Origin of the sequence: Streptomyces sp. NPDC001544 (genome assembly GCF_042894285.1) — a bacterium.
Classification (GTDB): Bacteria; Actinomycetota; Actinomycetes; order Streptomycetales; family Streptomycetaceae; genus Streptomyces.
In genome coordinates, this window is record NZ_JBIAVN010000019.1 from 1 (window position 1) to 55,675 (window position 55,675).

The 55,675-nt window shown below is 71.5% G+C and carries 53 protein-coding genes, 3 tRNA genes and 1 pseudogene (1 of these 57 cut by a window edge); 35 read left to right on the top strand and 22 right to left on the bottom strand.

What is annotated here, in order from left to right; translation table 11 throughout:
* Positions 1–141: 141 nt before the first annotated feature.
* Both ACFY0F_RS33070 and ACFY0F_RS33075 read right to left on the bottom strand, forming a co-directional pair.
* Positions 142–696, bottom strand: coding sequence for an RNA 2'-phosphotransferase (locus ACFY0F_RS33070; protein ID WP_388802682.1), 555 nt, complete (start codon positions 694–696; stop codon positions 142–144).
* A gap of 177 nt (positions 697–873) precedes the next feature.
* Complete coding sequence (locus tag ACFY0F_RS33075) at positions 874–2,631, bottom strand: SDR family oxidoreductase (protein WP_388802685.1); 1,758 nt, start codon at positions 2,629–2,631, stop codon at positions 874–876.
* Positions 2,632–2,846: 215 nt separating this feature from the next.
* Here ACFY0F_RS33075 and ACFY0F_RS33080 point away from each other — a divergent pair, with 215 nt between their 5' ends.
* The 5 genes from ACFY0F_RS33080 to ACFY0F_RS33100 all read left to right on the top strand — a co-directional run bounded on the left by ACFY0F_RS33080 (position 2,847) and on the right by ACFY0F_RS33100 (position 6,650).
* Entirely contained in the window at positions 2,847–3,812 is a 966-nt protein-coding gene (locus ACFY0F_RS33080) for an ABC transporter ATP-binding protein (protein ID WP_388803041.1), read from the top strand.
* Positions 3,802–4,707 carry an ABC transporter permease gene (locus tag ACFY0F_RS33085; protein ID WP_388802688.1) on the top strand — a complete coding sequence of 302 codons (906 nt, stop codon included), beginning with the start codon at positions 3,802–3,804 and terminating at the stop codon, positions 4,705–4,707. The genes ACFY0F_RS33080 and ACFY0F_RS33085 overlap by 11 nt, the downstream gene beginning before the upstream one ends.
* Entirely contained in the window at positions 4,707–5,618 is a 912-nt protein-coding gene (locus ACFY0F_RS33090) for an ABC transporter ATP-binding protein (protein ID WP_388802691.1), read from the top strand. Before ACFY0F_RS33085 ends, ACFY0F_RS33090 begins: the two co-directional genes overlap by 1 nt.
* 10 nt (positions 5,619–5,628) lie before the next feature.
* Complete coding sequence (locus ACFY0F_RS33095; RefSeq protein WP_388802694.1) at positions 5,629–6,348, top strand: ABC transporter permease subunit; 720 nt, start codon at positions 5,629–5,631, stop codon at positions 6,346–6,348.
* Positions 6,349–6,431: 83 nt separating this feature from the next.
* Positions 6,432–6,650 carry a hypothetical protein gene (locus tag ACFY0F_RS33100; protein ID WP_388802697.1) on the top strand — a complete coding sequence of 73 codons (219 nt, stop codon included), beginning with the start codon at positions 6,432–6,434 and terminating at the stop codon, positions 6,648–6,650.
* A 391-nt stretch (positions 6,651–7,041) separates the two neighbouring features.
* Here ACFY0F_RS33100 and ACFY0F_RS33105 read toward each other — a convergent pair whose 3' ends face one another.
* From ACFY0F_RS33105 to ACFY0F_RS33145, 9 genes are all read right to left on the bottom strand, one after another.
* Positions 7,042–7,860, bottom strand: coding sequence for an HAD family hydrolase (locus ACFY0F_RS33105; RefSeq protein WP_388802700.1), 819 nt, complete (start codon positions 7,858–7,860; stop codon positions 7,042–7,044).
* Positions 7,857–9,134, bottom strand: coding sequence for a serine--tRNA ligase (serS, locus tag ACFY0F_RS33110; RefSeq protein WP_388802703.1), 1,278 nt, complete (start codon positions 9,132–9,134; stop codon positions 7,857–7,859). The genes ACFY0F_RS33105 and serS overlap by 4 nt, the downstream gene beginning before the upstream one ends.
* A gap of 509 nt (positions 9,135–9,643) precedes the next feature.
* Positions 9,644–10,576 carry a prephenate dehydratase gene (gene pheA, locus ACFY0F_RS33115; protein WP_388802706.1) on the bottom strand — a complete coding sequence of 311 codons (933 nt, stop codon included), beginning with the start codon at positions 10,574–10,576 and terminating at the stop codon, positions 9,644–9,646.
* Between the two features lie 79 nt (positions 10,577–10,655).
* Complete coding sequence (efeB, locus tag ACFY0F_RS33120) at positions 10,656–11,954, bottom strand: iron uptake transporter deferrochelatase/peroxidase subunit (RefSeq protein ID WP_388802709.1); 1,299 nt, start codon at positions 11,952–11,954, stop codon at positions 10,656–10,658.
* Between the two features lie 8 nt (positions 11,955–11,962).
* Positions 11,963–13,915 (bottom strand): copper resistance CopC/CopD family protein, encoded by a 1,953-nt coding sequence (locus tag ACFY0F_RS33125; protein WP_388802713.1) that lies wholly within the window; start codon positions 13,913–13,915, stop codon positions 11,963–11,965.
* 13 nt (positions 13,916–13,928) lie between these two features.
* Entirely contained in the window at positions 13,929–14,381 is a 453-nt protein-coding gene (locus ACFY0F_RS33130; protein ID WP_388802716.1) for a copper chaperone PCu(A)C, read from the bottom strand.
* Positions 14,378–15,028, bottom strand: a complete 651-nt coding sequence (locus tag ACFY0F_RS33135) for an SCO family protein (RefSeq protein ID WP_388802719.1) — start codon at positions 15,026–15,028, stop codon at positions 14,378–14,380. The genes ACFY0F_RS33130 and ACFY0F_RS33135 overlap by 4 nt, the downstream gene beginning before the upstream one ends.
* Positions 15,029–15,120: 92 nt before the next feature.
* Positions 15,121–15,858, bottom strand: a complete 738-nt coding sequence (locus ACFY0F_RS33140) for a YcnI family protein (protein WP_388803044.1) — start codon at positions 15,856–15,858, stop codon at positions 15,121–15,123.
* Positions 15,859–15,993: 135 nt separating this feature from the next.
* Positions 15,994–16,863 carry a hypothetical protein gene (locus tag ACFY0F_RS33145; RefSeq protein ID WP_388802723.1) on the bottom strand — a complete coding sequence of 290 codons (870 nt, stop codon included), beginning with the start codon at positions 16,861–16,863 and terminating at the stop codon, positions 15,994–15,996.
* A 200-nt stretch (positions 16,864–17,063) separates the two neighbouring features.
* On the opposite strand from ACFY0F_RS33145, the gene ACFY0F_RS33150 reads away from it, so the two are divergent.
* On the top strand, positions 17,064–17,510 hold the full coding sequence (locus tag ACFY0F_RS33150) for an ATP-binding protein (protein WP_388802726.1): 447 nt from the start codon (positions 17,064–17,066) through the stop codon (positions 17,508–17,510).
* A 61-nt stretch (positions 17,511–17,571) separates the two neighbouring features.
* Positions 17,572–17,679 (top strand): annotated as a pseudogene (locus ACFY0F_RS33155) (2-(5'-triphosphoribosyl)-3'-dephospho CoA synthase); the annotation flags it as partial.
* 180 nt (positions 17,680–17,859) lie between these two features.
* On the opposite strand, the gene ACFY0F_RS33160 reads toward ACFY0F_RS33155, so the two are convergent.
* Positions 17,860–19,347 carry an aminopeptidase P family protein gene (locus tag ACFY0F_RS33160; RefSeq protein ID WP_388802728.1) on the bottom strand — a complete coding sequence of 496 codons (1,488 nt, stop codon included), beginning with the start codon at positions 19,345–19,347 and terminating at the stop codon, positions 17,860–17,862.
* A gap of 104 nt (positions 19,348–19,451) precedes the next feature.
* Positions 19,452–20,900, bottom strand: coding sequence for a PP2C family protein-serine/threonine phosphatase (locus tag ACFY0F_RS33165; protein WP_388802732.1), 1,449 nt, complete (start codon positions 20,898–20,900; stop codon positions 19,452–19,454).
* 608 nt (positions 20,901–21,508) lie between these two features.
* Between ACFY0F_RS33165 and ACFY0F_RS33170 the strand changes: the two genes are divergently transcribed.
* The gene (locus tag ACFY0F_RS33170) at positions 21,509–22,174 is read left to right on the top strand and encodes a bifunctional DNA primase/polymerase (RefSeq protein ID WP_388802735.1); all 666 of its coding nucleotides are present in this window, start codon (positions 21,509–21,511) and stop codon (positions 22,172–22,174) included.
* 57 nt (positions 22,175–22,231) lie between these two features.
* Positions 22,232–22,801, top strand: a complete 570-nt coding sequence (locus ACFY0F_RS33175) for a hypothetical protein (RefSeq protein ID WP_388802738.1) — start codon at positions 22,232–22,234, stop codon at positions 22,799–22,801.
* Between the two features lie 244 nt (positions 22,802–23,045).
* Here the strand turns inward: ACFY0F_RS33175 and ACFY0F_RS33180 are convergent, their stop codons facing one another.
* The 3 genes from ACFY0F_RS33180 to ACFY0F_RS33190 all read right to left on the bottom strand — a co-directional run bounded on the left by ACFY0F_RS33180 (position 23,046) and on the right by ACFY0F_RS33190 (position 25,721).
* Complete coding sequence (locus ACFY0F_RS33180) at positions 23,046–24,011, bottom strand: DUF5926 family protein (protein WP_388802741.1); 966 nt, start codon at positions 24,009–24,011, stop codon at positions 23,046–23,048.
* Positions 24,012–24,135: 124 nt separating this feature from the next.
* Entirely contained in the window at positions 24,136–24,777 is a 642-nt protein-coding gene (locus ACFY0F_RS33185) for an ATP-binding protein (RefSeq protein WP_388802744.1), read from the bottom strand.
* 110 nt (positions 24,778–24,887) lie between these two features.
* A complete protein-coding gene (locus ACFY0F_RS33190) occupies positions 24,888–25,721 on the bottom strand; it encodes a glycerophosphodiester phosphodiesterase (RefSeq protein WP_388802746.1) in 834 nt (277 codons plus the stop codon).
* Positions 25,722–25,991: 270 nt separating this feature from the next.
* On the opposite strand from ACFY0F_RS33190, the gene ACFY0F_RS33195 reads away from it, so the two are divergent.
* From ACFY0F_RS33195 to ACFY0F_RS33205, 3 genes are all read left to right on the top strand, one after another.
* Positions 25,992–27,497 carry a S1C family serine protease gene (locus tag ACFY0F_RS33195; protein WP_388802749.1) on the top strand — a complete coding sequence of 502 codons (1,506 nt, stop codon included), beginning with the start codon at positions 25,992–25,994 and terminating at the stop codon, positions 27,495–27,497.
* Between the two features lie 63 nt (positions 27,498–27,560).
* Positions 27,561–27,647: transfer RNA gene (locus tag ACFY0F_RS33200), tRNA-Ser, on the top strand.
* A 1,266-nt stretch (positions 27,648–28,913) separates the two neighbouring features.
* The gene (locus ACFY0F_RS33205) at positions 28,914–29,606 is read left to right on the top strand and encodes a nuclease-related domain-containing protein (RefSeq protein WP_388802752.1); all 693 of its coding nucleotides are present in this window, start codon (positions 28,914–28,916) and stop codon (positions 29,604–29,606) included.
* Here ACFY0F_RS33205 and ACFY0F_RS33210 read toward each other — a convergent pair whose 3' ends face one another.
* Complete coding sequence (locus tag ACFY0F_RS33210; RefSeq protein WP_388802755.1) at positions 29,607–30,365, bottom strand: GntR family transcriptional regulator; 759 nt, start codon at positions 30,363–30,365, stop codon at positions 29,607–29,609.
* A 189-nt stretch (positions 30,366–30,554) separates the two neighbouring features.
* Here ACFY0F_RS33210 and ACFY0F_RS33215 point away from each other — a divergent pair, with 189 nt between their 5' ends.
* From ACFY0F_RS33215 to ACFY0F_RS33265, 11 genes are all read left to right on the top strand, one after another.
* Entirely contained in the window at positions 30,555–30,884 is a 330-nt protein-coding gene (locus ACFY0F_RS33215) for a hypothetical protein (RefSeq protein ID WP_388802758.1), read from the top strand.
* A 2-nt stretch (positions 30,885–30,886) separates the two neighbouring features.
* Positions 30,887–32,227 carry an FtsK/SpoIIIE domain-containing protein gene (locus ACFY0F_RS33220; RefSeq protein WP_388802760.1) on the top strand — a complete coding sequence of 447 codons (1,341 nt, stop codon included), beginning with the start codon at positions 30,887–30,889 and terminating at the stop codon, positions 32,225–32,227.
* Between the two features lie 13 nt (positions 32,228–32,240).
* The gene (locus tag ACFY0F_RS33225) at positions 32,241–32,912 is read left to right on the top strand and encodes a DUF2637 domain-containing protein (protein WP_388802762.1); all 672 of its coding nucleotides are present in this window, start codon (positions 32,241–32,243) and stop codon (positions 32,910–32,912) included.
* 20 nt (positions 32,913–32,932) lie between these two features.
* Complete coding sequence (locus ACFY0F_RS33230) at positions 32,933–33,115, top strand: hypothetical protein (RefSeq protein WP_388802764.1); 183 nt, start codon at positions 32,933–32,935, stop codon at positions 33,113–33,115.
* Position 33,116: 1 nt separating this feature from the next.
* On the top strand, positions 33,117–33,305 hold the full coding sequence (locus ACFY0F_RS33235) for a mobile element transfer protein (protein ID WP_388802766.1): 189 nt from the start codon (positions 33,117–33,119) through the stop codon (positions 33,303–33,305).
* A 16-nt stretch (positions 33,306–33,321) separates the two neighbouring features.
* Complete coding sequence (locus ACFY0F_RS33240; RefSeq protein WP_388802767.1) at positions 33,322–33,630, top strand: SpdD protein; 309 nt, start codon at positions 33,322–33,324, stop codon at positions 33,628–33,630.
* 4 nt (positions 33,631–33,634) lie between these two features.
* On the top strand, positions 33,635–34,180 hold the full coding sequence (locus ACFY0F_RS33245) for a GGDEF domain-containing protein (protein ID WP_388802769.1): 546 nt from the start codon (positions 33,635–33,637) through the stop codon (positions 34,178–34,180).
* A 92-nt stretch (positions 34,181–34,272) separates the two neighbouring features.
* Positions 34,273–34,455: a hypothetical protein gene (locus ACFY0F_RS33250; protein WP_388802771.1), complete on the top strand. Its 183-nt coding sequence runs from the start codon at positions 34,273–34,275 to the stop codon at positions 34,453–34,455.
* Between the two features lie 7 nt (positions 34,456–34,462).
* On the top strand, positions 34,463–35,851 hold the full coding sequence (gene repSA, locus ACFY0F_RS33255; RefSeq protein ID WP_388802773.1) for a replication initiator protein RepSA: 1,389 nt from the start codon (positions 34,463–34,465) through the stop codon (positions 35,849–35,851).
* 2 nt (positions 35,852–35,853) lie between these two features.
* Complete coding sequence (locus ACFY0F_RS33260; RefSeq protein ID WP_388803047.1) at positions 35,854–36,063, top strand: helix-turn-helix domain-containing protein; 210 nt, start codon at positions 35,854–35,856, stop codon at positions 36,061–36,063.
* Entirely contained in the window at positions 36,063–37,241 is a 1,179-nt protein-coding gene (locus ACFY0F_RS33265) for a tyrosine-type recombinase/integrase (RefSeq protein ID WP_388802775.1), read from the top strand. Before ACFY0F_RS33260 ends, ACFY0F_RS33265 begins: the two co-directional genes overlap by 1 nt.
* 189 nt (positions 37,242–37,430) lie before the next feature.
* Here the strand turns inward: ACFY0F_RS33265 and ACFY0F_RS33270 are convergent, their stop codons facing one another.
* Positions 37,431–37,862: a hypothetical protein gene (locus ACFY0F_RS33270; protein ID WP_388802777.1), complete on the bottom strand. Its 432-nt coding sequence runs from the start codon at positions 37,860–37,862 to the stop codon at positions 37,431–37,433.
* 43 nt (positions 37,863–37,905) lie between these two features.
* A complete protein-coding gene (locus ACFY0F_RS33275; RefSeq protein WP_388802780.1) occupies positions 37,906–38,772 on the bottom strand; it encodes a bifunctional DNA primase/polymerase in 867 nt (288 codons plus the stop codon).
* A 672-nt stretch (positions 38,773–39,444) separates the two neighbouring features.
* On the opposite strand from ACFY0F_RS33275, the gene ACFY0F_RS33280 reads away from it, so the two are divergent.
* The 7 genes from ACFY0F_RS33280 (at position 39,445) to ACFY0F_RS33310 (ending at position 46,782) form a co-directional block, all read left to right on the top strand.
* Positions 39,445–40,608: an acyl-CoA dehydrogenase family protein gene (locus tag ACFY0F_RS33280; RefSeq protein WP_388802783.1), complete on the top strand. Its 1,164-nt coding sequence runs from the start codon at positions 39,445–39,447 to the stop codon at positions 40,606–40,608.
* Positions 40,605–41,543, top strand: coding sequence for a bifunctional MaoC family dehydratase N-terminal/OB-fold nucleic acid binding domain-containing protein (locus tag ACFY0F_RS33285; RefSeq protein WP_388802787.1), 939 nt, complete (start codon positions 40,605–40,607; stop codon positions 41,541–41,543). Before ACFY0F_RS33280 ends, ACFY0F_RS33285 begins: the two co-directional genes overlap by 4 nt.
* A gap of 1 nt (position 41,544) precedes the next feature.
* Positions 41,545–42,579, top strand: a complete 1,035-nt coding sequence (locus ACFY0F_RS33290; RefSeq protein WP_388802790.1) for an acyl-CoA dehydrogenase family protein — start codon at positions 41,545–41,547, stop codon at positions 42,577–42,579.
* A 3-nt stretch (positions 42,580–42,582) separates the two neighbouring features.
* Positions 42,583–43,083 (top strand): MaoC/PaaZ C-terminal domain-containing protein, encoded by a 501-nt coding sequence (locus ACFY0F_RS33295; protein WP_388802793.1) that lies wholly within the window; start codon positions 42,583–42,585, stop codon positions 43,081–43,083.
* Positions 43,080–44,246 (top strand): lipid-transfer protein, encoded by a 1,167-nt coding sequence (locus ACFY0F_RS33300; protein ID WP_388802796.1) that lies wholly within the window; start codon positions 43,080–43,082, stop codon positions 44,244–44,246. Before ACFY0F_RS33295 ends, ACFY0F_RS33300 begins: the two co-directional genes overlap by 4 nt.
* Before the next feature lie 146 nt (positions 44,247–44,392).
* Positions 44,393–44,950: a SigE family RNA polymerase sigma factor gene (locus tag ACFY0F_RS33305; RefSeq protein WP_388802799.1), complete on the top strand. Its 558-nt coding sequence runs from the start codon at positions 44,393–44,395 to the stop codon at positions 44,948–44,950.
* A gap of 155 nt (positions 44,951–45,105) precedes the next feature.
* Complete coding sequence (locus tag ACFY0F_RS33310; RefSeq protein WP_388802801.1) at positions 45,106–46,782, top strand: long-chain fatty acid--CoA ligase; 1,677 nt, start codon at positions 45,106–45,108, stop codon at positions 46,780–46,782.
* Positions 46,783–46,911: 129 nt separating this feature from the next.
* On the opposite strand, the gene ACFY0F_RS33315 is transcribed toward ACFY0F_RS33310, so the two are convergent.
* Positions 46,912–51,429 (bottom strand): PAS domain-containing protein, encoded by a 4,518-nt coding sequence (locus tag ACFY0F_RS33315; protein WP_388802804.1) that lies wholly within the window; start codon positions 51,427–51,429, stop codon positions 46,912–46,914.
* Positions 51,430–51,692: 263 nt separating this feature from the next.
* A complete protein-coding gene (locus ACFY0F_RS33320) occupies positions 51,693–52,160 on the bottom strand; it encodes an SSI family serine proteinase inhibitor (protein WP_388803050.1) in 468 nt (155 codons plus the stop codon).
* Positions 52,161–52,397: 237 nt separating this feature from the next.
* On the opposite strand from ACFY0F_RS33320, the gene ACFY0F_RS33325 reads away from it, so the two are divergent.
* Both ACFY0F_RS33325 and ACFY0F_RS33330 read left to right on the top strand, forming a co-directional pair.
* Positions 52,398–52,488: transfer RNA gene (locus tag ACFY0F_RS33325), tRNA-Ser, on the top strand.
* Between the two features lie 175 nt (positions 52,489–52,663).
* A tRNA-Arg gene (locus ACFY0F_RS33330) sits at positions 52,664–52,736 on the top strand.
* A 477-nt stretch (positions 52,737–53,213) separates the two neighbouring features.
* Here ACFY0F_RS33330 and ACFY0F_RS33335 read toward each other — a convergent pair.
* A complete protein-coding gene (locus ACFY0F_RS33335; RefSeq protein WP_388802807.1) occupies positions 53,214–53,708 on the bottom strand; it encodes a MarR family winged helix-turn-helix transcriptional regulator in 495 nt (164 codons plus the stop codon).
* A gap of 128 nt (positions 53,709–53,836) precedes the next feature.
* Between ACFY0F_RS33335 and ACFY0F_RS33340 the strand changes: the two genes are divergently transcribed.
* The 3 genes from ACFY0F_RS33340 to ACFY0F_RS33350 all read left to right on the top strand — a co-directional run.
* Positions 53,837–54,226, top strand: a complete 390-nt coding sequence (locus ACFY0F_RS33340) for an HGxxPAAW family protein (RefSeq protein WP_388802810.1) — start codon at positions 53,837–53,839, stop codon at positions 54,224–54,226.
* Positions 54,227–54,292: 66 nt separating this feature from the next.
* Entirely contained in the window at positions 54,293–55,276 is a 984-nt protein-coding gene (locus ACFY0F_RS33345) for a Bro-N domain-containing protein (RefSeq protein WP_388802813.1), read from the top strand.
* A gap of 129 nt (positions 55,277–55,405) precedes the next feature.
* Positions 55,406–55,675, top strand: the start of a protein-coding gene (locus ACFY0F_RS33350; RefSeq protein WP_388802816.1) for a DUF2797 domain-containing protein. It continues 603 nt past the right edge of the window; the window shows 270 of its 873 coding nt (coding positions 1–270); it begins with the start codon at positions 55,406–55,408; its stop codon lies beyond the right edge, outside the window.

Consider the following 55,675-nt stretch of genomic DNA (forward strand, 5'->3'; position numbering starts at 1 on the left):
CGCCGGTGGGGGCACCGCCCGCTCGAGCGAAGCCGAGAGTGGGGGAGGGCGTGCCAAGCCCCGCGTCTGCGGCATGATCCGCCGGACAGGCCCTAAGCCGCGGCACCGACAACGGACGAAAGGGTCATCGTCGGTGGTCGTTCAGTCACCGTGCGGGGCCGCGAAACGAAGGTAACGGGCCGGCACGGCCTTGGTGAGCCACACCCCGTTGGCGCTCAGGTGGAACACATGCCCGTCGCGGTGCATGGCGGCCGCGTCGACCGGGAGGACGACGGGCCGGCCGCGCCGGGCGCCGACCCGTTCGGCCGTCTCGCGGTCGGCCGACAGGTGGACGTCGTGCCGGTTCATCGGCCGCAGCCCCTCGGCCCGGATCGCGTCCAGGTTGCGGGCCACGGTCCCGTGGTAGAGGTGTGCCGGCGGGGTCGCCGGGGGCAGGCCGAGGTCCACGTCGACGCTGTGCCCCTGACTGGCGCGGATCCGGGTGCCCTCGACCGCGAACCGCTTCTTGTCGTTGACGGCCACCACGTGGTCGAGCTCCTCGCGGGTGATGCGGAACCCGTGCGCGGCGGCCGCGGCGATCAGCGTGTCGACCTCCACCCACCCGCCCTCGTCGAGCGCGAGACCGATCCTCTCGGGCTGGTGACGCAAATGCTTCGAAAGGTACTTCGACACCTTCACGGTGCGTCTTTCGTCCATTGCCTCAGCATGGACGGAGAGACGGGAATCACGCACTTTCTTTTGCCGCGGAGGTTTGATCCACAGCCAAGTGGGGTTATCCACAGGGAAGTTGGTGATCCTGTGGACAACTGGCCGCCCTTCAGGGGGAGTTCTCCGATCAGCAGGAGTTCTCCGATCAGCGGGAGTTCTCCGAGATCACCACCGCGGCTCCACCCGGGCCAGCGCCCGCAGAGCCCCGGGCAGGAACCGGGACAGCAGGCGCATGCCGCGGGCCTCCGGGGTCACCGGGACCAGGGCCTTGTCACGGGCCACCGCGTCCAGGACGGCGTCGGCGACCTTCTCCGGCGGGTAGTTGCGCAGGCCGTACAGCCGGGCCGCCCTCTTGCGGCGCCTCTTCTGCTCCTCGGCGTCCACGCCCGCGAAGACGGCCGTCGACGTGATGCCCGTGTTGACGAAGCCGGGGCAGATCGCCGTCACCCCGATCCCCTGCCCGGCCAGTTCGGCCCGCAGACACTCGCTCAGCATCAGCACCGCCGCCTTGGAGGTGCTGTAGGCGGGCAGCGCCCTGGACGGCTGGTACGCGGCCGCCGACGCGATGTTGACGATGTGGCCGCCCTGCCCGCGCTCGGCCATCCGCGCGCCGAAGAGACGGCAACCGTGGATGACCCCCCACAGGTTGACGTCCAGGACCCTGCGCCAGTCGTCCGGTGTCGTGGCGAAGAACGAGCCGGACAGGCCGACCCCCGCGTTGTTGACCAGCATGTCGACCACCCCGTGCTCGGCGGCGACCTTCTCGGCCAGCTTCTCCATGGCCTGCTCGTCGGAGACGTCGACGCGTTCCGCCCAGGCACCCGGGGCGCCCAGCCGACGGGACAGCTCGGCGGTACGGGCGGCGGCCTCCGCGTCCCGGTCGACGGCCACCACGCGCGCGCCCGCCTCCGCGAACGCGCAGGCGGTGGCCCGTCCGATGCCGCCGCCCGCGCCGGTCACCAGGACCAGCTGGCCGGCGAACCGGTCGGCGTGCCGGCCGGTGGGCCGGGCCTGGGGCCGGCCGTCCTCGACGCCGGTGACGAACTCCTCGATCCAGGCCGCCAACCGGTCGGGCCGGGTACGCGGGATCCAGTGCCCGGCCGGCAGCGTCCGGCGGGTCAGCCGCGGAACCCACTGCTCCAGGTCGTCGTACAGCCGCTGTGACAGGAACACGTCCTCCAGGGGCGTGATGAGCTGCACGGGCGCGTGCGCGTACGCGTCCGGGCGCGGCCTGCGCAGCCGGAACGGTACGTTGTCCCGGTACAGCCAGGCACCGTGCGCCGCGTCCGTGGGCAGGGACCCGGTGGGGTAGTCGTCGCCGGGCAGTTTCTCCACCCGCCGCAGGATCCTCGGCCACTGTTTGGCCAGCGGGCTGCGCCAGGCCAGTTCGGGCAGGGCCGGGGCGTGCAGCAGGTACACGTACCAGGACCTGGCGCCCTGGCCGAGGACCTGGACCGCGCGACGGGGCGTCGGGCGCTTCACGCGCGCGTTGATCCAGTGCCCGAAGTGGTCCAGGGACGGCCCCGACATCGAGGTGAAGGAGGCGATCCGGCCCTCGGCGCGCTTGACGGTGACGAACTCCCAGGACTGCACGGACCCCCAGTCGTGCCCCACCAGGTGCACCGGCCGGTCCGGGCTGACCGCGTCCACGACCGCGAGGAAGTCGTCCGTGAGCTTCTCCAGGGTGAAGCCGCCGCGCAGCGGCCGGGGTGCCGTCGAACGGCCGTGGCCCCGGACGTCGTACAGCACCACATGGAAACGGCCGGCGAGACGGGCGGCCACCTCCGACCAGACCTCCTTGCTGTCCGGGTAGCCGTGCACCAGCACCACCGTCGGCAGGTCCGGATCACCGAGCTCCGCCACGCACAGCTCGACCCCGCCCGTGCGCACCCGGCGCTCCCGCGCGCCCTCCAGCGTCGTCACTTCGCCTCCGCCCGCCGTGGCTCCGGCCGCACCGTGTGCCCGCGGCCCCGGTCCACGCGACTGTTCCAGCTGTTAGACCGAGCGTCAACAGGCGGAGCCGGTACTCCGACCTCAGGGTTACCCCTAGGAGCCCGTACTACTGGAGTCTGACGCGAAGACGGCTCTGCGGTCTGACGCCCGGCGTGGCCCGCGTCACTACCTTCGAAGGCGTGACTGTGATCGCGACCGAAAGCCTGAGCAAGCGGTTCCCCCGGGTGACCGCGCTTGACCGGCTCTCCGTGGACGTCGGACCCGGTGTGACGGGGCTCGTCGGTTCCAACGGAGCCGGCAAGTCCACGTTGATCAAGATCCTGCTGGGTCTGTCCCCCGCCACGGAGGGCCGCGCCGAGGTGCTCGGCCTCGACGTCGCCACCAAGGGCGCCACCATCCGCGAGCGGGTCGGCTACATGCCGGAGCACGACTGCCTGCCGCCCGACGTCTCGGCCACCGAGTTCGTCGTGCACATGGCCCGCATGTCCGGCCTGCCCCCGGCCGCCGCCCGCGAGCGCACCGCCGACACCCTGCGCCACGTCGGCCTGTACGAGGAGCGCTACCGTCCCATCGGCGGCTACTCCACCGGCATGAAGCAGCGCGTGAAGCTCGCCCAGGCCCTCGTGCACGACCCGCAGCTGGTCTTCCTCGACGAGCCCACCAACGGCCTCGACCCGGTCGGCCGCGACGAGATGCTCGGCCTGATCCGCCGCATCCACACCGACTTCGGCATCTCGGTCCTGGTCACCTCCCACCTCCTGGGCGAGCTGGAGCGCACCTGCGACCACGTCGTCGTCGTCGACGGCGGCAAGCTCCTGCGCTCCAGCTCCACCACCGACTTCACCCAGACCACGACCACCCTCGCGATCGAGGTCACCGACAGCGACGACCACCCCGACGGCACGCACGCGGTCCGCGAGGCGCTCCACGCACGCGGGATGGACACCCACGCCGAGGGCGCCGGACTGCCCGGCGCCGGACACATCCTGCTGCTGACCGCCACCGGCGAGGAGACGTACGACCTCGTGCGCGACGTCGTCGCCGACCTCGGACTCGGCCTGGTGCGCATGGAGCAGCGGCGGCACCACATCTCCGAGGTGTTCACCAGCAGCGACGAGCAGCGGAAGGAGGCCGTCGGTCATGGCGGTTGAGCATCCCCCGGCGACGCCGGGCGACCAGACCCGTATCCACAACATCGGCTACCGCAGCTACGACGGCCCCCGTCTCGGCCGCTCGTACGCCCGCCGCTCCCTGTACTCGCAGTCCCTGCGCGGCGCCTACGGCCTCGGCCGGTCGGCGAAGTCCAAGGTGCTGCCGATGCTGCTGTTCGCGGTGATGTGCGTGCCCGCGGCCATCATGGTCGCCGTGGCCGTCGCCACCAAGGCGCACGAACTGCCCTTGTCCTACACCCGCTACGCGATCGTCATGCAGGCTGTGATCAGCCTGTACGTCGCCTCGCAGGCACCCCAGTCCGTCTCGCGCGACCTGCGCTTCAAGACCGTACCGCTGTACTTCTCGCGGCCCATCGAGACCGCCGACTACGTACAGGCCAAGTTCGCGGCGCTCGCCTCGGCGATGTTCGTCCTCACCGGCGCCCCGCTGCTGGTGATGTACGTGGGCTCACTGCTCGCCAAGATGGGCTTCGCCCACCAGACCAAGGAATTCGCCCAGGGACTGGTCGCCGTGGCCCTGCTCTCGCTGCTCTTCGCCGGCATCGGCCTGGTCATCGCCGCCGCCACCCCGCGCCGTGGCTTCGGCATCGCCGCCGTGATCGCCGTGATGACCATCTCCTACGGCGCGGTCTCCACCCTCCAGGCCATCGCCGACTCCCAGGGCAGCAGCAGCGCCGTCCCGTGGATCGGCCTGTTCTCCCCGGTCACCCTGATCGACGGGGTGCAGTCCGCCTTCCTCGGCGGCACCTCGGCCTTCCCCGGAGGGGTCGGCCCGTCCAGCGGACAGGGCGCCGTGTACGTCCTCGTCGTCCTGGGCCTGATCGCCGCCGCCTACGGGCTCTTGATGCGCCGCTACAAGAAGGTGGGCCTCTGATGACCACGCTGTCCATCGACCACGTCTCCCGCTGGTTCGGCAACGTGGTCGCCGTCAACGACATCACCATGACCATCGGCCCCGGCGTCACCGGCCTGCTCGGCCCCAACGGCGCCGGCAAGTCCACCCTGATCAACATGATGGGCGGCTTCCTCGCCCCCTCCACCGGCACCGTCACCCTCGACGGGCAGCCGGTGTGGCGCAACGAGGAGATCTACAAGCACATCGGCATCGTCCCCGAACGGGAGGCGATGTACGACTTCCTCACCGGCCGCGAGTTCGTCGTCGCCAACGCCGAACTGCACGGCCTCGGCGAAAAGGCCGCCCAGCGCGCCCTCGCCACGGTCGAGATGGAGTACGCCCAGGACCGGAAGATCTCCACCTATTCCAAGGGCATGCGACAGCGCGTGAAGATGGCCTCCGCGCTGGTCCACGACCCGTCCCTGCTGCTGCTGGACGAGCCCTTCAACGGCATGGACCCGCGCCAGCGCATGCAGCTGATGGACCTGCTGCGGCGGATGGGTGACGAGGGCCGCACGGTCCTGTTCTCCTCCCACATCCTCGAAGAGGTCGAGCAACTCGCCTGGCACATCGAGGTCGTGGTCGCCGGGCGGCACGCCGCGAGCGGCGACTTCCGCAAGATCCGCCGTCTGATGACGGACCGCCCGCACCGCTACCTGGTGCGCTCCAGCGACGACCGCGCCCTCGCGGCCGCGCTGATCGCCGACCCCTCGACCTCCGGCATCGAGGTCGACCTCACCGAGGGCGCACTGCGCATCCAGGCCGTCGACTTCGGCCGCTTCACCACCCTGCTGCCGAAGGTCGCCCGGGACCACGGCATCCGGCTGCTCACGGTCTCGCCGTCCGACGAGTCCCTCGAGTCCGTCTTCTCGTACCTGGTCGCGGCGTAGGAGGCCCATGATGTACGACCCCACAGTCGCCCGGCTCACCTACCGGGCCCTGCTCGGCCGTCGCCGGGCCCTCATCCTGGGCGCGCTGCCCCTGCTGCTGATCGTGATCTCCGTGGCCGTACGCGCCCTGACCGGAGCCGACGACCAGACGGCCTCCGACGTCCTCGGCGGCTTCGCGCTGGCCACGATGGTGCCGATCATCGGCGTCATCGCGGGCACGGGCGCCATCGGACCGGAGATCGACGACGGTTCCGTGGTGTACCTGCTGTCCAAGCCGCTGAAGCGACCGACGATCATCTTCACGAAGCTGATCGTGGCGATCGCCGTGACCATGGTGTTCTCCGCCGTACCGACCATGATCGCGGGCCTGATCCTGAACGGCAACGGCCAGCAGATCGCCGTCGCCTACACGGTGGCCGCGCTGGTCGCCTCGATCGCGTACGCGGCGCTCTTCCTGCTGCTCGGCACGGTGTCCCGGCACGCGGTGGTGTTCGGGCTGGTCTACGCCCTCGTCTGGGAGGCGCTGTTCGGCTCCCTGGTGCCCGGCGCGCGCACGCTGAGCGTCCAGCAGTGGGCGCTGGCCGTGGCCCACAAGGTCGCCGGCGGGGACATGGTCACCTCGGACGTCTCACTGACCACGGGGACCGTGCTGCTGGTGGCGGTCACCGTGCTCGCCACCTGGTACGCGGGACAGAAGCTGCGATCGCTGACGCTGGCGGGCGAGGAGTAGGCCCGCCGGGTCCGTCCTGACGGGGGCTTCATCCCCGTCCGCGCAGACTGGGCGAAAGCGGATGTACGGCTAGGAGGCCGGGGATGGCAGAGGAGACACCGCGGAGCGACGTCTGGGACGGCGTCGTCCTGGACGAGGAGTTCATACGGGCCGCCGAGACCTCCGAGCCGTCCGCCCGCGCCCGGATGCTCGCCGCCCGCTGGCGCGCCGAGTCGCCGGAGCCGCGGCCCTGGCGCTCCGACGAGCCGCCGGCGGGCTGGTTCTTCAGCAAGGCGCGTCGGCGCAGGTGGCGGCGCCGGTAGCGGCACATAAATCAGTGGCGGACAACTCGCCCGGGAGGCACAGTGGTTGTGCCCCATCCGTCGGGAGTGTCCCGGCGCCACATTCTGGGAGAGGAGCCGGGCGATGTCCATGCACGACAGTACGTCCGGCTTCCGACAGGGCAGCCGGCGGCAGGCTCCGGTGTAGTTGCCCCACCGTGGAGCCCACCCCGCACGGGGTGCTGCCCGGGGCGGTCGCTTCGAGCACGTAGGCGCTGCGCTTGCGTGGGCCGCCTTCCCAGTTTCCGCCCCTTGAACAGGGGCCCGGTGCTGGGGCGGCCGGGTAGGTTGCGCAACTCGGCGCTACGCGCGCCGCTGCGCCCACCCGTGCCGCCCCAGCGGCAGGACTGCCCGCAGCTACGCCGACCTGCTGCTACGGCAGCAACCGCTCCAGCACCACCGCGATGCCGTCCTCCTCATTGGAGGACGTCACCTCGTCCGCGACCGCCTTCAGTTCCTCGTGGGCGTTGGCCATGGCCACGCCCCGGGCGGACCAGGCGAACATCGGGATGTCGTTGGGCATGTCGCCGAAGGCGAGCGTCTCGGCACCCTTCACGCCCAGGCGGCGGGCCGCCAGGGACAGACCCGTCGCCTTGGACAGCCCCAGCGGCAGCAGCTCCACGATGCCCGCGCCCGCCATGGCGACGGTGACGAAGCCGCCCGCGGCCTGCTGGGCCGCATCGGCCAGTTCGTCGTCGGACAGCTCGGGATGCTGGATGTAGATCTTGTTCAGCGGAGCGGACCACAGGTCCGACGCGTCCGTGAACGGGATCGAGGGCAGCGTGCCGGTGACCGCGTAGCCCGGTCCCACCAGCACGTCACCGTCCAGGCCGTCGCGGCTCGCCGCCAGATACAGCGGGCCCACCTCGGCCTCGATCTTGGCCAGTGCCACACCCGCCAGCTGCCGGTCCAGGGTCACGGAGGTCAGCAGGCGGTGCTCGCCCGCGTGGTAGACCTGCGCGCCCTGGCCGCAGACGGCGAGACCGTCGTAGCCGAGGTCGTCGAGGATGTGCCGGGTCCAGGGGACCGCCCGGCCCGTGACGACGATGTGCGCGGCGCCCGCCGCGGTGGCCGCGGCGAGCGCGTCACGTGTGCGCTGTGAGACCGACTCGTCGCCGCGCAGAAGCGTTCCGTCGAGATCGGTGGCGATGAGCCGGTAGGGGAACCTCCCAGAGGGAGATACGGCGCTCACTTGGCCACCGGCTCCAAGACCTCCCGGCCGCCGAGGTACGGGCGCAGCACCTCGGGAACCCGCACCGAGCCGTCGGCCTGCTGGTGGTTCTCGAGGATCGCCACGATGGTGCGCGGTACGGCGCACAGCGTGCCGTTGAGCGTCGCCAGCGGGCGCACCTGCTTGCCCTCGCGGACGCGGATCGACAGGCGGCGGGACTGGAACTCGGTGCAGTCCGAGGTCGAGGTCAGCTCGCGGTACTTGCCCTGGGTCGGGATCCACGCCTCGCAGTCGAACTTGCGCGAGGCCGAGGCGCCGAGGTCACCGGTGGCGACGTCGATGACGCGGAACGGCAGTTCGAGCGAGGTCAGCCACTGCTTCTCCCAGTCCAGCAGGCGCTGGTGCTCCGCCTGCGAGTCCTCGGGGGTGACGTAGGAGAACATCTCGACCTTGTCGAACTGGTGGACGCGGAAGATGCCCTTGGTGTCCTTGCCGTGCGAGCCGGCCTCACGGCGGAAGCACGGCGAGAAGCCCGCGTAGCGCAGCGGCAGCCGGTCCGCGTCGATGATCTCGTCCATGTGGTAGGCAGCCAGCGGCACCTCGGACGTGCCGACCAGGTACAGGTCGTCCTTGTCGAGGTGGTAGACGTCCTGGGCCGCCTGGCCGAGGAAGCCGGTGCCCGCCATGGACTGCGGGCGGACCAGCGCAGGGGTCAGCATCGGGGTGAAGCCCGCGGCCGTGGCCTGGGCGATCGCCGCGTTCACCAGCGCGAGCTCCAGCAGGGCGCCGACGCCGGTCAGGAAGTAGAAGCGCGAGCCGGAGACCTTCGCGCCGCGCTCCACGTCGATCGCGCCGAGGAGCTGGCCCAGCTCCAGGTGGTCCTTGGGCTCGAAGCCCTCGGCCGCGAAGTCGCGGATCGTGCCGTGCGTCTCCAGCGTGGCGAAGTCCTCCTCGCCGCCGACGGGCACGTCGGGGTGGACGAGGTTGCCCAGCCGCTGGAGGAGTTGCTGGGTCTCGGCGTCGGCCGCGTCACGCTCGGCGTCGGCGGCCTTGACGTCGGCCTTCAGCTGCTCGGCGCGCTTGAGCAGCTCCGCCTTCTCGTCGCCGGAGGCCTTGGGGATGAGCTTGCCGAGCTGCTTCTGCTCGGCGCGCAGCTCGTCGAAGCGGACGCCGGACGACCTGCGCCGTTCGTCGGCGGACAGGAGGGAGTCGACGAGCGCGACGTCCTCTCCACGGGCGCGCTGGGAGGCGCGCACACGGTCGGGGTCCTCACGGAGCAGGCGAAGGTCAATCACGCGGTCCAGGCTACCGGTGCGACGTTCTGGCTCACGACTTGGTTTCCCGAACTGCTACGAACTGCGGAATACCTACCGTTATGGTGCAAATGCCCAGCGTGTCAATAAACTCTGTCCCACTCCCCGGGACGGGGCATGTGAGGGACGCCACGTTGACTCGACTTCCTTGCTGCGAACGGGATTTGGGGACTGTGTTGTCCACAGGAATCCACACGCTCCGAAGAGTTATCCACAGGCTGTGCGGAACTTCTGTGGATGCCGGAATCGATCACTCCGGAAGTGGTGATCGGGGCGAGGAATTCCCGGTTCAAACCGACTCGACACCCACTTTCGGGTGGAAAAGGGTCGCCCCAAAAGATGAACCAAAGGAAACGGGTGGACGAAGGGCGAGGTACTCGCCGCCGCCTGGGCGCGTGCCCTGCAGGGCGATTTGTCGACCAAGCGGTACTTCGGTGTCGACTTGTCCCCAGGTCGAGAACGCGACCTGTGGACAACGCCTGTGGATAACTCTAGAACCGCCCGTCCTGGCAGCGCGCGACCCAGTCCGCCGCGGACACGAACTCCTCGTCCGACGTCCCCGGCAGCGTGGGCCGGGCTCCGTCCGGGGTGATGTCCGCACGCGGGTACGAACCGAGGAAGCGTACCTGCAGACAGATCCGCTTCAGCCCCATCAGTGCCTCGGCCACCCGCCGGTCGGAGATGTGGCCCTCGGCGTCGATGCAGAAGCAGTAGTTGCCGATGCCGGCGCCGGTGGGGCGGGACTGCAGCAGCATGAGGTTGATGCCCCGGGTCGCGAACTCGCCGAGCAGGTCGCGCAGGCCTCCGGGGTGGTCGTCGCGCTGCCAGAGCACCACCGACGTCTTGTCCGCTCCGGTCGGTGCCGCGGGCCGGGCCGGGCGGCCCACCAGGACGAACCGGGTCTGCGCGTTCTCCGCGTCGTGGATCCCGGTCTCCAGGGCCGTCAGCCCGTACCGGGCGGCCGCGAACTCCCCGGCGAAGGCGGCGTCGTACCGGCCCTCCTGGACCAGCCGGGCGCCGTCCGCGTTGGAGGCGGCGGACTCCCAGACGGCCTCCGGGAGGTTGGCCTTGAGCCAGTTGCGGACCTGCGGCTGGGCGGCCGGATGGGCGGTGACGGTCTTGATGTCGGACAGCTTCGTGCCCGGCCGGACCAGCAACGCGAAGGTGATGGACAGCAGCACCTCGCGGTAGATCATCAGAGGCGTGCCCGCGACCAGTTCGTCCAGGGTGGTGGTGATGCCGCCCTCGACGGAGTTCTCGATCGGCACGAAAGCGGCCTCGGCCTCTCCGGCGCGTACGGCGTCCAGTGCGGACTGCACCGACACGTACGGGATCAGCTCCCGGGTGGCCGCCTCCGGGAGGGTGCGCAGGGCGACTTCGGTGAAGGTGCCCTCGGGGCCGAGATACGCATAGCTCGCTGGCATGCCCTCACCCTAATGGCCGCACGGAAAACCGGCCCAGCTGTTCCAGGACTGCCCCCACCCCGGGTGAACCGGCGTGACCTCACCCCTCCAGCAGGCGTTGCCCCACGTACTCCCCCTTCGCGGCGCCGCCCGGCACCGCGAACAGTCCGCTGGCCTCGTGCCGGATGTACTTCGACAGCGCGTCGCCCCGGTCGAGCTTGCGCTGCACCGGTACGAAGCCGCGCAGCGGGTCCGCCTGCCAGCAGACGAACAGCAGCCCCGCGTCGGGTGTCCCGTCGGCGTCGATGCCGTCGTGGTAGGAGAACGGCCGCCGGAGCATGGCGGCGCCCCCGTTCTGGTCGGGCCGGGTGATACGGGCGTGGGCGTTGAGCGGGACGACGTAGTCGCCCTTGGCGTCCGCCTTCTCCAGGTCCATCGCGGTCGTCTCGTCGCCGCCCGACAGGGGCGCTCCGTTGGACTTGCGGCGCCCGATGACCGCCTCCTGGGCCGCCGTCGACAGCTTCTCCCAGTCGTCGAGGAGCATGCGGATCCGGCGTACGACCGCGTAGGAGCCGTCCGCCATCCAGGCGGGGTCGTTCGAGCCGGAGGCAGGCACGAAGATCCGTTTGTCGAAGTCGGCCTCGGCCGGCTTGGGATTGCGGGTGCCGTCGAGCTGGCCCATCAGGTTGCGGGCCGTCATGGGGTGGGCGGTGGCGCCCGGGGTGCGGTTGAAGCCGTTCATCTGCCAGCGGACACGGGCCGCGCTGCCGGCGTCCTTCTGGATCGCGCGCAGGGCGTGGAAGGCGACGAGGGCGTCGTCGGCGCCGATCTGGACCCACAGATCGCCGTTGCTGCGTGCCTTGTCCAGGTGGTCGGAGGAGAAGTCGGGCAGCGGGTCGAGGGAGACCGGGCGCTGTTTGTCCAGGCCGGTCCGGCCGAAGAAGCTGTGCCCGAACCCGAAGGTGATCGTCAGCGACGACGGGCCGGCGTCCCGGGCCACGTCGGTGTCGTCGTGTGCGGCCGGTTCCCCGGCCATCAGCCGCTCGGCCGTCACCGACCAGCGGCGCAGCAGTGCGGCCGCCTCCTTGCGGCCGGCGCCCGCTGCCAGGTCGAAGGCGACGAGATGGCCGCGGGCCTGGAGTCCGTCGGTGATGCCGGGCTGATGTTTCCCGTGAAACATCACCCGGTCGGCACCGACCGAGGTGAGCGGTGTGGCTCCGGCGGGTGCGGCGGCGTACCCCACGGCCCCGCCGGCCGCACCGAGCACGAGGCCGGTGGCGCCGGCGGTGCCGAGCAGCTTCCTGCGGGAGAGGCCGTCCCGCGAGGAGCCGTCGGCGGGGACGACCTCCTCCACGGCGGTGTCGGAAGGACGGGCCTTCGGGATGGACTGGTCAGCCATGGTGCGGTTCAGCCGATCTGCGCGTTCTTGTAGACGGTCACCTGGTCGATGTCGGAGGTGCGCACGGTCACGGCGATCTTCCATTCGCCGGCCATGGGGATCTGCACCCCGGTCGCGGCCCAGTGGCCGGTGGCGATGTGGTCGGGTGTCACGGGCAGCGGCCCGATCTTCTTGGCTTCGAGGGTGAAGGCGACCTTCACCTCGGGGATGTCGAAGGCGCGGCCGTTGGGCCGCTGGACGTAGAGGTGCATCTCGTTGCCGCCGACGCGCGCGGGGTCGAGGTCGAGCCGTACGACGCCCTTGCCGTCCTGGCCGCCCGTGTCGAACGACATGTCGAGGGTGAGTGCCCCGGAGGAGGACGACGACGAGGCGGAGGATGAGGAGGTGGCCGCCTTGGCCTCCTGCTCGGTGCGGCCCGGTTCGGTCTGCGTGAGCACGGTGGTGACGGCGAGCAGGACGACGGCGACGCCCGCCTCGGCGAGGACCGAGCGGCGCAGGCCGAAGCGGTTCGGGTCGGCGTCGCGCAGCCGCTTCTGCCGGGCGGAGTCCTGGGCGGCGCGCTGCCGGGCGAGCTGGGTGGCACGCTGGGTGTCCGAGGTGGAGGCAGAGGCGGGTGCGGTCACACGCTCCTTCACCTCGGCCTGCACTTCAGCCTTCACTTCGGCCTCCGCCTCGGCCTCAGCCTGTGCCTCAGCGGTCTCGGACCGCTTCCCCTCCCGGGAGGCGGGCGCCGTGTCGGCGAGCCGGGCCGTCCACCGGCGGGAGACCACCGCGATCCCCACCAGCAGCGCCACGAGCCCGATCTTGACCAGCAGCAACTGCCCGTAGCGGGTGTCGGTGAACGCCGACCAGGAGCCGAGCTGGCGCCAGGACTGGTAGACGCCGGTCGCGACGAGCACGGCGACGGATCCCATGGCGAGGCGGGAGAAGCGGCGGACGGCCGCGGTCTCCACCGGGGTCTCGGCGGGTGCCCGGTAGAGGGCGACCAGGAGGGCGGTGAGTCCGCCCAGCCAGGTGGCGACGGCCAGCAGGTGCACCACGTCGACCGGCATGGCGATGCCCGGCTGGAGCCCGGTCGAGGCGTGCTCGGCCATCGCCCAGCTCGCCGCGAGTCCGGCGGCCACCACGGTGCCGCCGATGGCGAGACCGAAGGTGAGGTCGCGCTTCTCCTCGTCCTCCCGTTTGTCGTACGCGCCGAACAGGACGGCGATGAACAGCGCCGCCGCGGCGAGCAGCAGCAGCCGGGAGACGAGTGCCGCGCCGGTCTTGGTCTGCAGCACCTGGCCGAGCAGGTCCAGGTCGAAGACGGCGCCGATCTTCCCGGAGCTGGTGTAGGAACCGCGCAGGAGCAGCAGCCAGAGCGTGGCCGCGGTGAGCGTGAGCCAGCCGCCGACGACGAGCCGCTGCACGGCCCGCACCCCGGAGCCGCGCTGCCAGCAGGCGAGCACGAAGGCGGCGCCGCCCACGAGCACGATGTAGCCGGCGTACGACATGTAGCGGCCGAACCCGTACAGCCAGCCGACGGCGCTGTCGTTCGCGGTCCGTCCGGAGACGGAGACGGTGGTCTGGGAGGGGGCCCCGACGGAGAAGGTGTAGGCGCCGGAGACGGGGTGGCTGTCGGCCGACACGACCTGGTAGGTGACGGTGTAGGTGCCGTCCTTCAGGCCGCTCTTGAGCTGTACGGCGTACGTCGTTCCGCTGATGTTGGACGGCTTGCCGACGTCGACCTTCTTGCCCTTGGGGTCGAGGACGTGCAGCGAGTCGTCGTTCATCGACACCTGCTCGGAGAAGGTGAGCGACACCTGCTCCGGCGCCTTCTTGACCACCACCCCCTGGGCGGGGTCGCTGCCGGTCAGCGCGGCGTGCGCGGAGGCAGGCCCTGCCCCGGCCAGCAGCGCGCCGGTGACGGCCAGGAACAGCAGCACCAGGGTGCGCAGGCGGGGGGTGATGGTCCGCGTCAAGGTGGTCCCTCCTTCAGTGTCCGGTCGACGGGTTGTACGTGGCGGACTTCACCGGCATCTCGACGGTGAGGGGCCCGGACTTGGCGAAGGTGAGTTTCAGGGTGATCGTCTGGCCCTGTTTCGGCCGGTGCTTCAGCTTCTCGAACATCAGGTGGTTGCCGCCGCTCTTGAAGACCAGCCGACCGTGGGCGGGGACGGGGAAGGAGGTGACCTCCTCCATCGCGCCGCCCACGGTGTCGTGCATGGTGACGTCCCCGGCGATGTCGCTGGTGACCTTGGTCAGCTCGTCCTTCGCGCCGCCGTTGTTGACGATCGTCAGGAAGCCGGCCGCCATGTCGGCGGAGACGGGCTGCGGCATGTAGGAGGAGCTGACCGACACCTCCGCCTTGGTGTCGGTGGAACCGCCGCAGCCGGCGAGCGCCACGGCTGCGGCCGCCGCCGCGACGGGCAGGGCGGAGCGCCTCATGGCGTCGCCCCCTTGATGATCTTGGGGAGGTCCTTGGTGTAGTCGTCGACCGTGGTGTCCTCGCCGTAGAGCAGGTATCCGCCGTCGTTCTTCGGATTGAAGGCGATGACCTGGGTGCCGTGGACGGAGACGACCTTGCCGGTCTTGTCCTTCTTCGTCGGCTCGATGGAGATGCCCAGCGACCGGGCGCCGGCCTGGATGGTGGAGAAGTTCCCGGTCAGGCCTATGAACTGGGAGTCGATGCCCTTGAGCCACTTGCCGAGTTCGGCGGGGGTGTCGCGGCCGGGGTCGGTGGTGACGAAGACCACGCGGAGCTTGTCCTGCTCGGCCTTGGGCAGCGCCTTCTTGGCGACCGCGATGTTGTTCATGGTCAGCGGGCAGATGTCGGGGCAGTGGGTGTAGCCGAAGTAGATGAGCGTCGGCCTGCCCTTGGTCTCCTTGCGGAGGTCGTACTTCTTGCCGTGGGTGTCGGTGAGGACGAGATCCGGCTTCTCGAAAGGCTGGTCGAGGACGGTGGCGGCCTTGTCGGAGCCGGACTCCTCGGAGACCACGCTGACGGGCGACTTGCCGTCTTCGCTGCCGCAGGCGGAGAGGGTCAGGGTGGCGGCGGCGAGCAGTGCGGCCGCCGCGAACGTCTTGTTGCGCATAGAGATATGTCCCGGATGTGAGAGCTCCGGCGCGCACCGGGGCCGTACGCAAGAGTGGCACGGCCCCGGTGCGCGGCGCGGAGGGGAGGGGGTCAGGCGGAGCGTCGGCGTCCGGCGAGCACGCCGTACGCCACGCCTGCCACGCCGAGGACGATGCCGACGGTGCCGAGCACGCGCGCGGTGGTGTCGCTGCCGCCGGAGGAGGAGCCGTCGGAGGCGGCGGTCTCGGTCTTGCCGTCCGTCCTGTCGGAGGCGTCCTCGGCGCCGGACGAGCCGTGGGAGTGCTCGTCGGCGGAGGCAGCGGACAGTTCGAGCACCGGGGCCGGGTTCTCGGGTTCCTCCTGGCCGTCCTGCTGGGCCTCGATCCAGCGGACGACCTCCTTGTTGGAGTACGTCTGGATCGCCTTGAAGACCAGTTCGTCGGTGTCGTCGGGCAGGGCGCCGATGGACAGGGGGAACTTCTGGAAGTAACCGGGCTCGATGCCCTTGCCGTCGGCGGTCCAGGTGACCTTGGTGACCGCCTCGGTGATCTTCTCGCCGTGCATCTCCATCGGCTTGGCCAGCTTGGACCTGGTGACCTTCACCTTCCAGCCGTCGATCGGCTGCGGCATCACCGAGGCCAGCGGATGGTCGGCGGGGAGGTTGACCTCGAGCTTGGTGGTCGAGGCGTTGTCGCGCTCGTTGGGCACCTTGAAGTCGACGACCGCGTAGCCGCCCTTGGCGGGCGTGGTCTCCGGCTGCACGCTGACGTGCGCGAAGGCGGGAGCGGACAGGGCGAGCACGGCGGAGCCGGCGACGGCAGCGGCGGCGGCGAGACGGGAAGCCTTGATGGCCTTCATGACAGACAGCACTCCACTCTGAGTGAGATCCGGGACGGGTCCCGGTGGTGAAGAGGGGGACGCGCGCGTGAAGCGACGGCGGTCCCTCTCCGCACGGATCCCGTGGGGAGTGGCTTCGGTGTCGCGTCAGGCGGCGAGTTCGAGTGCGGCGGCGGGCGGCGGGCCGCGCCGGATCACCGTGTGCTGGAGTGCGGTGGTGTGCGGGACGGGTGCGTCGTCCGGAGCGGTACGACGGACACGCGCGCGGGGGCCGGGAGTGCCGGGAAGACCGGCGCACAGGGCGCACGCCAGGGCGAGCGCCCCGCGCAGGGAACGTACGAGCGCCCCTTCGGCGACCCCGTGCACCGAGAGGTCCAGCAGTCGCAGCACCGCCAGGTCGCCGCGGCGCAGCAGCCAGCCGACGGCCACGGCCGCGAGGAGGTGGCCGAGGAGCATCGGCAGGGACGGCAGCAGGGAAGGCAACAGGGCGGCTGTGGAGCCGGTCGTGCCCGCGGCCTGCCGCATGGTGCTCATGTCCGTGCCGGGCCGCACACCCGCCGCGCCGGCCAGATGCGCGTCGGCGAGGATCTTGTAGGCGTGGGCGGGGCTGAGGCCGGCCGCGCCCGCCCCGCAGAGCAGCCGGGCGGCGCGGGCCACCAGGGCCTGGTCGCTCGTCCGGGACATCGTGCCCGTGGACATCGAGCTCATGGACGCCACCGACATACCGCCGGAGACCGTCGCGCGCTCGGCCAGCCCGAACAGCATGTGCAGCGCGGTCTGCCCGAAGGCGAGCAGCGCCGCGATCCCCGGCAGCGAGCGGTCCCGCCCGGTGAGCGGGGCCACCAGCAGCAGCGAGCCGAGGAATCCCGCGCCCAGCGTCCACAGCGGGACGGTGGCGCAGGCGGCCAGGGTGTGCCCCACCGCGGCCAGCACGACGCAGACCGCGGCGAAAACCGTGGCCCGCAGAATCCGGAGTTCCGCTCCGGAGCGTGTCGTGCGCGGGTGGGGGGCAGTCATGGCGGGCTCATCATCGCACTGCTCCCGCCCGGGCCGTGCGGCAGGTCCGGGTGAGAGGCCCCGCCGGGGCGTCCCTCATACACCGATTCGTCTGTGTCCGCATCCACCGTATGGGCGGTGTCACGCCGACGGTGTGCTTACACACGGCCACGGGCGGCAATACGTATCGGTATGTCGAGCCGCGGCCAGGAGGCTGGAGCATGAGCATCTGGTGGTCACTCCATCTGCGGCGCGACGCCGCGAGCGTGCCGCTCGCCCGACGCCTTCTCATGGGCACGATGGAGACCGCGGGCGTGGACCCCGACATCTCCTACGACCTGTCCGTCGCCCTCAGCGAGGCCTGCGCGAACGCCGTCGAGCACGGCGGGGGCGGGACGCTCGACGCCTCCTCCCAGGCGTACCGGGTGACGGCCTATCTCGACGGTCAGAAGTGTCGCATCGAGGTGACCGACTCCGGCCCGGGACTCGCCCGAGGCTCCGGCACCCGGCCGCCGCGTCCGGACGCCGAACACGGACGCGGCCTGTGCCTCATCCGGGCACTGGCCGACCATGTGCACATCGGGCCCGAGCCCGGCCGTGCCGGGACGGTGGTCAGCTTCGACAAGATGCTCAAGTGGCGCGACGACTCGCCGCTCATAACGGTCTAGCCGAGTCGCCCCCCAGCACGGCATTCACAGGCCGTTGCCAGTCGCGCCGACCGCCGCGCCCCCCCTCAGACCCTCGCGCGGCTCGTCCGTGTCGGCGAAGTACGGCGCGGCCGGGGCGCGCGGCGAGGCGAAGGCCGGCTTCCCGCACGTGCGGCGGGCAAGTTCCGCCCGCAGGCCCGGCGTGATCCACGGTCTCCTGAGCCCGTTGCACGGCTGCCCGCACGACGACGATCACCGGTACGACGACGATCCGGCCCCGTGCACGCGGCGAGGATATGAGAACGGCCGGGCACCGCTCACGGTGCCCGGCCGTCGGCCTCGTATCAGCGCTTCAGCTCAGCCCTCCGGCTCAGCCCTTCAGCGACGCCATCCACGCCTCGACCTCGTCGGAGCGGCGCGGCAGGGCCGCCGACAGGTTCCGGTTGCCGTCCTCGGTGACGAGGATGTCGTCCTCGATCCGGACACCGATGCCCCGGTACTCCTCCGGCACGGTCAGGTCGTCGGCCTGGAAGTACAGGCCGGGCTCGACGGTGAGCACCATGCCGGGCTCCAGCGTGCCGTCGACGTACGTCTCCACGCGGGCGGCGGCGCAGTCGTGGACGTCCATGCCGAGCATGTGACCGGTGCCGTGCAGCGTCCAGCGGCGCTGCAGGCCCAGCTCCAGGACGCGCTCCACCGGCCCCTCGACCAGGCCCCACTCGACGAGCCGCTCGGCGAGCACCCGCTGTGCGGCGTCGTGGAAGTCGCGGAACTTCCCGCCCGGCTTGACGGCCGCGATGCCGGCCTCCTGGGCGTCGTACACGGCGTCGTAGATCTTCTTCTGGACCTCGCTGTAGCGGCCGTTCACCGGCAGGGTGCGAGTGACGTCAGCGGTGTACAGGGTGTGCGTCTCCACACCGGCGTCCAGCAGCAGCAGGTCGCCGGAGCGGACCGGGCCGTCGTTGCGCACCCAGTGCAGCGTGCAGGCGTGCGGGCCGGCGGCGGCGATGGTGCCGTAGCCGATGTCGTTGCCCTCCACGCGCGCGCGGAGGAAGAACGTGCCCTCGATGTAGCGCTCGCTCGTCGCCTCGGCCTTGTCGAGGACCTTCACCACGTCCTCGAAGCCGCGCACGGTGGAGTCGACGGCCTTCTGCAGCTCGCCGACCTCGTACTCGTCCTTGACCAGCCGCGCCTCGGAGAGGAAGACGCGCAGCTCCTCGTCGCGCTCGGCGGTCACCTTGTCGGTGAGGGCCGCCTCGATGGCCGCGTCGTGGCCGCGGACCACGCGGACCGGGCCGGTGGCCTCCCGCAGCTTGTCCGGCAGCTCGCGCACATCGGCGGCCGGGATGCCGTACAGGGACTCGGACTCGGCGAGCGAGTGGCGGCGGCCGACCCACAGCTCGCCGTGGCCGGACAGCCAGAACTCACCGTTCTCCCGGTCGGAGCGCGGCAGGAGGTAGATCGTCTCCTGGTGACCGTCCGTCGTGGGCTCCAGCACCAGGACGCCGTCCTCGGTCTGGTTGCCGGTGAGGTACGTGTACTCGACCGACGACCGGAAGGCGTACTCCGTGTCGTTCGAGCGGGTCTTCAGATTGCCCGCCGGGATCACCAGGCGCTCGCCCGGGAAGCGGGCGGACAGCGCGGCACGGCGGCGCGCGGTGTGCTCGGCCTGCTCGATCGGCTTCAGATCGCGCAGCTCCGTGTCGGCCCAGCCGGACTTCATGTTCTCGGCGAGCTCGTCGGACACGCCCGGGTACAGGCCGTTCTTGCGCTGCTTGATCGGCTCTTCCGTCTCCTCCGGGTCCGCTGCGGTAGCAGCAATGGACTCGGCCGGGGTGAGCTCGTCGGCCACGGTCATCCTCCTCGACACTGCACTGGATGCCGTCCATCGTACGGGCGTACCGAACAGGGCCACAGGAGCGAACGCTCATGACCGGGTGAGAGGTCCTTCTGACTGACCGGTCAGTCGAACCGGGCCGCCAGCAGCACCACGTCGTCCTCACTGTCCGCGCTGTCCAGTCCGTCCGGCAGCACCGTGCGCAGCACGTGGTCGGCGAGGGCGCCGGGGTCGTGGCGCAGTGCCCTGGGCGCGCTCGCCGCCGCCGAGTGCAGCCGGGCGAAGGCGCGGTCCATGGGGTCGCCGGTGCGGTGCAGCAGACCGTCCGTGTAGAGCAGGACGGTGTCCCCGGCCTCCGCCTGGATCTCCGCGCTCGGCGCCTCCCAGCAGGCCAGCATCCCCAGGGGCGCGGACACGGAGGTCTCCGCGAACTCGGTGCGCCGCTCGCCGATCAGCAGGGGCGGGCTGTGTCCGGCGCCGGCCAGGGTGACCCTGCGCAGCGCGGGCTCGCAGTAGGCGAACAGGGCGGTGGCCGAGCGGGCCGGCTCGGTCAGGCGCAGCAGCAGTTCGAGGTCGGACAGGACGGCGACCGGGTCCTCGCCCTCCATCACCGCGTACGCCCGCAAGGACGCCCGCAGCCGTCCCATGGCGGCGACCGCGCTGGGCCCGGAGCCGGTCACCGAGCCGACCGCGAGACCGAGTGCGGCGTCGGGCAGCGGCAGCGCGTCGTACCAGTCGCCGCCGCCGCGCGGGCCGGTGCGGTGCCGGGCGGCGAGCTGCACACCGGCCACCCGCGGCAGCCGGGAGGGAAGCAGTTCCTCGGCGATCGTCGCCATGCACGCGCGCGTGCGCTCCAGTTCCAGCAGCCGGGCGAGGTGCTCGGTGGCTTGGTGGACGTACAGGCCGGCCAGGTGGCGGCGGCGCTCCTCCGGTTCGGCGGGCTCGTCGTAGAGCCACACGGCGGCGCCGAGCCGGCCGGCGGTGCGGGTGGTGAGGGGGAGGGCGTAGCTGGCGGCGTAGCCGAGGCGGGCGGCCACCTCGCGGTGCCGGGGATCGAGGCCGTCCTCGGCGAACAGGTCGGGGCGGACGCTCTCGCCCCGACCGCCGGACAGTCCGGCGGCGGTGTCGAGGAGTTCGCCGTGGGGCTGGGCGACGCGCGGCACGGTCTCGAGGTGCCCGAGGTCGGCCCGGCCCAGTCCCAGGCCGATGGTCCTGCGCGGGCCGAGGCCGTCGCCGGGTTCCAGGACGAGCAGCCCGCGCCGGGCGCCGACCAGGGCGGCGCCGGCGCGCAGCAGTTCGGTCAGCGCCGCGTCGAGGGTGTCCCTGCGGGCCAGGCGTTCGGTGAGCTCGTGCAGGGTGGTGAGGTCCGAGACCCAGCCGGCCAGCCGGTCCTGGAGGAGGGCGCCGGGAGCGAGGGCGGCGTTCGGCGGGGGCGGGCAGTTCGCGGCGGGGGCGGCGGTGACCGGTGGGGCTTCCGGGGCTTCTGGGGGCGTCGGTGCCGGTGCGGCAGTGTGGGCGGGCGTGGGAAGCGTTGAATCGATTCCGGCCACTTTCGCAGGGTGGGGGGCGTTCATGGTGTCCGGCTTTCAGACCGGTGCGTATTGCTCAAAAGCATCGCGAACCCCCATGTCTTTCTGCGCTGCCAGCAGTGGCTCCACATGTACACGCACTCGTGAGGGGATGTCCAGCATTGTCCTGCCTGGATTCCTGGTGTCCGAGGGCGTCTTGTGGGTACCTGCTCAACATCTTGCATAACGACAAAGTTGGCTTAAAACTGCCTCAGGTAAAGGTTCATTGCGGTCGACTGGGCTCGCTCCACGGAGCGTCACAGCGGTCGTGATGGGTACGTACTCGGAGAAGGCCAGGGGTGGTTGGGGACCGCCCGGAACCTGGCGACGGACCCGGGCGTCTTAACCACCGACGACCGTGCCCCATCCTCCCGTGGCGGAGGCGGAGAGAAATACGTGCGACGGCAAAACGCCAGTCTTCGCCACCCCCGCGCATCGGCCGTGCTCTTCTGATGGACGCAGTATGGACGCGGACGCGGCCAACGCTCGACACCCTGGGGTTCCCCTTGCCGCGGCAGGGGTGTGATGCGCCAACAGGTACGCACAGTGAAGTGATCGACACATGATGTGATCCACGGTGTTGCCAGCGGTGCAACGGAAAGGAACGAGCGCTCATGCGCGAGATCCTCGGAAGGCGACGCAGGCTCCTGTCCGGGCGGGACGACGGGAGGCCCGAGCTGATCAGCGCGGCCCTGACCTTCGCGACGGAATGGCAGTGGCCCGTACTCCCGGGCGTGGCCCCGGATCCGCAGGGACGGCCCCGCTGTACCTGCTCCGACCCCGAGTGCACGGTGCCCGGTGCGCATCCCTTCGACCCGGGACTGCTCGCGGCCACCACCGACGAGCGCATGGTGCGCTGGTGGTGGACCAACCGGCCGGGCGCCCCCATCCTCCTCGCGACCGGGGGCAAGGCGCCCTGCGCGGTCAGCCTGCCGGCCGCCGCCGCGGCCCGTGCCCTCGACGCCCTCGACCGGTCCGGCATGCGGCTGGGCCCGGTGATCGCCTCGCCCACGCGCTGGTCACTGCTGGTCAAGCCCTACTCCATGGAGCAGTTGGGCGAACTGCTGTACGCCAAGGACTTCGTCCCCGGGTCCCTCCGCTTCCACGGCGAGGGCGGCTACCTCGCCCTGCCCCCTTCCGGGACCGGCCAGGGCGACATCCGCTGGGAGCGCGCCCCGTTGCCCGGCTCGGCCTCGCCATGGGTGCCCGACGTGGAGGCCGTGGTGGACGCCGTGGTCGACGCCCTCACTCGTACGGGTGTGAGCGCACCCGAGTTGTAGGGGGTGTCGGGCGCGCACGGGCCCTGGCACGTGCCTTTGGTCTTATCTTTCCTGTTCATGAACGTTCGTCTGCTCGCCCTAGCGGGCGTCGCGGTGTGCGCGGTCGCGCTGCCGCTGACCGTGGCGTCCGCGGGGCAGGTGGGCGACGCGGGGCGCTCGGCCGTACGTACGCCCGGGCGCGCCGGGGGCACGGTTCCGCGCGCCGACGCCAAGGACCACTCCGCCGTGCCCGCCCCCTCCGGCTCTCCCCTGCTGCTGGGGCTGGGACTGGCCACCGCCGCCCGTTGCGGTCCCGAACTCACCTCGCCCGACGGAGTCGAGGCCCAGACCTGCGTCCTGACGCAGGGACCTCGGACCTGGGCGCGCACCTACTACCGCAACGCCACCGGCCGGGCGCTCGACGCCGTCCTGAGCTTCATGGGGCCGGGCGGACGCACGGTGCAGATGCGCTGCGCCGTGGGCGCCGACGACGAGCCCGGCACGTGCGAGACACCCAGGGAGCGCAGCCGCGGCGGACCGGACGCCTACACGGCGGTCACGGAGTTCGCCGCACGGGACGGTGACGGAGGGGCCGGACCACTGCTGCTCCGCTCCGGGAGCAACTCCGAGGTATCCGCGGGCAGTTGACGGACGGAAGCGTTCCGTACACCGGGGGCGGACATGGAAAGACCCGGTTGCTGGCGACGGGGGATGCACCAGCAACCGGGCTACTGGAACGGTAACAAGAGATCGCCGGTTCGCAAATTCGATCTCGGCTATTCGGACACGGATTTGCTTGTCACATCGGGGAGTTGTGACAGGAGTCACCTGTCCGGACGACCTGACCGCGGCGGTCCGGACGACCAGCCGCGGCCCGTGCGTCGCCTGTCCGTCAGCTGAGCGTGACCTGCCGGTTGGTGAGTCCGCCGCGCGCCCGGCGCTCGTCCACGGTGAGCGGCGCGTCCGAGGCCAGGGCGGCGGTGAGACGCTCGGCGAACTCGGCGGCCGGCTTCTCCACATCCTCCGCGGTGACCCCGCTTGGCAGGTCCCAGACCGGCACGGTGAGCCCGTGAGCACGGAAGGAACCGACCAGCCGGGTGCCTTCCCCGAGGCTCGAGCGGCCCGCCGCGTGCAGCCGGGCGAGAGCGTCCAGAAGCTGCTCCTCCGGGTGCGGCATGACCCAGCGCAGATGGTTCTTCTCCGGCGTCTCGCACCAGTACGCGGCGTCCACACCGGCCAGCTTCACCGTGGGGATGGCGGCGGCGTTGGCCCGCTCGAGCGAGGCGGTCACCTCGGGCGTGGCGTTCTCCGAGTCCGGCACCCAGAACTCGAACCCGCTGTGCACCACTGGCTCGAACGCGCCTTCGGGATCGATCAGGTCCTGCAGCCGCGGACCGTCGGCCGGGGCGCGCCGCCCCTGCACCGGGGTTCCCGGCTCGGCGGTGAGCGCGCGCTGGAGGGTGTCGGCGAGGTCCCGGCTGATGTCACCGGACGGCGTGTCGTTCTGCAGGCCGAGCAGGACCGAGCCGTCGTCGCGGCGAAGAGCCGGCCAGGCCATCGGCAGCACCGTGGCGAGCGTGACGGACGGGACGCCCTCGGGCAGGCCGTCCTTCAGCGTCAGTCCGACCGTGGCGGCCGGCACCAGTTCGCGCAGCGCCACCCAGTCGCACTCGCCCGGCAGCCCCTCGAAGGGCCGCTGCACCAGCTCGGTCGCGGCGTGCGAGGCGGCCCGGCCGTGGCAGGCCTTGTAACGGCGGCCGCTGCCGCACGGGCAGGGCTCGCGGGCGCCGACGACCGGGATCTGTCCGTCCGTGAGCTGCGGCCGCTTGGCCTTCGTCTGGGGTCGCTTCTTGGCCATCGTGCGTGTCTCCCGGTTACGGCTCGTCTCGTACTGCCGCGAGCCTAGCCGCTGCCGCTGCCGCCGACGGGAACCTGTGGACGACGCGGGCACGAAGTCAACTGGTGGGACGGTCGCGGGCGGTTCAGTCCAGGTCGGTGAAGGCGTCCGTGAAGTCCAGTTCGCCGGCGAGCGCCGAGACCGGAGGGGCCGTCACCCGTGAGGCGAAGTCGTCGCGGCGATGTCCGCGGGCCTGGGCGTGCACGTCGTCGTGGACCACCACCCAGACGGTGACCTCGCCCCGGGCGTCGTCCCGTACGCCCCAGTCGTCGGCCAGCGCGGTGATGATGTTCAGCCCGCGGCCGCCGTGCGCGGTCACCGACGGGGTCGACGGAGCCGGGCGGGTCGGACCGCCGCCGTCCGTGACCTCCACGATCAGCCGGCCGCGCGGATCCAGCTGCCATGCCGCCCGTACGTCACCGTCGCCGACGGCGGCGTCACCGAGCGGACGGCCGTGCTTGCAGGCGTTGCTCAAAAGTTCGGAAAGAATCAGCACGGCATCGTCGATGACCGATTCCGACACCCCACCGCTGCGCAGCTGTGCGCGCATCCGGTGCCTGGCCTTCCCCACGCCCGCAGGGCCATGGGGTACGGCCATGCTCGACGACGTGGGCACCTCCTGTGCCACCACCAACGCCACCCCCGAGACCTCCTTCGCCCCACGCCACGGTGTGGATGCCCCATTGGCCTGTACCGGAAACCGGCCAATCCTCTTCCGGTGACGCATTCGTCACGATCGAATACGGATCGAACGCGCCGGAGCACTCCCTGTAAGGGTGTGGCTGGATTTGTTCGGTGTGGCCGAGAAGGGAGGATGCTTCACCGGTGTGACATTGGTCAAGACCTTCGACCGAGCCGGTGCAGCACCGCGAGCGGGCGGTTGGTGATGATCGCGTCCACGCCCAGCTCGACGCAGAGGTCGACGTCCTCCGGCTCGTTCACCGTCCACACGTGCACCTGGTGTCCGGCCGCCTTCAGCCGCTCGATGTACGCCGGGTGGTTGCGGACGATCCGGATCGAGGGGCCCGCGATCCGGACGCCCGCGGGAAGCCGCCCGTCGCGCAGCCGCGGCGAGACGAACTGCATCAGGTACACGGTCGGCAGCATCGGCGAGGCCGCCCGCACCCGGTGCAGCGAACGCGCGGAGAAGCTCATGATCCGCACCGGGGAGGCGGCCGCCGACCTCGGTGCGTCCAGACCGAACCGCTTCAGGAGCAGCAGCAGCCGCTCCTCGACCTGTCCCGCCCAGCGGGTGGGGTGCTTGGTCTCGATGGCCAGCTCCACCCGCCGCCCGGCGTCCGCGACCAGCTCCAGCAGCCGCTCCAGAGTCAGTACGGAGGTCTCCTCGCGGTCCTCGGGACGGTGCTCCCAGTCGGGTTCCTCGTCGCGGCCGCGCCAGCTGTCACGGGTCTTGCGCGAGCCGAAGTCCAGGGCGGCCAGATCGGCGAGCTCCAGGGCCGACACCGCCCCGCGCCCGTTGGACGTACGGTTGACGCGCCGGTCGTGGACGCACACCAGGTGGCCGTCCGCGGTCAGCCGGACGTCGCATTCGAGGGCGTCCGCGCCGTCCTCGATCGCCTTCCGGTAGGCGGCGAGGGTGTGCTCGGGCGCGTCCTCGGAGGCCCCCCGGTGGGCGACCACCTGGATGTGGTGCTGTCGTGCGTGGGTCACCGCGTCATGGTGCCACCGCCAAGGGGTACGCACGTATCTGAGAACCCCCTGAGATGTTCCGGGGATGCGGCCGTTCTGTTCCTAATGTCGGATATAAGGAATAGCCGTGGACCCACAGTCACCGCTTATGGTGCTCTGACGGCCCGTGGGAAAAGCTGAGACATACGGAAAGCACATGCACAGCTGCCAGCGCGCCGGGTCGACGACGAGCGTGAACGAGCGTGACCGAGTGCGACCGAGACAAACAGCCGTGGATCGAGGAGAGAAGCTGTGAGCACCGAGAACGAGGGCACCGCGGTACCCCCTGCCCCGTCCGCACCTCCAGTGCCGACGGCGGCTCCCGGTGCTTCCCGGCCGACAGCCGCGCCCGAAGGCGGCGCGCCGACGACTCCGCTGCCGCCCATGCCCCAGGGTGCCGCCGGCACACCGGAGCAGAACCCCGCGCAGCCGCCCCACGGCGCCGCGCAGGGACCGTACGCCTCCGGCCCGGCGCCCGGCTCCGCGCCCGCCGGCTCCTGGCCGCCCCCGCCCCCCGGGACGCCCTCGTACGCCGACGGCGGCGCGGGCGCGGGTTACGGCGGTGCCGGCTACGGCGGGGAAGGCGGAGGCCCGGGCTGGGGCTCCTCGTACCAGCAGCCCGCCCCGAAGTCCGGCCGCGGGCGTGGCGGCCTGGTCGCCGCGGTCCTGGTGGCCGCGCTGGTCGCGGGCGGCCTGGGCGGCGGCCTCGGCTACACCCTGGCCAAGAACAACGACGACAGCGGCTCCACCACCGTCTCCGCCTCCAGCAGCGCCTCCCAGGTCAAGCGGGCCCCCGGCACGGTCGCGAACGTCGCCGCGAGGGCGCTGCCCAGCACGGTCACCATCGAGGCGGAGAGCACCAGCGGCGAGGGCGGCACGGGCACCGGGTTCGTCTTCGACAAGCAGGGCCACATCGTCACCAACAACCACGTGGTGGCGGACGCGGTGGACGGCGGCAAGCTCACCGCCACCTTCCCGAACGGCAAGAAGTACGACGCGGAGGTCGTGGGCCACGCCCAGGGCTACGACGTGGCGGTCATCAAGCTCAAGAACGCCCCCTCCGGCCTCAACCCGCTCGCTCTCGGCGACTCCGACAAGGTGGCCGTCGGCGACGAGACGATCGCGATCGGCGCCCCCTTCGGCCTGTCCAACACGGTCACGACGGGCATCATCAGCGCCAAGAACCGTCCGGTGGCCTCCAGTGACGGCAGCTCCACCAGCAAGGCGTCCTACATGAACGCCCTCCAGACGGACGCCTCCATCAACCCCGGCAACTCCGGCGGCCCCCTTCTGGACGCCTCCGGCGCGGTGATCGGCATCAACTCCGCGATCCAGTCCAGCAGCAGCGGAGGCGGCCTGGGCGGCTCCGGCCAGTCCGGCTCGATCGGCCTCGGTTTCGCCATTCCGATCAACCAGGCCAAGTACGTCGCCCAGCAGCTGATCAAGAACGGCAAGCCGGTGTACGCCAAGATCGGCGCGTCCGTCTCCCTGGAGGACAGCACGGGCGGCGCGAAGATCACCGACCAGGGCACCGGCGGCGCCGCCGCGGTCGAGTCGGGCGGCCCCGCGGACAAGGCCGGCCTCAAGCCCGGCGACGTCATCACCAAGCTCGACGACACCGTGATCGACTCCGGCCCGACCCTGATCGGCGAGATCTGGACCCACAAGCCCGGCGACAAGGTCACGATCACCTACAAGCGCGACGGCAAGGAGCACACGGCCGATCTGACCCTCGGCTCCCGAGTGGGCGACAACTGACACCCACCCGCGCGTGCCCACCGGTTACTCTTGTCCCCGCGCCGCCGATCTCGCGCGGCGCGGGGAGGCGTGCCCGAGCGGCCGAAGGGAACGGTCTTGAAAACCGTCGTGGCAGCGATGTCACCGTGGGTTCAAATCCCACCGCCTCCGCGCGATGAGCAGTGAGAACGGCCCCTGACCTGGTGACATGGTCGGGGGCCGTCCTCGTGCCCGGCTACCATGGCTGCCCGGTGTTCCCCGTGGGTTCCCGCTCGATCGGGCACGCGCGGGGCACGGTTCGCAAGACTGACGCGGCTTCCCTTGGAGGGGCTTCGCTGGAGCGGTGCGCTTCGGTGTCATTCTTGCCCGCTCGAACTTTGCCCCTCACCATTTTAGTGCACACTTGTACACTCAATGATTATCGGCTTAGCGAGGGGGTTAGTTGCCAACTAAGTCTGCGACTAAGTCTGCGAAACGGCGTGCGCGCACATTTGGTGCGCGCTAATCTCGTGTCACGTCAGAATGCACCCCCGGGTGCATTTAGGTGGGGTCGGGCTTCACTTGCCCGGCGACCATCGTGAGGACGAGCCCCCCGCGCCACACTGGCCGGCGGAGCGAGGGGCCGCCCCTGTGGGTTAGCGACCGCGTGTCAGTGCCCAGACCAGGACTGCGGAAGTGGTAGCGCCAACTACCTGGACCGACACCTGGTGGAACCAGCACTGCACGCGGTCGCTGGTCTTAAGAGACCGGAACCACGCGAGCACTGCTCCGAAGGCTTTGGCGAGGTGTCCCCCAACCTCTGCCCCCCTGGATCTAAGCGCCTCCCAGAGGCGCCACCACATTCGCGCAGAGCGCATGGATGTTCCCTTCTCTTGCCAGTAAGCAACTTGGTGCACAAGAGAGGGACTTGGACCCGAAGGCAGTATGGCCGACGCGTTCATGGTCTGTCTGGCAGTTCAGCGGAAAAATGGGGGCGGCCCTGTGGGCGCCCGTTTAGGGGACGATTTCCGCACCTATCCCCCTCCCTCAGCCACATCTCACCCCAGCTCCCATCCCGTCTGCCGTCGACCCACACACCGTGGAGCGGGCGTGGTTCATGGCGTCCAGGTGGAGCGCGCCACTGTACGAACGACCTGGACGCCATGGGCCGCGTCTGCTCGGCTCTGCCTGGGTCGACGGCAGACGGGATGGGAGCTCCCCGCGCACGCCACATTCGGCCGGCACTCGCGAACGGCGCCCCCTCCATCTCGGAGCCCGAGCGCCCCCGCCGGAGGCATGTCTTGACCTGTGCCGCGCTATGCGGTTCTCGACGTTTGGGCCGTAGCTCGCTGCGGCCCCAGGGGCGGCCCCTGCGCCGTAGGCGTGTGGGGGCCGCCCCAGGGGCCAGCCCGCGCCTCGCGCGGGCACTTGATGAGGTAGAGAAACCTGTAACAGCTCATGGCCAATACGGGTCTTGGCGCTGGTCATGCCTCCGTGGTGATCTGGCGGCGATGGCACACAAGAGGGGGCAAGGTGCAGCCGTTACCGGATGACTTGGCGCGGAACCGGCCGGGCGACGCGGTGCGCCGGAAGATCCACGAGTTGCAGCCGAATCGAGTACTTCGGCTGGTCGACCGTTGGCGGCCTGGTTCGGAGATCCGGAGTTGGGCGGATGGACTCAAAGGCGAACAGCTCACCGCGCGGAAGCTGAGCAGACTCCGGGGCCGTGGCTGGTTCACCCTCCACGCCATCCAGTGGGCGAGCGGCGCGGACATAGATCACCTCACCATCGGCCCCGCTGGCGTCTTCACCATCAACTCCAAGCGGCACCGAGGTAAGGCGGTTTGGTACGGCGACAGTGCCATCACGGTCAACGGAGCACCCACCCGCCACATCGCAATCAGTCAGTCTGAAGCGCGCCGTGTGTCCCGCATCCTGTCTCAGTGCTGCGGAGTCGACGTTCCCGTCCGCCCGGTGATCTCCGTCGCGCACGCGTCGAAACTGACCGTCAAGGGGGCGAACCCTCCGGTACTCGTCCTGGCTGTCGAACAGCTTGACCAGGTTCTGTCGGGTCTCTCACCGACGCTCTCCACCGACCAGGTGGCTCACATCTACGGTGTGGCGCGGAGGGCTCAGACCTGGGCCGGTTGATCACGCGTCGAAGTCGTACTCCAGGATGTACGAGGCAGCGTCCAGCGTCATTTCGTTGATCTCGACGGGGCGGCCTTCGTCCGCGAAAGCGGTGCGGCAGATGAGGATGACCGGCGTACCCGAGGAGATGCTCAACTGCGCCGCCTCGGCCTTCGACGGCATGCGCGAGCGGATCTCCTCGCGAAAGTGCACTGGCTTGTAGCCGAGTTCGGCAAGCCTGGCGTACGTTCCGCCGGGGCCGGTGTTCTCCTGGGTGATCGCCGACCCGGCGACCACAGAGGTGGGCAGATAACTCGTCGCTAGCAGAACGGGCTTCCCATCCAGAACGAAGCGCCGGCGCCTCACGCACACGGTCTCCCCGTCGGCCAGGTCCAAGACCGCGCTGATGTGGTCGGGGGCTTCCTCCTCCGACACGGTGACCTGGTCCACCTCGAGTGCACGGTTTTCGATGTCCGCGGACCAGATGGAACGGCCACTGCCCCACTGCTGCTGGGAAAGTCGTTGGATACCTCGGCGTCGAAGCGGGCGGAACGCTCGTACGAACACGCCTGCGCCCTTGCGGGCCTCGGCGACGCCTTCGTCGCGGAGCACACTCAACGCCTGTCGGGCCGTCATGCGGGCCACGCCATGCGCGGCCATCAGCTCGTTTTCTCCCGGAAGCCGATCACCGGGACCGTACTCGCCCGCCTGGATCGCCTCGCGTAGGGAGTCCGCGATCCGCTGGTACTTCGGCCGACGGTCGTCGTCGGTGTTGGCCATTTCTGAACCCTCCTCTCTTCTCTAGACAGCCTAGGCCATAGGTACGGCACTCGCCCTCTGCGTGTAGCCGCTATCCGTCGGCCTCAACATCTCTAGACATCACCCTTGACATCTCTAGAGACGCATCCCACAGTTGGAGATGTCTAGAGAGGTCGCACCGAGTGACCTCCGAGAGCCAGGGAGTGCTGTATGCCGTCGTTCAAGATCGACACGTCGACTGCTGTGGTGTTCGTGGCGACCGCGCCGACGCCGAAGCTGGCCAACGCCAAGACGGGTGAGCGGGCGATGGACCGGGAAACCGGGGCGCCGCTGTCGACGGTGGGCCTGCTGGTCTCCGACGAGGGAGAGGGCAACCTCTACCAGGTCACCATCCCGGAGACCGGTTACCCGGAGGGCCTGGCCCCGGGCATGCCGGTGAAGGTCATCGGCCTCAAGGCCCGTGACTGGGAAAACGAGTTCAACGGCCAGAAGCGCCATGGCATCTCGTTCCGCGCAGCCGCGATCACCTCGGCGGCCTGACCATGAGCGACCTGTCCATGGTGCTGGAGACCACGGGCGCCCTCGCGAGCGCTGGCGGTCTCGGTTATGCGAAGGTCCGCGCTCCGCGCGTGTACTGGTCGCTGGTCGGACTGCCGGTCACCTGGGGCCGGTTCACCTTCACGTACCGCTCGACGATGGACGTGTGCGGGCTGACGGTGCAGCCGTCGCGTCTGCGGGCGTTCCTCACGCGGAACGTGGCCCGTCGCGAGGTGCTGCCGATCCCGCCGAAGATCCGCCGGGTCCGGGGCACCTCGACCGGGCTGCGGGTGACCCTGCGGCTGCCCGCCGGACTGGAACCGGCCGACCTGATGGCCGCCTCCGAGCGGCTGCGTCACGCCTGGGGCGTGCACTCGGTGACCATCGTCGAGACCAAGCCGGGATACGTCGAGTTGCGCATGACCGGCTATGACGTGCTCCGCCGGGTCCGGCTTCCCCGCGGGGCTCGCCCTGAGGGCCTGTCCGTGCCGGTGGCGCTGAGGGAGGACGGGACCGCCTTCGTCCGCGACTACCGCAAGGTGCCTATGGCGCTGACGCTGGGCGCCAACAACTCGGGCAAGTCCGTCTATCAGCGGAACCTGATCAAGGGACTGGCGCAGTTGCCGGTGGCCCTGGTCGGGATCGACTGCAAGCGGGGCGTGGAACAGACCGCGTACGCGCCCCGCCTGTCGGCCCTGGCCACCGCACCAGACGACTCCGCCTCGCTCCTGGAGGTGCTGGTGGGCGAGATGGAATCCCGCTTCGACCTGCTGAGCCATCACGGCGTCTCCGACATGTGGGACCTGCCCGAGGAGATACGGCCGGTGCCGGTCGTCGTCCTGGTCGACGAGGTCGCCGAACTCTTCCTCATCTCCTCCAAGAAGGACGAGGAACGCCGTGAGCGGATCGTCACCGCCTTGATCCGGCTCGCGCAGATGGCCCGCGCGGTCGGGATCTGCCTGGAGGTGTGCGGGCAGCGCTTCGGCTCCGAGCTGGGCAAGGGCGCGACCATGCTGCGTGCCCAGCTCACCGGCCGCGTGGTCCACCGGGTCAACGACAAGCAGACCGCCGAAATGGGACTCGCCGACGTGGCCCCGGACGCGGTCATGGCTGCCGGTCTGATCCCGGCGGAGCGCCCCGGAACGGCCGTCGCCGCCGACTCCTCTGGCGGCTGGTCGAAGATCCGCACCCCGCACACCTCCCGCGATGAGGCCGTGGCGGCCTGCCGAGAGTTCGCCCACCTCGTCCCCGACCTGCCCGCCCTCGACCCGTACCGGCCGCACGTGCCCGCCGACGCTCCCGCGTCCGGGCGGTCGCTGGTCATGCCGCTGCCGGTCACGGAATGAGGGGGCGATCTGTGTGAGCCGCCTGATCCGCCCTGATGCCGTCCTCGTCCAGGCCGTGATCGCTGGTGCCCTGTCCTTCGCGCACCTGCACGACCTGGCGTCGGCGGCCGGGCAGTCCGGATGGAAAGCCTGGGCCTACCCGGTCTCGGTCGACCTGCTGCTGGTCGCCGCCTGGCGTCGGCTGCGCGCCGCCCGGGACCGGTCGTCCTGGACCTGGTTCGCCATCGCTCTGACAGCCTCCCTCGGCGCCAACGTCGCCACGGCCGGGCTGCTCGACCTGCACCACGTTCCTGCCTGGCTGCGCATCCTCGTCGCCGGATGGCCCGCCCTCGCCTTCCTCGGCGGAACCCTCCTCGTCCACGCCCCCGCTCCCGCCCCGGTCGTCTCGGAGCCGGAACCGGAAGCAGACGAAGAACCGGCGGCGCCGGAAGTCGAGGTGCACCGTACCGACGCACCCGAACCGGCGGCCCCATCCCCGGTCCCGGCGGAACTGACCTCGGCACCCGTCAAGCCTCCCGCCGGCACCCCGGGTGTTCCCCCGGCCCTGCTCGACCACGCCCGCTCGATCGCCGACGCACACCGCAACAGCACGGGCGAGCAGATCACCGCCGACGCGCTCACCGCCCGGCTCGGTCTGCCCGCCCCGACCTGCCAGGCGATCGCCGCTCAACTCCAACTCGCCTGACAGTGAAGGGAGAACAGCTCATGCCACAGACCTTCAACCGCGCTGCCGACTACTTGGCCGCGGCTCGCGAGATGGCCGACTCCGGCCGCCCGGCCCTGGCCCGGATGCTCGCTGAGGAAGCCGCCGACCGTACCCCGGACCCGAACGAGGCGGCCCGCATCCTCGACGAGTTCCCCGGCCACAGCCTGAGGCGGGAGAGCTGACATGACCGCCTACCGCCGCTTCCGCGACGTGCGCCGCTTCGGCCCGGTCACCGTCGGCACCTACCACGACGGCCGGGGCCGCACCCGCCACACCGCCGCCTGCAACGCCCCCGGCTGCGGCTTCTCCACCGACTACGCCGACCGTGCCGCCGCCGAACTCGCCGCCCGTACTCACCGCTGCAACCCCTGACAGGAGGAACGATCCCGTGTTCACCCCGAAGTACCCGCCCCAGGACACCGCCCCGGCGGCCACCGCCTCGGTACCCACGACCGACAACGCCCCGGCTACCACACCGCCGACCCCGGCCCCGGTTGCCTCGGCGCCGAACCGGCCCACCGTTCAGCTCACCCCCGGCACCGCGCTCGCCCTCGTCGGCGGCGGCACCGCCGTGATCCTCGTCGTCGGCGCGGTCCTGGTCTCCATGCTCCTCGCGGTCGCCATCACCGGCGTCTCCGTGGCCGTGGTTGCCATCGTCCTCCGCCTCCTCGCCAAGGACCTCCAGAAGGGGCGGTGACCGGATGGACACGAACGTGATCGCCGCAGGCTTACCGGCCCTGGGCTGGGCCTTCCACGGCGGGGTGCTCCTGCGCCGCCTGGCCACCGCCCGCCGCGACCCCCTGACCGGCCTGCACACCCGCGCCGGATGGACCGCCCGCGCTGAACATCTGCTGGCCAAGCACCCCGGCGCCCTGGTGATCCTGGTCGACCTGGACGACTTCAAGGCAATCAACGACACCCACGGCCACGCCGCCGGAGACACGGTGCTCACCGCGACCGCCCGCCGACTGAGCGACTGGTGCGGACGCCACGGCATCGCCGCCCGCCTCGGCGGAGACGAGTTCGCCGCCATCGTCGCTCACCCCGACCGCACCCCCGGCCTTCAGGCCCTGCAGACCGCCTTGGACCTCCCCGTCGACCACAACGACTGTGCTCTGCCGGTCTCGGCCTCGGTCGGTCAGTGTCACCGCGAGCAGCTGCCGGTGCCGACCCTCACCGACGCTCTGTCCGCTGCCGACTCCGCGATGTACGTGGCCAAGGGCCACGGCAGGCGCAACACACGCTAAGCGGCCCCCGGAGCGGCCTCAACCGCCAAGTTTCTTCCGCTCCGGGCGCCTGACCCCTTCAAAATCCAACGGACCCGAAAGGGAGATCCATCATGCCCCAGCACACCTCGCACCGGCGGATCTGCCGCGACTGCGACGGTTTCGCCGCCGCCGCGATCAGCACCGGCACCCGCCACCGCGACGGCTCCCGCGTGACCATCCGCGTCACCTGCCAGACCTGCAAGGGCACCGGCCACCAGCTCCCGGCCGCCCAGCTCGCCCGCGCCGGTAGGTGAAGCACACGTGACCGACACCGCCACCATGGCGGGCCTGGACCCGGCCACCCTCGCCGACGTGCTGAGGCTGGCCGGGTCCACCGGCTTCGACCGCATCCAAGAACAGATCCGCCGCACCGGCGGCTGCACCGACCCGATCCGCCTGCAAGGCTCGACTGTCACCCGCGAGGCGGCCACCGGGCACGTCCTGCACTCGTACTCGACCGACCACGAGCCCGGCGGCGTCCTCCGGCTCGCCTGCGGCAACCGCCGGGCCTCCCGCTGCCCGTCCTGCGCCTGGACCTACGCGGGCGACACCTACCACCTCATCCGCGCCGGCCTTGTCGGCGACCCGGGCAAGGGCACCCCCGAGACGATCCGCGACCACCCCCGCGTCTTCGCCACCCTCACCGCGCCCTCGTTCGGCCCGGTCCACAACCGGCCGGGCAACCGGCCGTGCCGCTGCGGCACCCGCCACGCCGAGGACGCCCCGGAGCTGGGCACCCCGCTCGACCCGGACGGCTACGACTACGCGGGCGCCGTGCTGTGGAACAACCACGCCTCTGACCTGTGGCGCTACTTCACGATCTACCTGCGGCGCGAGATCGCCCGCCGGGCCGGGCTCACGCAAAAAGCCGCCCACGAACAGTCACGGGTTTCCTTCGGCAAGGTTGCCGAGTACCAGAAGCGTGGCGCCGTGCACTTCCATGCCGTGATCCGCTTCGACGGACTGGACGGGCCCGACAGCCCGCCCCCGGCCTGGGCCACCCTCGACCTGCTCACCGACTCGATCCACGCTGCCGCCGCCCGCGTCGCGGTCGACGTACCTCCGTCCGGCGACCAGCCCACCCGCACCCTGCGCTGGGGCGCCCAGCTCGACGTGCAGCCCATCGGCGCCTTCGGCCAGGGCGAAGAGATCACCGAGCAGGCCGTCGCCTCCTACGTGGCCAAGTACGCCACCAAAGCTGCCGAGACCACCGGCACCGTCGACCGCCGTATCGGCAACAAAGAGGCCCTGGCCCTGCTCGACGTCCCCGATCACCCGGCCCGGCTCATCGAGGCCTGCCTCGACCTGCACCCGCTCTACCCGGACCGCAAGCTGCGCGACTGGGCCCACATGCTCGGCTTCCGCGGCCACTTCTCCACCAAGTCCCGTCGCTACTCCACCACGCTCGGCGCCCTCCGCCAGGTTCGCGCCGACTACCGCGCCGCCCAGCAGCGGGCCGCGCTCGGCCTGCCCGACCCGGACGACGAGGAAGCGACCACGCTCACCCTCGCCCACTGGACCTACGCCGGCCATGGCCACACACCCGGCGAATCCTGGCTCGCCGCGAACATCCGCCGGGACCTGCAAGCAAGCCGTGAGATCGCGCGTGAAGTGCTCGCCGATATGCGCTCGGAAGGGGAGGACTGGTGACCATGGATCGGCTGCTCACCGTTCAGGAAGTCGCCGAACGTCTCGGCACGGGCGTGCGGTTCCCTCGCCGACTCATCGAGGAGCGGCGGATCACCTTCGTGAAGGTCGGCCGTCACGTACGCATCCCCGAGGAAGCGGTGAAGGCGTTCGTGGCTGCCAACACCGTGGAACCGATCGTCCTGCGTCCGGTGGGGCTGAGGGGTGCTGCCTGATGGCCCCGAAGCGTAGGTCTCGCCGCACGTTCGGCCGCGTGCGCAAGCTCCCGTCCGGCCGCTTCCAGGCTCGGTACCCGGGGCCTGACGGCGTGCTGCGGCCTGCGGATCGGACGTTCGCCACCACGACGGACGCCGACCGGTGGCTCATGCGCAAGCGCATCGAGATCGAAGAAGGCCGCTGGCTCGACCCCGCCGAGGGGCAGACAACCGTGCGGGACTGGGCCGCGCGCTGGCTGGCTGCCGTCGCTCCGCAGCTCAAGCACAAGACACAGGCCTCGTACCGATCGCTGATCAACTCGCGGATCAATCCGGTGCTCGGGGACCGCGAGCTGTCGAGCCTGCGGCCGATCACGGTCACTGAGTGGGTGGCCACGATGCGCACTGAGGGGCTCAGTGCCTCGCGTATCCGCCAGGCGTACCGAGTGCTGTCGCAGATCATGGCGTCGGCCGTGGACAACGACCTGATCGCGCAGACTCCGTGCCGTGGCGTACGGCTGCCGCGTATGCCGCAGACCGAGCCGCACATCGTCACGCCGGTCGAAGCCTCGCGCATCGTGCGTCACGCCGAGAAGCCGCACGATCTGCTGATCGCGCTTCTCGCCTTCGCGGGCCTGCGCGTGGGTGAGGCGTTCGCGCTTCGGCGCTCGGACGTGGACGCGGCCGGCGGTTTCCTCCTGGTCGACGAGAACCTGGCCGAAGCGAACGGCACCCTGGTCTTCGACACTCCGAAGTCTCATCAGAAGCGGCGTCTGCGGCTGGCGCCCTCGCTGGCGAAACGGCTCGGGGTCTACCTCGAGGTCCTGCCGGGCGGAGCGGACGAGCTGCTGTTCACCACGCCCGCGGGCAAGCCGCTGCGCTACAACCAGTGGCGCAAGGCGTACTTTGACCCTGCGGTCTCGGCGGCCGGGCTCACCGACCTGACTCCGCACGACCTTCGGGCCTCGCACGGGACGTGGGTCGCCGACCGGTACGGCGTCATGACGGCCGCTCACCGGCTCGGGCACTCGAACGCGAGCGTGACGACCCGGCACTACGCCCGGCCGGTCGCTGGCCGCGACGACCAGGTGGCCGAGGCCTCCGACGCGTGGTTCAGCGGGCACGACGACGCCGATGGGGCACGTAGGGGGCACGATGACGACGAAGACGGCTCTGCGGGCGTGCTGGCACGCGTCTGACCTGCGATGCAGCGGTCAACGGCCGTGAGCGTAGAAAGGTCTTGAAAACCGTCGTGGCAGCGATGTCACCGTGGGTTCAAATCCCACCGCCTCCGCGTGGTGAGCAGTGAGAACGGCCCCTGACCTGGATATGGGTCGGGGGCCGTTCGCATGCCTGACCGGTTGTCCGGTCGGGGGCCGACCTCGTGGTCAGAGTTCCTCGTCCCGGGCGAGTTCCTCCCAGGCGAGGTCGCGCAGGCCCCGGTCCGCCTCGTGTCCGGTCGGGGCCTGGGGGGTCGGCTGGAACCAGACGACGGTGAGGGTGGAGCGGTACAGCACCGGATCGTGGTCCGGGTCGAGGGCTGTGGAGCGGAATGCGCCGACGCAGGCGACGGGCGCGAGCATCTCGACGGGGCCGAAGGGGCCCGACTCCCCTGCGGGGCGTTCGCGGGGTGGCGGGACGAGGTGGACCGGGGCGGCGCGGTGCCCGGATTCCGCCGACCGCAGCAGGCCCCTGATCCTCATCTCGTTGACGCGCTCGCACGGGTAGCCCTCCAGGAAGCCGCCATAGGTCGCCGACAGCTGCAGGTCCATGAGGTCGATCGAGCGGCCGGAAGTGAGGGCGACGCGGGTGAGGGGCATGGGCCAACCCTAGGAACGCGGGGGGCGAGGGCGCCCGTGGTTTTCATGGGCGGTGGCCGGTCATCCGGGCCGCCGAGGCGATCGTCGCGCGGGCCTCGCGTTCGGACAGGCCCGTGTGGAGGGCCGCGTCGACCAGTGGGGCGACGAGGGCGGGGCCGATGCCGTTCTCGTAGGCGCGGCAGGCGGCCCAGAAGAGGCGGGTGTTGCGCTGGCCCTCGTGGGCGGCGAGGACGAACTGGACCAGGCCCTGGCCGTGGTGCCCGGTGGACGGCGCGGTGGGGTGCGGGGTGCGCGGCGGCGGGAGGAGCAGGCGGAGCAGGGCGGGTGGGCAGGCGGCGGGGGTGAGGTGGGCGGTGCCGGGGGCGGTGGAGTAGTGGCCGTGGTCGGTGCGGGAGCCGGGGCCGACGAGGTAGCCGCCGGCGCCGCGGATGTCGATGCCGGGGGCCAGGCGCCCGGCGGAGTTGGGGACGACGACGTCGGGCGGGCCGGTCAGCCAGAGATGGCGGCCGCCGCTCGGGGTGAGGACGACGACCGTCTCCGGGATCGTGAACAGGTGGCGCAGCGCCAGTTCGCGCAGGGCCGCCGAGGAGTCCGTGCCCGACTTGGTGTCGAGGTCGACGCCGATCAGGTGGTGCGGGGGCAGGCCGCAGGCGATGCCGTAACCGGTGGTCCAGGGGGCGGCGGCGAACAGTTCGCGGATGCGTGCCGGGTCGGTCGAGGCGTCGTACACGCCGTGGCCGGGGCGGCCGCACTCGCCGTGGCAGGCGGGGGTGGCGGGGTCGTCGCGGTGGGGGGAGCGCAGGGCCGGGAGTTTCGTCCGGGACAGGGGGATGACGGCCAGGCCGCGTTCGGCGGCTGACAGGGCGTGCGCGAGGGCCAGCGTCGTGGCCTGCCGATCGGTGGTGGCCATGCCTCCATGTTCGTACGTGCGTTCGAAAAAGGGAAGAGGGGTGGTGTGGCTCGGCCGGGTGGGCCGCCGTGCGGGAGGGGGCGGTCAGGAAGTCGCCGGAACGAGGTTTATCGGCCTGTCGTCACGCTTGCGTGCGAATAGTGGCTTCCGGGGTAGTTGGAGGGGATTTCGTGGGCAACTCTGGATTCGAGCATCGCGCACCGAAGTTCACGCAGTTGTTCAGCACGCACTCGTTCTGGAGGAGTCGCATGGCGATCATCCGTACCGCCCGTGTTCAACTCGTCCGCCACGCAACGGAAGGCGGTCGGCTCCGGCCTCCGGCGCCGGAGCGGCACCGCCCGGGACGGGCACTCCGCTTCCACTGCCCGCCGGCGGGAGGCAAGGAGAGTGCCGTCGTCCGCTTCGCCCGGCTGGAGTGAGCCCGGACTGTCGACGCGGGGGCCGAAATCCCCCGTGGTGGGCGTTCGATGGATCACTGACACATCTGCGCGGCGGTACCTCGGTGCCGCCGCGCAGATGTCTGTCCTCGTCCGGGCGGCCGTCCGGGCGGCCATCCGGACGGCCAGGGGCGCGGCCATCGGGGCGATCGTCCTGACGACCTTGACACCCGACCGTATCTGACGGACAGTCAGAAACCGTCACGAGGCTCGTCCGAGGTCGGGAGGCCCTGCCGTGCACCTCGCCCCCACCGAGCGCCAGCAGCGGCTGCGCGCCGAACTGCGCGCCTACTTCCGGGCCTTGCTGCCCGAGGGGCCGCCCGGCGAAGCGGACCCCCGTGAGCGGCGCACGCTGCTGCGCCGTATCGGCGCCGACGGCTGGCTGGGGCTCGGCTGGCCGGTCGAGTACGGCGGCCAGGGCCGGGGCGCGGACGAGCAGTTCGTGTTCTTCGACGAGGCGTACCGGGCGGGCGCCCCCGTCTCCATGGTCACGCTGAACACGGTCGGGCCCACGCTGATGAAGTACGGCAGCGAGGAGCAGAAGGCCCACTTCCTGCCCCGGATCCTGCGCGGCGAGCTGGTCTTCGCGATCGGCTACAGCGAGCCGTCCGCCGGGACGGATCTGGCCTCGCTGCGGACCAGGGCCGTGCGGGAGGGCGACGGCTGGCTGATCGACGGGCAGAAGGTCTTCACCTCGGGCGCCCAGCACGCCGACTGGATCTGGCTGGCCTGCCGCACCGACCCGGAGGCGCCCAGGCACCGGGGCATCTCCCTGCTCCTCGTGCCCACCGACGCGCCGGGTTTCTCCTGGACGCCGATCGAGACGGTGGGCGGTCAGACGACGACCGCCACCTATTACGACGGGGTCCGGGTCCCCGCCGGCAGCCTGGTCGGTGCCGAGAACGACGGCTGGTCGCTGATCACCAACCAGCTCAATCACGAGCGGGTCGCCCTCGCCGCGACCGGGATGCAGGCCGAGGAGTACCTCGCGGCCGCGCTGGCCGCCGCCCGTACCCCCGATCCGGTGACGGGCAGGCGTCGCATTGACGAGCCGTGGATTCTTTTCCGGCTGGCCGAGGCGCATGCCCGGCTGGCGGCATCGCGCCTGCTCAGCTGGCGTCTGGTGGCCGATGTGGGGGCCGGCCGGCCGGCCCCTGGCGACGCCAGTGGGGTGAAGTTCGCCGGAACGGAATCGGCTGTCGCGACGTATCGCATGTGTCAGCACATCGTGGGCGAGACGGGACTCGTCCGGTCCGGTTCCCCCGGGGCTTTCGGGGACGGCGAGCTGGAACGGCTGAACAGGGCGGCGCAGATCAACACGTTCGGGGGCGGGGTGAGCGAGGTGCAGCGGGAGATCGTCGCGACGATGCGGCTCGGGATGACGAGGGGACGGCGGTGAGCGCGCCGGCCGGGGAGCCGGGCGCCGGGCTGGAGAAGCGGCTCAGGACGTACGAGGGGCGCGCGGCCGCCGTGGCCACGGTGGGCAAGGACCCGGTCAACACGCCGATGATCCGGCACTGGTGCGAGGCGATGGGCGACACCAGCCCCGCGTACACCGGTCCGGACGCCGTCGCCCCGCCCTCCATGCTCCAGGTGTGGATCATGGGCGGTCTCTCGGGCCACGAGGGACGCACGGACGCGTACGACGAGCTGCTCGGCCTGCTGGACGAGGCGGGCTGTACGTCGGTGGTCGCCACCGACTGCGAGCAGGAGTATCTCAGGCCTCTACGGCCGGGGGACGAGGTCACCTTCGACACGGTCATCGAGACGGTGTCGGCACGGAAGACGACGAAGCTGGGCACCGGGTACTTCGTCACGACCCGGACGAACGTGCGCGTGGCCGGTGATCTGGTGGGCACGCACCGCTTCCGCATCCTCAAGTACGCGCCGGCCCGGCGGAAACCTCCCGGGAAACCGGGGGCCCGCCGCCCACGCCCGGTGGTCAACCGCGACAACGCCGGCTTCTGGGAGGGCGTCGCCGACCACCGGCTGCTCATCCAGCGCTGCACCGGATGCGGCACCCTGCGCCACCCCTGGCTGCCGGGCTGCAACGCCTGCGGCTGTCCGGACTGGGACACGGTCGAGGCGAGCGGTGAGGGCACGGTCTATTCGTACGTCGTGATGCATCACCCGCCCTTCCCCGCCTTCGACCCTCCGTACGCGGTCGGCCTGATCGAGCTGGCGGAGGGCGTGCGGATGGTGGCCGACGTGGTGGGGGTGCCGTACGACAAGGTGCGCATCGGGCTCCCGGTCCGGGTCGGCTTCCGGCGGTACGAGGACGACGGGGGCGTGCTGGTCCTGCCGGTGTTCCGGGCCGGCGAGAGCGAGGCCTGACATGGACTTCACGCCCACCGAGACGCAGGCCGCCGCCCGTGAACTGGCCGCGCGGATCTTCGGCGACCTGGCCACGCACGAGCGGCTGGCGGCCACCGGTACCGGCAGCGACCCCGAGTTGTGGAAGGCCCTGTGCGGCGCGGGACTGGTCGGCGCCGTTGAGGAACTCGGCCTGCTCGGCCTCGTGCTGCTGCTGGAGGAGCAGGGACGCACGACGGCCCAGGTGCCGTATGCGACCGGCTGCGTGTACGGACTGCTGGCGCTCACCGCCCACGGCACGCCGGAGCAGCGGGAGCGGCTGCTGCCGGGGATCCGGGACGGGTCGGTGGTGGTGAGCGGGGCGTTTCCGGCACAGGGGGGTGTACGGGTCTCCCCGCGGGGCGGGCCGGCCGAGCTGACCGGCGTCGTCCCCGTCGTCCCCTGGCTGCGGGACGCCACGCACGCCCTGGTCGCCGACGGGGACCACCGGCTGTGGCTGGTGCCGCTCGCGGAGGGCACCGAGGTCACGCCGGTCGAGCTGACCGCCCCCTGGTCGGCGGGGCGGCTCACGCTCCACGGGGCCCGTGCCGAGCGGCTCGGCGGCCCGGGGGCGTACGGGGACGTGCTGGCCACCGCCCGTACCGCGTTCGCCGGTCTCCAGGCGGGCGTGTGCGCGGGGTCCCTCGCCCGGGCCGTAGCGCACGTGGGCACCCGGGAGCAGTTCGGGCGCCCGCTCGCCACCCGGCAGGCCGTGCAGCTCAAGGCCGCCGACGCGTACATGGACACCGAGGCGATACGGGTGACGGCGTACGAGGCGGCCTGGCGCCGGGACGCCGGGCTGCCGTACGCCACGCACGCGCTGACCGCCGCCTGGTGGGCGTCCGAGGCGGGGCAGCGCGTCGTGCACACCGGCCAGCATCTGCACGGCGGCGCGGGAGCCGATCTCGGCCACCCGGTCCACCGGCACTTCCTGTGGGGGCGGCAGCTGGACGCGTATCTGGGGTGCGGCGGCGAAGTGCTGCAGGAACTGGGGGAGTTGATCGCGAGTGGGGAGTGAGGCATGACGGAGGTGAGGCCCGGCGCGAAACTGCCGCCGCTGGAGATCCCGATCACCCGGACGCTGATCGTGGCCGGTGCGATCGCGTCGCGGGACTACCAGGACGTGCACCACGATCCCGAGCTGGCGCGGCGCCGGGGATCCCCGGACGTCTTCATGAACATCCTGACGACCAACGGCCTGGTCGGCAGGTACATCACGGACCACTTCGGTCCCGCGGCCGTGCTCCACAAGGTGGCCATCCGGCTCGGGGCGCCGAACTACCCCGGGGACACCATGGTGCTGTCCGGCACGGTGGAGGAGGTGGACGGTGCCACGGCCACGGTCCGGGTCGTCGGCGAGAACGGCATGGGCCGCCATGTGACCGGCACGGTCACGGTCACGGTGCCGGTGGAGGGTACGGAGGTGGGGCCGCCGGATCGTACGGATGCGGGCGCGCCGGATCGTACGGACGCGGGCGCGCCGGATCGTACGCCCTCCGGCGCGCCGGAGCGTACGGCATGAGTGTGCGTACGCGGGACGGCCTGGGCGGGCGGGCGGCGATCGTCGGCATCGGGGCGACGGAGTTCTCCAAGGACTCGGGGCGCAGCGAGCTCAGGCTGGCGGTGGAGGCGGTGCGGGCCGCGCTGGACGACGCCGGGCTGACGCCGGGCGACGTGGACGGGATGGTGACGTTCACCATGGACACCAGCCCGGAGATCACCGTGGCCCAGGCCTGCGGGATGGGCGAGCTGTCCTTCTTCTCCCGCGTCCACTACGGCGGCGGGGCGGCCTGCGCGACCGTCCAGCAGGCGGCGCTCGCCGTCGCCACCGGGGTGGCCGAGGTCGTGGTCTGCTACCGGGCCTTCAACGAGCGCTCGGGGCGCCGCTTCGGCTCGGGGGTGCAGCACCGGGAGCCGTCGGCGGAGGGCGTGGCGCTCGGCTGGACACTGCCGTTCGGCCTGCTCACCCCGGCCTCCTGGGTGGCGATGGCGGCCCAGCGCTATCTGCACACCCACGGGCTGACGCCCGAGGCCTTCGGGCAGGTGGCCGTCGTCGACCGCCGGTGGGCGGCGACCAACCCGGCGGCGTACTTCCACGGCCGCCCGATCACGCTCGCCGACCACGCCGCCTCGCGCTGGATCGCGGAGCCGCTGCGGCTGCTGGACTGCTGCCAGGAGACGGACGGCGGGCAGGCGCTGGTGGTGACGTCCGTGGAGCGGGCCCGTGACCTGCCGCACGCGCCCGCCGTGATCGCGGCTGCCGCCCAGGGCGCGGGCCGGGCGCAGGAGCAGATGACCAGCTTCTACCGGGACGACCTCACCGGCCTGCCGGAGATGGGCGTGGTGGCCCGGCAGCTGTGGCGGACCTCGGGGCTCGCTCCGGCGGACATCGACGTGGGGATCCTGTACGACCACTTCACCCCCTTCGTGCTGATGCAGCTGGAGGAGTTCGGGTTCTGCGGCAGGGGGGAGGCGGCGGACTTCGTGGCCGGGCAGGAGCTGCCGCTCAACACCCACGGGGGTCAGCTGGGGGAGGCCTACCTGCACGGGATGAACGGCGTGGCGGAGGGCGTGCGCCAGCTGCGGGGTACGGCGGTCAACCGGATACCGGGGGCGGCCCGGGTCCTGGTGACCGCGGGGACGGGGGTGCCGACGTCGGGGCTGGTCCTGGCGGCGGACGACTGAACCCGGACGGGTGAACCCGTAGTACGAAGGGGTCACCCGTCCACCCTCAGGAGGTGGGGCGGGCACCACCCCTACAACCTGAGGGGGACCCCGCTTATGGACCTGGGGCCGATCCGCGGCAACGGGGCCGCTCATAGCGTGGAGCCATGACCACACCCGTCTGCACCAGCGCGTCGGCCGTCGCTGCACCAGCGAGGCAGACCCGGCCCTACCCGTCGTTCTCGTCGTACGTCAGGGCCCGCCAGCCGGTGCTGTTGCGTACCGCCCGGTCACTGACCGCGAACCCGAGCGACGCCGAGGACCTGCTGCAGACCGCGCTCGCGAAGACGTACGTGGCGTGGGAGCGGATCGAGGACCAGCGCGCGCTGGACGGCTATGTCCGCCGGGCGCTGCTGAACACGCGCACCTCGCAGTGGCGCAAGCGCAAGGTGGACGAGTTCGTGTGCGAGGAGCTGCCGGAGCCGGAGCCGGTGCCCGGCGGGGATGACCCGGCCGAGCGGCAGGCGCTGCACGACGCGATGTGGCGGGCGATCGGGAAGCTGCCCGCCCGGCAGCGGGCGATGGTGGTTCTCAGGTACTACGAGGACCTGAGCGAGGCTCAGACCGCCGAGGTCCTCGGGGTGTCCGTCGGCACGGTGAAGTCGGCCGTGTCCCGGGCGCTCGGCAAACTGCGGGAGGACCCCGAGCTCGGGCTCGTCCGCTAGGGCCCGTCGCGGACATCCTGGAACGCCCTCGGGGGGTTTCGCCTGGATCAGGCCTGCTCGTCCACCCCTTCGGCGCTCGAAAGTTTTCGGCCGCCTAGTGACATACCGCACGGTATGTGAGCAGAATCAGCGCAGCCCCTACCGCCGTACAGGCAATGTCGCCTTGGGAGGACGCCGTGCTGAGCACGATGCAGGACGTACCGCTGCTGATCTCGAGGATCCTGACCCACGGGTCGACGGTCCACGGCACGTCGCAGGTGACCACCTGGACGGGTGAGGGCGAGCCGCACCGCCGCAGCTACGCCGAGATCGGTGCCCGCGCCGCCCAGCTGGCCCATGCTCTGCGCGAGGACCTCGGCGTCCGGGACGACGACCGGGTCGCGACCCTCATGTGGAACAACGCGGAGCACACCGAGGCGTACTTCGCGATCCCCTCCATGGGGGCCGTGCTGCACACGCTCAACCTGCGCCTGCCCGCGGAGCAGCTGGCCTGGATCGTCAACCACGCCGCCGACCGGGTGGTGATCGTGGGCGGTTCCCTGCTGCCGCTGCTCGCCCCCCTGCTGCCGCACCTCAAGACCGTCGAGCACATCGTGGTCACGGGGCCGGGCGACCGTTCCCTGCTGGCGGACGCCGCGGTCCCCGTGCACGAGTACGAAGAGCTGATCGCCGGGAAGCCGACCGCGTACGACTGGCCGGAGCTGGACGAACGCCAGGCCGCGGCCATGTGCTACACCTCCGGCACCACCGGCGACCCCAAGGGCGTGGTGTACAGCCACCGTTCGATCTACCTGCACTCCATGCAGGTCAACATGACGCAGTCGATGGGCCTGACCGACCAGGACACCTCGCTGGTCGTCGTCCCCCAGTTCCACGTCAACGCCTGGGGCCTGCCCCACGCCACCTTCATGACCGGCGTCAACCTGCTGATGCCGGACCGCTTCCTGCAGCCCGCCCCGCTCGCCGAGATGATCGAGCACGAGCGGCCGACGCACGCCGCCGCCGTCCCCACCATCTGGCAGGGCCTGCTCGCCGAGCTGACCGCCCGCCCCCGTGACGTCTCCACCCTCACCCAGGTCACCATCGGCGGCGCCGCCTGCCCGCCCTCCCTCATGGAGGCCTTCGACAAGCTCGGCATGCGGGTCTGCCACGCCTGGGGCATGACGGAGACCTCCCCCCTGGGCACGGTCGCCCGCCCGCCGGCCCACGCCGTGGGCACGGAGGAGGAGCTCGCCTACCGGCTCACCCAGGGCCGTTTCCCGGCCGGCGTCGAGGCCCGCCTCACCGGCCCCGGCGGCGAGCGCCTGCCCTGGGACGGAGAGTCCGCCGGCGAGCTGGAGGTCCGCGGCCCGTGGATCGCCGGCGCCTACTACAACGGCCCCGACGCCGAAGCCCTGCGTCCCGCCGACAAGTTCAGCGAGGACGGCTGGCTGAAGACGGGGGACGTGGGCACCATCTCCCCCGACGGCTTCCTCACCCTCACCGACCGGGCCAAGGACGTCATCAAGTCCGGCGGCGAGTGGATCTCCTCCGTCGAGCTGGAGAACGCCCTGATGTCCCACCCGGACGTCGCCGAGGCCGCGGTGGTCGCCGTCCCCGACGACAAGTGGGGCGAGCGCCCGCTGGCCACCGTCGTCCTCCGGGAGGGCGCCACCACCGGCTTCGAGACCCTGCGCGCCTTCCTCGCCGAGGAGGCCCACATCGCCAAGTGGCAGCTCCCTGAGCGCTGGACGGTCATCGAGTCGGTGCCGAAGACGAGCGTGGGCAAGTTCGACAAGAAGGTGCTTCGCAAGCGCTACGCGGAGGGCGAGCTGGACGTCACCCGGCTCTGAACCGCGCCCGCCGGGCGGGGGACTCCCCGCCCGGCGACCGCGGACTCACGGACGCCGATCGCCCGCTCAGCCGCTACCGGCCAGCCCCTGCCGGTCGGCCCCTGCCGGTCGGCAGGGGCCGAGCGGGCTCTAGTTGATGCCGATGCGGGCCAGCAGGTCCACGATCCGGCTCTGCACCTCGCCGCTGGTGGACCGCTCCGCCAGGAACAGCACCGTCTCCCCCGAGGCCAGCCGCGGCAGGTCCGCCTGGTCGACCGCGGCGGTGTAGACGACCAGCGGGGTGCGGTTGAGCTGGCCGTTCGCGCGCAGCCAGTCCACGATCCCGGCCCGGCGCCGGTGCACCTGCATCAGATCCATCACGACCAGGTTCGGCCTGAGCTGCCCCGCCAGCGTCACCGCGTCCGTGTCGCTCGCGGCCCGCGCGACCTGCATCCCGCGCCGCTCCAGCGTCGCCGTCAGGGCCAGCGCGATCTCCGCGTGCTCCTCGATCAGCAGCACCCGCGGCGGGTGCTGCTCGCTGTCCCGCGGCGCGAGCGCCTTCAGCAGGACGGCGGGATCGGCACCGTACGCGGCCTCACGGGTCGCCTGCCCGAGCCCGGCCGTGACCAGCACCGGCACCTCTGCCGCGACCGCCGCCTGCCGCAGCGACTGCAGAGCGGTACGAGTGATCGGCCCGGTCAGCGGATCGACGAACAGCGCGGCGGGGAAGGCCGCGATCTGCGCGTCGACCTCCTCGCGCGAGTGCACGATCACCGGCCGGTAGCCGCGGTCGCTGAGCGCCTGCTGCGTGGTGACGTCCGGCGCGGGCCACACCAGCAGCCGGCGCGGGTTGTCCAGCGGTTCCGGCGGCAACTCGTCGTCCATCGGCTGCGGACGCGGGGTGTCCGCGACCTCGACCGCCCCGCCCGGACCGTCCAGCGGCTCGGGTCCCTCGGCGGCGTTCTCGTCCGGGGCGCCTATCGCGTACGACCGCCCGGCGCCCTCGGTGGCCGGGGCGAGCCGCGACTGCCCGGCCAGGGACGGCTGGGGAACGGGGGGCGCGACCGGCTGCACCTGCGGCTGCTCGGCGGGCGGATGCGGGCGGGCACCCTGCTCCGGGCGCTGCTCCGGGCGCGCGGCCGGGTCGGGCGGCGTGCCCAGCTTGCGGCGCCGTCCGGAACCGCCGGGCTGGTGCGGGGTCGGCGTGGCCGTCGGCTGCTGCACCTGCGCGGCCTGCCTGCTGAACGGCACGCCCTGGCCCAGCGTCCGCACGCTGAAGCCCCGCCCCTGCGTCGAGGTCACGTCGGCCGGCACACCGGCCGCCTGCTCGGGCAGCGGCTGGGCGGCGGGGGACTGCACGGCGGCGTGCTCCGGGGGGAGAGGGGTGCCGGAGGCCGGGGTCGGAGCGCCGTTCGGGGCCGCGGCGGGCGTTGCGTTCGCCGGGCCGGCGACGCCCGCGGCCGGAGCCGCGGGACCGGCGGGGGCCGGCGCGGGGACCGGCGCAGCCGGAGCCTGGCCCGCGGGATCCAGGCCCGCGGCGGCCCGACCGGGAGCCGCCTCCGCGGGCAGCGGCTGGGCGGCGGGCACCTGCCCCGCGTTCTGCGCCGGAACCGACGCGGCGGCGGGCACGGCCTGCGGCGCCTGTCCGGGGGCGGTCGGCGCCGGGACCGGCTGGGCTGCCGGTGCCTGGACGGGTGCGGGCTGCGCAGCGGCCGGGAGCTGACCGGGGGTGGCCTGGGCCGGGACGGTCTGGCTCAGGGCCGCCGGGACCGCGACCGGCTGGCCGGGAGCCATCTGCACCGAGCTCCCCGGCACGGATGCCACCTGCACGCCCTGGCCGACGCCGCCCTGCGCGGGTACGGCGACACCGGGCTGAGCCTGCTGAGCGGGAACGGACTGGGCCGGAATCTGCGCGGCCGGCCCGGCGGTCTCCGCCGGCTGCTGCGGCGGGGCCACGACGCGCCGACGGCGGCCGGTCGGCGCGCTGGTGGGATGCGGCTGGGGCGGGGTGTGGTCCTCCGCCTGGTCGTGGGCGACGGCGTCGTGCCGGCCTTCGTCCACCGGCGCACCGGCCGGTACGGGAGCCGCGCCGTTCTCGACCGGCCCCGGCGCTTCCATGCCCGGCATCTGCGGCTGACCCGGAACCTGTGGCTGCCCCGGCGCCTGTGGCTGCCCCGGAACCTGTGGCTGTCCCGGCGTCTGCGGCTGATCCATGGCCGCGGCCTGCCCCGGAACCTGCACCTGCCCCGGAACCTGCACCGGCTCCACGCCCTGCACCGGCTCGACGCCCTGCGCCTGCCCCGGAACCGGCACCGAACCCTGCTCCTGCCCCTCGGCCGGGCGGTCCGCCGCCGCGGGCGGCAGGGCGAAGACCGTACGGGCGCCCGCCTCCTGTGCGGCGGCGCGCTCGGCCGCGGCGGCCAGCGCACGCCGCCGACGCCCGGTCGGCTGCGCGGCCTCGGCACCGGTCCCGGCCGCGGGCAGGGCGGGCGGCAAGGCCTGCCGCTCCCCGGCGTCACGCGGGATCTGCCGCCCGCCGGACGCGGGAACGCCCTGCGGAGGCACGGTCCCGCCGAGTCCCGTGCCCGAGGCGGCGGTCCCCGCTGCATGCTCGGCCGCCGTCACGACGGCCCCCTCGGCGACCCCCTGGTCACCACCGGCACCGGCGTCCTCGGCGGGCCGTCCCCGCCGCCGCCCGGTGCCACCGGAGACGTCCGTGCTCTCGGGCGCCGGCTGCGCCGCCTCCTCGACGGCACGCCTGCGGCGCCGCCCGGTCGGCGCGGGCGCCTGAGCACCGTCAGCGCCCGACTCGACGGGAACCTCGCTCTCCAGGAAGGCGTCCGTGGAGCCCCGCCGGGCTCGTCGCCGGCCGCCGGAGCCGAGCTGCCCACCATCGGAGCCATCGGAGCCGGCCTCGACCGCGGCCTCCTCATCGGTGGCGGGAGCGCCGGCCAGCGCCAGCTGGGCACCCGGGACATGCGCCTGGTCCGGTGCCGGGACGGCCCCCGCCCCGCCTCCGATCGGCACCTCGAGCACGTACGCGCTGCCGCTCATCCCCGGCACGTCGTGCGTCTGCAGCACACCACCGTGGGCGCGCACGATCCCGCGGACGATCGGCTCGTGCACCGGGTCTCCCCCGGAGTACGGCCCGCGGACCTCGATGCGTACGACCTCGCCGCGCTGCGCGGCCGCCACGACGACCGTGTTGTCCATGTAACCGCCCGCCGAGACGGGCGTGTTGCCGGTCGCGTCGACGCCGGCGACGTCCGCGACGAGATGCGCCAGCGCGGTCGCGAGCCGCTGCGGGTCGACCTCGGCCTCGATCGGCGGCGCGTGCACGGCGAACTGCACCCGCCCCGGCCCGATCAGCTCGACGGCCCCGTCGACACCGGCGGCGACCACCGAGTCCAGCATCACCTTCGTCCGTACGACGTTCTCCGCGCCCGTGTCGAGCAGCTGGTAGGCGAGGACGTTGTCGATCAGCTGGGTGATGCGCGAGTAACCCGCCGACAGATGGTGGAGCACCTGGTTGGCCTCGGGCCACAGCTGCCCGGCGTCGTCGGCGGCGAGCGCCGCCAGCTCCCGGCGCAGCTCGTCCAGCGGCCCGCGCAGGGAACGCCCGAGCAGGGTGAGCAGCTGCTCGTGCCGCCCGGCCAGGGCCTCGTAGCGGTCCTTCTCCCGCTCCCCGAGCGCGGCGTACCGGTCCTCGCCGGCCGCCAGCTCATCGGCGTGCCGCTCGCGCAGCTCCTCGAGCTCGGTGACGTGCTGCTGGCGCAGCGCGGTCAGGTCGGAGGCGTGCTCCTCGGAGAGCTTCTCCAGCTCCTCGGCGTGCGCCTTCTCCAGGGCGGCCTTCTCCTCGGCGAGCGCGTCGTACGGCCGCCGGTCGTTGAAGGTCATCACGGCGCCGACCAGCTGGTCGCCGTCGCGCACGGGGGCGGTGGTCAGATCGACCGCCACCTTGTCCCCCGCCTTGGACCACAGCACCTGCCCGCGCACCCGGTGCTTGCGCCCGGAGCGCAGGGTGTCGGCGAGCGGCGACTCGTCGTACGGGAAGGGGGCGCCGTCGGCACGGGAGTGCAGCACGAGGGTGTGCAGCTCCTTGCCGCCGAGCTCGCTGGCCCGGTAGCCGAGTATCTGCGCGGCGGCCGGATTGACGAGGACGATCCGCCCGTCGGTGTCCGTTCCCACGACGCCCTCGGAGGCGGCCCGGAGGATCATCTCGGTCTGCCGCTGCGAGCGGGCCAGCTCGGCCTCGGTGTCGACGGTGCCGGACAGGTCCCGTACGACGAGCATCAGCAGCTCGTCGCCGGTGTAGCCGTAACCGTCGTAGGCCTGCTGCCCGTTCTCCAGGTTCGCGCTGGTGACCTCGACCGGGAACTCGGTGCCGTCGGTGCGCCGGGCGACCATGCGCGTCGGCTTGGTCCGGCCCCGCGGATCCATGTGATCGGGCCGCCGCATGGAGCCCGGGATGAGCCTGGAGTCGAAGTCGGGCAGCAGATCGAGCAGCCCGCGCCCCACCAGAGCCGTCCCCGGGGCCTCGAAGGCCTCCAACGCGATGGTGTTGGCGTTGACGACGGTTCCATTGGCGTTGACCAGCACCAACGCATCGGGAAGCGCGTCGAGTATGGCTGCGAGGCGAGCAGCGCCTCGGGATGGCCTGCTGCTCACGAAACGCTTCCTCCCTGTTACCGCATATTGCCGACCGCTCGGGCCATCTTGCCAACCGGCCCGCAACGTGTCACGCGAGGGAGTCTAAGGGCACCGGTTGCCCCGGCGGCGCCGGATGAGAGGGAGGTCGCACGACGAAGTGAGGGGAACGTGTGACCGCCTGCCCCGGCCTCCGTCCTGCCTCGGCTTTTTGGGCGGCCGGACCTTCGCAGGACATTTACGGGACCGGGGATTCCGCCATGAAACATCTGTCCGAGAGGGCGCTACGCACGCAGCTCGGGCAGCAGGGGCACGAGCCGGTCCCACCGCTCCGCCTCACACCCGTTGCTCCGGTCGTACACGGCGTCGACGGGCCGCCCGGCCCAGGTCCCCGTGACGCGGGCGGTGGCCGGCCCCCCGTACTGCATGGTGCAGACACTGCCCGGCGCGACCGGCGCGAAGACGTCCCGGCCCCACCGCGTGTTCCGGTCCAGCGTCCGGCAGGCCCCGGCCGGGTCCGGATGGCTGCCGGCCTCCGGATGGCAGAACAGCTCGTACGTCCCGTCACGGCCACCACCCGCGTGCAGGACGGTCACGGTGAGGTGGTCCCCGGTGACGGTGACCCGGTCCTCGGGACGCACGGGCGGCGGCACCGACAACACCCCGGGCACGGCGGCGACGGCGGGCGCCGCGGCCAGGGGGGAGAGGGCGGCGACAGCGGCGGTGACGGCAACGGCGGCGACGGTGACCATGGACGCCCGGCCCGCCGCAGCCGCCCGCGAGATGACCAGCAACATGCCCTGCCCAACGCTCCGCCCGCCAGGACGTTGCGCCCCCTCACCCCGACCGCCGCCCGACCGCCGCGCCGACACGAACGGCTTTGCCCTGCGGCCCGACTGCCTAGTACCGTGGGAGCCGGTTGGTGACACGACGCTCGACTGTGTCATCATCTGCACGCACCACTCACGCGCTCGCGTGGGGGTTGTGCTGGAGGCGTCGCCTAGTCCGGTCTATGGCGCCGCACTGCTAATGCGGTTTGGGCCTTACAGCCCATCGAGGGTTCAAATCCCTCCGCCTCCGCACCTGATCACCGAAGCCCCGGTCCCCACGGACCGGGGCTTCGGTGCTTTGGCGTTTCCGCAGGTCACAAGGGGTGTGCGGAACGGATTTCACATGGCGGCGGCAGTCATGTAATGTTCTTCCTGTCGCCGCGAGCGGGCAGGAAGAGCCGGGAGCGGAGACGAAAACAGAACAAGCACTCGTAGCTTAACGGATAGAGCATCTGACTACGGATCAGAAGGTTGCAGGTTCGAATCCTGCCGAGTGCACACAGGTTGAAGGCCCCGGAGCGATCCGGGGCCTTCGGCGTTTCAGGGCCGTACAGCAGCGAAGTGGATACGGCATCACCCGGTGCCGCCCATGGCATCGGGCGGCTTGCCGAGAGGCGAACATGCGGGTGAGGTCGCCCGGCTCGATCGGGGTTCCGTACTTGGTGGTGATCCTCGTCGGCTCCTGCGAGGGCGGCATCCGGGCGGCCGCCGACGACTAAACGCCGGCCCGGATCCGCGACTTCACCGGCTTCGGGATCGAGCGCCGCGCGGCGGGTACGGACACGTGGTCCGTCGTGGCGCACCAGGGTTACGACCCGCGCGGCGACCCGGCCTTCGTCACCGTCTGCGACCAACTGCCCGCCGACGGGATCACCTAGGAGTACCGGGCCCGTACCTATGACGCGGCCGGCAACTACTCGCCGTTCAGCGAGATCCGGGCCATGACCAGGCCGGTCGGCTGACGGGCCGGTCCCCTCAGCACTCCCCGCCGCCGGACTCGCCCTTGTTGAGTTTCTCGAGGTATTCGTGGGCGAGTGCGGTGGCGCGGGTGAACCAGTCGGTGACGACGGCGAGTTCGTCGGGCGAGTAGTCGGCGAAGAGGGTGTTCAGGCGGGCGTAGTGGCCCGCGTACACGGCGGTGACGCGCTCGACCGCCTCGGGGAGGGCTGCCACGCGGACGCGACGGCGGTCGGTGGGGTCGGGGCGGCGGGTGACGTATCCGGCGCGTTCCAGGCGGTTGAGGATCCCGGTGACCGCTCCCGTGGTGACGTGGGCGCGGGCCGCCAGGTCGCCGGCCGTGAGGAGGTGGTCGCCGGCCTCCAGCACGAAGCCGAAACAGGTCAGGTCGGTGACGTTCAGGCCCAGTCGCCGGGCCAGTTCCTGCTGTCCGATCAGGTGGGCCGCGATGAGATGGTCCATCGCGGCCAGCGCCTGGGCCGGGGTGGCGGGCGGGCGCGGCGTGCCTTGCATCCTTCGGTATTCCTTAGCTCGTGAGAGATTTAGCTGCTAAGTTTCTTACGACGTGAGGGAAGTGTGGCGTCTCCCGCGTCGGGTTGATTCTGCTGCCTAGGCACGCCCTGTGAGAGGGAGGCGGGTTCGTGAGCGCACATTCGTACGACGAGGGGCACACGATCGCCGGTTGGACCGGCTTCGGTATCGCGGTCGCCGGAACCGGGATCGTGGGGCTGGGGGTGTGTACGGCGTCGATTGCCGTCGTGGGTGGCGGGCTGGCCGTCGTCGCCCTCGGCGTCCTCGCCACCTGGGCTCTGCATCTCTCCGGCTGGGGCAAGCCGCCCGGGGTGCGGCCCCGGGAACAGTGGGGGATGCGGGTGCGCGATCCGCTGGCGCGGGAGGGGCACACCGGGTGCGTGGGGTGCCGGCTGGCGGGGCGGGGGCGCGGGCGGCGTGCGGCGGCCGTGGTGCCGGTCGGATCGGGCGGGGCGGGCGGCGAGTTGGCAGAATCGGTACCTCTGTCACCTTTCGAGTGAATGTACCTCGTACGAACGGGAGTTGGCTGTATGTGCTCCTAGCTTCCGGTGTGGAGGTGATGCTCGATGTACGAGCAGAACGACATGCCGGCGGAAGAGCCGACGGCACACAAGCAGGACGCGATCGACATCAACGACTTCGTGTTCGCGGCCACGGGGGCGCGGGTGCGGAGGCTGACGTTGCCGGACGGGGAGCACTGGTTCCCGGCGGTGGACGTCGCACTGAATCTCGGCTACGCAAACACGCGTCAGGCGTTGTTGTGGCATGTTGCAGAGGACTGTCAGCAGACCCTGGACGATCTTGCGCGAAGCGTCTATGGAGTAGACGCCTCACACAAGATTGCTGGTCACGGGCTCAAAAAGTCGATGAAGATGGTTGACCTCCGGGGGCTGATCGCCCTCGTCAACGGTTGCACCAAACCCGAATGCCGCCCCTTCAAGGTGTGGGTCTCCGAGGTCATCGCCACCATCCAGCGCGACGGTTCCTACAGCCTCGACCCGGCCCCCGTACAACCCGCGCCCAGCGGCGGCACGGCGTACCTCATGCCCGAGCAGGTCGCCGACGCCATCGTCCGGCTGGAGGAGCGGAACATCCGGGCGGACGAGGCGCTGGCGGTCGCGCAGGTCGAGCGGAACGAGGAGCTGCGCCGGATCAACGAGCATCTGGCCGGGATGGAGGAACAGTTTCGGTCCGCCGAGGGGTCCGTGGCCGAAGCGCTCCACCGCATCGCCGACACGCTCGATCTCCTCGCCCGCCGGTTCGGGACGGTCGCGCCCGCGACGCAGGCCCCCTCCCCCACGCCCCGGGAGCTGCTGGCCGGGTGGCGGGCGAGGAACCTGGTCGTGACGGAGGACGTGCACGCGGTGGCGGCGTACCTGGCGCCGACGCTCGTGCGGGGACCGGCCCGGTGCCGGCTGGAGGACGTCGCCACGCGTACGGGGCTGACGCTGGAGCGGGTGCGTGACTGTGTGCGCATGCTGATCAAGCGCGGGTGTATCCGGCAGACGGGATGCTCGCCGGACGGGGCGCCGGTGTACGTCCTGCCCTAGCGGTCCATAGCGGTCGACGCAGCAGGCCCGAAGTCGCAAAACGAAGTTGCGGCTTCGGGCCTTTTCCTACCGTAGCGCCTCGCGGTCGTCGCGGGGCGTTGTCAGTGGTGCCTCCTACTCTGATGAGTGATGGCACAGGCATGGAAGTGCTCGGGGCTGCGGTGGTCGGCGGACGGTCCCGTGCTGGTGTGGGACGGCGGCCGGAGCAGTGCGCTGCCGTGGGGGAAGCGGGTGGCCTTCGGGGTCGCGGAAGGGGGAGCCAGGACATGTGTGGGAGCGCGGGGGCATGCCTGTCCGGTGCGGGCGGTGGTGCCGGGGCGCAGTACCGGCGCGCGGTGCGAGGAGTGCGCCCGTTTGGACCGGGCGCACTCGGTGGCGGCGGACACGATCGCGGACGAT

Excerpts from the sequence above, each read along its gene's own strand:
- ACFY0F_RS33070 (WP_388802682.1), bottom strand. The coding sequence starts at position 696 with ATGGACGAAAGACGCACCGTGAAGGTGTCGAAGTACCTTTCGAAGCAT.
- ACFY0F_RS33085 (WP_388802688.1), top strand. The coding sequence starts at position 3,802 with ATGGCGGTTGAGCATCCCCCGGCGACGCCGGGCGACCAGACCCGTATC.
- ACFY0F_RS33090 (WP_388802691.1), top strand. The coding sequence starts at position 4,707 with ATGACCACGCTGTCCATCGACCACGTCTCCCGCTGGTTCGGCAACGTG.
- ACFY0F_RS33095 (WP_388802694.1), top strand. The coding sequence starts at position 5,629 with ATGTACGACCCCACAGTCGCCCGGCTCACCTACCGGGCCCTGCTCGGC.
- ACFY0F_RS33100 (WP_388802697.1), top strand. The coding sequence starts at position 6,432 with ATGGCAGAGGAGACACCGCGGAGCGACGTCTGGGACGGCGTCGTCCTG.
- pheA (WP_388802706.1), bottom strand. The coding sequence starts at position 10,576 with ATGCCAGCGAGCTATGCGTATCTCGGCCCCGAGGGCACCTTCACCGAA.
- efeB (WP_388802709.1), bottom strand. The coding sequence starts at position 11,954 with ATGGCTGACCAGTCCATCCCGAAGGCCCGTCCTTCCGACACCGCCGTG.
- ACFY0F_RS33130 (WP_388802716.1), bottom strand. The coding sequence starts at position 14,381 with ATGAGGCGCTCCGCCCTGCCCGTCGCGGCGGCGGCCGCAGCCGTGGCG.
- ACFY0F_RS33135 (WP_388802719.1), bottom strand. The coding sequence starts at position 15,028 with ATGCGCAACAAGACGTTCGCGGCGGCCGCACTGCTCGCCGCCGCCACC.
- ACFY0F_RS33145 (WP_388802723.1), bottom strand. The coding sequence starts at position 16,863 with ATGACTGCCCCCCACCCGCGCACGACACGCTCCGGAGCGGAACTCCGG.
- ACFY0F_RS33150 (WP_388802726.1), top strand. The coding sequence starts at position 17,064 with ATGAGCATCTGGTGGTCACTCCATCTGCGGCGCGACGCCGCGAGCGTG.
- ACFY0F_RS33160 (WP_388802728.1), bottom strand. The coding sequence starts at position 19,347 with ATGACCGTGGCCGACGAGCTCACCCCGGCCGAGTCCATTGCTGCTACC.
- ACFY0F_RS33165 (WP_388802732.1), bottom strand. The coding sequence starts at position 20,900 with ATGAACGCCCCCCACCCTGCGAAAGTGGCCGGAATCGATTCAACGCTT.
- ACFY0F_RS33170 (WP_388802735.1), top strand. The coding sequence starts at position 21,509 with ATGCGCGAGATCCTCGGAAGGCGACGCAGGCTCCTGTCCGGGCGGGAC.
- ACFY0F_RS33175 (WP_388802738.1), top strand. The coding sequence starts at position 22,232 with ATGAACGTTCGTCTGCTCGCCCTAGCGGGCGTCGCGGTGTGCGCGGTC.
- ACFY0F_RS33180 (WP_388802741.1), bottom strand. The coding sequence starts at position 24,011 with ATGGCCAAGAAGCGACCCCAGACGAAGGCCAAGCGGCCGCAGCTCACG.
- ACFY0F_RS33185 (WP_388802744.1), bottom strand. The coding sequence starts at position 24,777 with ATGCGTCACCGGAAGAGGATTGGCCGGTTTCCGGTACAGGCCAATGGG.
- ACFY0F_RS33205 (WP_388802752.1), top strand. The coding sequence starts at position 28,914 with ATGGCCAATACGGGTCTTGGCGCTGGTCATGCCTCCGTGGTGATCTGG.
- ACFY0F_RS33210 (WP_388802755.1), bottom strand. The coding sequence starts at position 30,365 with ATGGCCAACACCGACGACGACCGTCGGCCGAAGTACCAGCGGATCGCG.
- ACFY0F_RS33215 (WP_388802758.1), top strand. The coding sequence starts at position 30,555 with ATGCCGTCGTTCAAGATCGACACGTCGACTGCTGTGGTGTTCGTGGCG.
- ACFY0F_RS33220 (WP_388802760.1), top strand. The coding sequence starts at position 30,887 with ATGAGCGACCTGTCCATGGTGCTGGAGACCACGGGCGCCCTCGCGAGC.
- ACFY0F_RS33230 (WP_388802764.1), top strand. The coding sequence starts at position 32,933 with ATGCCACAGACCTTCAACCGCGCTGCCGACTACTTGGCCGCGGCTCGC.
- ACFY0F_RS33235 (WP_388802766.1), top strand. The coding sequence starts at position 33,117 with ATGACCGCCTACCGCCGCTTCCGCGACGTGCGCCGCTTCGGCCCGGTC.
- ACFY0F_RS33245 (WP_388802769.1), top strand. The coding sequence starts at position 33,635 with ATGGACACGAACGTGATCGCCGCAGGCTTACCGGCCCTGGGCTGGGCC.
- ACFY0F_RS33250 (WP_388802771.1), top strand. The coding sequence starts at position 34,273 with ATGCCCCAGCACACCTCGCACCGGCGGATCTGCCGCGACTGCGACGGT.
- ACFY0F_RS33260 (WP_388803047.1), top strand. The coding sequence starts at position 35,854 with ATGGATCGGCTGCTCACCGTTCAGGAAGTCGCCGAACGTCTCGGCACG.
- ACFY0F_RS33265 (WP_388802775.1), top strand. The coding sequence starts at position 36,063 with ATGGCCCCGAAGCGTAGGTCTCGCCGCACGTTCGGCCGCGTGCGCAAG.
- ACFY0F_RS33270 (WP_388802777.1), bottom strand. The coding sequence starts at position 37,862 with ATGCCCCTCACCCGCGTCGCCCTCACTTCCGGCCGCTCGATCGACCTC.
- ACFY0F_RS33275 (WP_388802780.1), bottom strand. The coding sequence starts at position 38,772 with ATGGCCACCACCGATCGGCAGGCCACGACGCTGGCCCTCGCGCACGCC.
- ACFY0F_RS33290 (WP_388802790.1), top strand. The coding sequence starts at position 41,545 with ATGGACTTCACGCCCACCGAGACGCAGGCCGCCGCCCGTGAACTGGCC.
- ACFY0F_RS33295 (WP_388802793.1), top strand. The coding sequence starts at position 42,583 with ATGACGGAGGTGAGGCCCGGCGCGAAACTGCCGCCGCTGGAGATCCCG.
- ACFY0F_RS33300 (WP_388802796.1), top strand. The coding sequence starts at position 43,080 with ATGAGTGTGCGTACGCGGGACGGCCTGGGCGGGCGGGCGGCGATCGTC.
- ACFY0F_RS33305 (WP_388802799.1), top strand. The coding sequence starts at position 44,393 with ATGACCACACCCGTCTGCACCAGCGCGTCGGCCGTCGCTGCACCAGCG.
- ACFY0F_RS33310 (WP_388802801.1), top strand. The coding sequence starts at position 45,106 with ATGTCGCCTTGGGAGGACGCCGTGCTGAGCACGATGCAGGACGTACCG.
- ACFY0F_RS33320 (WP_388803050.1), bottom strand. The coding sequence starts at position 52,160 with ATGGTCACCGTCGCCGCCGTTGCCGTCACCGCCGCTGTCGCCGCCCTC.
- ACFY0F_RS33335 (WP_388802807.1), bottom strand. The coding sequence starts at position 53,708 with ATGCAAGGCACGCCGCGCCCGCCCGCCACCCCGGCCCAGGCGCTGGCC.
- ACFY0F_RS33345 (WP_388802813.1), top strand. The coding sequence starts at position 54,293 with ATGTACGAGCAGAACGACATGCCGGCGGAAGAGCCGACGGCACACAAG.